Below are 57,671 nucleotides of genomic sequence, written 5' to 3'. Positions count from 1 at the left end.
CGCTCCGGAAATATATGAGGTGGGTGGGGAGGAGTTCCTGTCCTCCAACCACAACCCGGCCTTGGGCACCCAACTGTGTCGGTTGCGCTGGGAGACGGAAAGCTAAGGGTGCGAAAATCGTTTGTCAATGAATCTGCGCTGCTCATTGGTTAACTCTTTCGTTTTCTGATTCGTTCATGGCCGTTGCAGCTGGCCTTTTTCCGATTGCGATGTTAAAAAAAGATCTTGATGGAAAGGTGTCGGGGATACTACAGCCAGCGAGTTTTCCACTACTGATATGGAATGGATGGTATGACCCCTCAATCTAAAAAAGAGCTATTCTTACAATGCGTGCAATTCAGATTCAACCCCTTCCGGGGTTGGAGATACTTTTTTATTTGCTTTTTCCGTGGGCGGCACCCACGGTTAGTATTGTTCAGGCCCTTCAGGCCTGCTTTTACTGAGAAAAGCATCAACAGTCTTATTTGATACCTACTAAAATTACTGTTCATTTGGTCCAACCATATGTTAATGACGTACCAAATTACTTCCCAAGAAACAAGCCGTACTCAACTCCGAAGCCTGAAGGGCTTCAATACCAATAACCCCGGGCGAAACCCGGGAATCATGAGCCGGTCTATCCTGCCTCCAACCCCAGAGTGGGTTGAATAAGGTACCGCAAACCAACTGTCCTATCCAGAGATAAGCTCTCCTATGCCATCAGCTTCGAAATGCCGGTGTAGCAGCAAGAATATTTGATCGTAAAAAGACATCAACGTAAGGTTCAACCCCATCCGGGGTTGGAGGTACTTCTTTGTTTCCTTTTCCGTGGGCGGCACCCATGGTTAGTATTGTTCAGGCCCTTCAGGCCTGCTTTTACTGAGAAAAGCATCAACAGTCTTATTTGATACCTACTAAAATTACTGTTCATTTGGTCCAACAATATGTTAATGACGTACCAAATTACTTCTCAAGAAACAAGCCGTACTCAACTCCGAAGCCTGAAAGGCTTCAATACCAATAACCCCGGGCGAAACCCGGGGATCACGAGCCGGTCTATCCTGCCCCCAACCCCGGAGTGGGTTGAACAAGGTACCGCAAACCAACTGTCCTATCCGGAGATAAGCTCTCCTATGCCATCAGCTTCGAAATGCCGGTGTAGCAGCAAGAATATTTGATCGTAAAAAAACATCAACGTAAGGTTCAACCCCATCCTGGCTTGGAGGTACTTTTTTATTTGCTTTTTCCGTGGGCTGCACCCACGGTTAGTGTTGTTCAGGCCCTACAGGCCTGCTTTTACTGAGTGAATACTTCCCCCAATAAAAATACCACTCTCGTGCCAGATTTCATGGATCAGTCATCTTTTCCAACTCCATCCATAGCGGAAAAATACTTCTTCCTTCCGTCACATAGTGGGGAATCAGGTCTACTTCCATTTCGGGCAAAAAGACGTTCTCCAACGTAATTTCGTCGGTAGGTACTGCTTCGATTTGCTCCTGAATAATTACCGAATTGGTTTCCAGCACCATTTTTCCCTTGGTTTCCAGGGGTTTGATAAATTTGAAGCGAATGTTATACCTCCCCTCCAGGGTCTTGACCTTCCACATGCCAAATACCTCTTCCTGGGTCCAAATGCCGCGCTCCCCACCGGCATCGTTGCGGTTGAGGTAAACCGGGTTTTCCTGCTCGCTGCCGATGATTACCCGCTGGGCCTGGTTGAGGTGGGGAGATTGCGTCAAATCGGCTATCATCGCATCCATTTCGGATTTCAGTGCTCGCGCAACCGGTTTATTCGCTTCCACGATCGAGTTTAATTCGTAGGGATCTTCCTTCAGATCAAACAGGTCAAACTCCCCCACCTCCGCATCAAAATCGGTATTCCCGACCAACTTATACTTTCCCTTTTGCAGGGCCACATTGGTGTACAATTCGGGGTACCTCCGGGTCCAGTAAAAGAACAAGGACCTTTCGTCAAAGCCGACCACATCCCTTCCCTGCAGCAAGGGAACGAAGCTTTTGCCGTCAATTTTCCGGTCTGTCGGAAGGGACGCCCCGCATAGGTCAGCGAGCGTGGGCAGCACGTCGATATGGGCCAGGCTGGTGGAAATGTCCCTATTGCCTTCCAGTCGATCCGGTAACCGGAGAAAAAACGGTACGCGTACCCCTCCCCGGAATACACTTCCTTTTCTACCACGCATCCCCCCCACGTAGCGGGCCTGCTGGGGACCGTTGTCGGTCATAAAGATCACAACCGTATTCTCCGCAATATCCAGTTCTTCCAACTTATTCAGTACCCTTCCCACGTTATCGTCGATATTGGATACCATGGCATAGACTTTTCGGGCAGCTTCTTTGTCCCGTTCGCTCATTTCCGGAAAAGGACGGCCGTCTTCGTCAAATCCGGCCGAGGGATCCAGGTCCTTGTACCGTTCATAATACTTGTCCGGAACCTGCAGGGGGGTGTGGGGAGCATTGAATGAAAGGTAGAGGAAAAACGGCTCCGCTGCCTTTTTTTCGATAAAGGTCAAGGCCTCCGTGGTGAAAATATCCGAACAATAGCCCTGAAAGGCCTTTTGCTCCCCGTTGTACCAAAGAACAGGATCGAAATAACTACGGTCTCCTTGAAAATACGTGGTAAAATCTCCCGGCTGCCCCATGCCACCGGAAAGGTGAATCAGGGATTCCTCAAAACCCTGGTCGCCGGGACGGAAGGGGTAATTGTCACCCAAATGCCATTTTCCAAAAATACCCGTTCGGTAGCCAGCCGACTGCAGCGTCTCGGCAAGGGTTACTTCTTCGGTAGCCATGGTGGCTCCGCCGTTATAGGTATCCCGCACACCGGTACGCAGGGAATACCGGCCTGTCATCAGACTGGAGCGCGTAGGCGCGCAAACCGGTGACACGTAAAAGTTGGTCAAGCGCACACTTTCCCTACCTAGCTGGTCCAAAACGGGCGTTTGAACATGGGGATTGCCGTGAATACCCAGATCCCCGTAACCTTGGTCATCGGTGATAATCAGAATCACGTTTGGGCGCTCGGGCGCTTGAAATGCCAGCCCCTTATTTTCGTCAGCTAGCACCAATGCGAATGCCGCCAGCAATCGGAAGTAAATCGTTTTCCCCTTCATGTACGTATCTTTTTTTATGGATGATCGACGCATTTTCCCGTTTTCTGCAGATTGTGGGCTATTTTTCCAGTTGATTTTCTACCGGTACGACACCCGCCTTGTGTGCTTCCATGACCGCTCTGATTTCAGCGATGATCTCGGGATGTGCATCGGCTATATTGAAGCGCTCACCGGGGTCTACGTTGACATTGTACAGCAGCGGTGTATCCAATACCGTGGGCGTATTTTCCACAGTCACTTCCGGGCGGGTTACCGGATGTGCCGTAGGATTTCCGTATTCCAGTTGGGTGATAAAATGTGCCTTGTAATCCCCCTTACGAACCGCATAAACCTGCTGACCCCGGTAATAAAACACCGTCTCCCGACCGCTTTTACCCGTACCCCGAAGCAACGGACTGAGGTCGTAGCCATCGTACACCCGGTCATCCGGCAATTCGGTGCCGGACAAGGCACAGAAGGTAGGCAGCAAATCCATCGTAGTGGCCATGTCCCGTACGACACCCGGTTTGATGCCTGCCGGCCACCAGAAAACCGTGGGCTCCCGCATCCCCCCTTCAAAGGTGCCTCCTTTTGCTCCTCTCAGCAGCCCGGCCGTACCCCCATGGGTTCGGAAGGTGTGCCAGGGGCCGTTATCAGAGGTAAAGACCACCAGGGTATTCTCGGCCACGCCCGCTTCTTTCAAGGCCTCCAAAATTTGTCCCACCGACCAATCGATTTCCTCGATCACGTCTCCGTAAATGCCAGCCAGGGATTGCTCCCGGAACTCCGCCGAGCGGAACAGCGGAATATGGGGCAGGTTATGCGCCAGGTAGATAAAGAACGGATCCTCTCCGAATTCATTGATTTTATTCACCGCCTCTTCGGTATATCGGCGGGTGATGGTTCGCTGGTCCGTTGGACGTTCGATTATTTCCTTGTCTCGCAATAAGGGAACATTGTATGCCTGGTAGCGTTCCTGATCGGCCAAGGTAAAGTGATCCGTTTTCTCTACCTTGTCCATATCGTTGGAATAGGGGATGCCAAAATAGCTGTCAAAACCATGATCCGTGGGCAAATGAGGAAATGAATGCCCCAAGTGCCATTTTCCGATAGCTGCGGTACGGTAGCCGGTACCCTTTAGAGCCCGGGCAATGGTAATTTCCGATTGGGGCAAGCCTCCTTTCGAATCCGGGAACAACACCCGCCGCCGATCGCTGGCCATGCCGGAGCGAATGGGCAATCTGCCGGTAAGCAACCCGGCCCTGCTGGGCGTACAGACGGGGGCCGCCACGTAAAAGTTGGTCCACTTTTGCCCTTCAAAAGCCATGCGGTCCAGGTTAGGGGTGTGGATGGTCGGGTGTCCAAAAACCCCCAAATCCCCGTAGCCCAGGTCGTCGGCAAAGATAACGATGATATTGGGCGGATCGTTTTTTAGCCGGTCGGAAGTTGCCATTGAGGGCACGATGCCGTAAAAAAGGATTAGCGCAAGGGGTAGTACATTTACTAAAATTGACTTCATGGTATATGTGTTTTTTGGGTTTTAGCTGCTATCCTATCAATCCGGGCGCTGCCAGGGGACTTTTCCACTTTCCTGAATCTGGAGCCGTAGCAATCGGTGCAATTCCTGGTAGCCTTCCGGCTCTTCTTCGATGCGATTCGTTTGTTCCAGCGGATCTTCTTTCAGGTGGTACAATTCCATCGGCTGATACGGGCTATTCTGCAACAGTTTCCAGTCCCCCAGCCGCAGGGCATGGTAGGCTTTCCCACCGTAGCGGGTTCCTCCTTCCCTTCGGACAAAATACAACGGACGATCGCTGGCAGGCATCTGTTTGCCCAGCAGCATTGGCAAAAAACTACGCCCGTCTATCGATTCGGGTAGGCTTGCCTCCACCAGTTCGGCCAGTGTGGGCAATACATCCATGGTCAGGTTTACCTGCGCGGATACCGACCCTGCCTGGATATGCCCCGGCCAGGAAATAAGCGCCGGCACCTTTAATCCCCCTTCGTACATGCTTTGTTTTCCGTCCCGCAAAGGCCCATTGTTTGCCTGACTTGGCAAATGCCCGCCGTTATCGCTGGTGAAGATGATGAGCGTGTTTTCGTACTGTCCGGTTTCCTTAAGCGCCTGCACCACTTGCCCGATTCCCTCGTCCATGTGTTCGATAAAGGCCAGCAGTTCGGCCCGGGTATCGGATAGGCCGGGTTCCCTGCGTTTTACCTTTTCCAGCCATTCTTCGGGGGGCTGTACCGGAAAATGGGGGGCATTGTAGGCCAGGTATAGAAAAAAAGGTGATTCGGCATCCTTCCTTGACTGAATGTAATCGACGGACCATTGGGTAAACAGGTCGGTGGCGTGGCCTTCCGCCTCGATGCTGGATTTGTTGAGCCGCAGGTAATTTCTCCCGTGCCGGCGGTGCGTCCAGTAGTCGTCCATCATGTCTTCCAACCAGCCATGAAAATAATCAAATCCCCGTTCATTGGGCAGGTTGGGTGTTTCCAGGCCCAGGTTCCATTTGCCCACATGGGCGGTATGGTAGCCTTTTTCCCGTAGCAGCGCCGGGAGAAGTTTGGCTTTGGGGTCCAGGTATCCCCAGGTATTATCCGGAATCGAGCGAATCAGCCCAGGCACTCCCACCCGATCGGGATAGCGGCCCGACATCAGGGAAGCCCGGGTAGGGGCACATACCGGGGAGTTGGTGTAGAAATTATCCAGCCGCATACCGTCTGCACGGAGCGCATCGATATGGGGCGTTCGGATGTCCTTCGTTCCGTAGTAGGACACGTCGTGATACCCCTGATCATCGGTTAAAATAATAAGAATATTCGGTTTTTCGGAGGGTATGGATTGTCCTGCCAAATGAATGGAGTAAAGAAACGGCAGTACCAGGAAGAATATTTTATAACGCATAGGGGGCCGGGACAGGTCATTTGAGCACGATTCCTAAATTACTGAATAATTTTTCAAATTGCCGTTGTACAACCTGTTTTTATGCGAATAGGGCACATTTTCGATCCTGTAGGCGTCGAAAACCTCTTGCAGAGTTGCCGGGAAAAGAAAAAGCCAGGACCGGATGTCTTGGTAAAACCGGCCCTGACTGTTCTTCGATAAAAATTTAGGAAATTTTTTGACCGAATTATATCACACCTTCCAGCCTTTTCGGTACGTTCTGGAAAGGTACCGATTGGCTTCTGCGGGTTGGCTGATTTTCATTCGGCGGGCATCCCAGGTAAGCAGGGTATTGGGCATGCGAATCGCCACGGTACCCAAAATCACCGTTTCGGACATGGGGCCGGAAACGGCGAAATCGCTTTCGGTCTTCACCTTGCCCAGGCAGGCATCTGCAAAATGATGGTAATGGTCGCGTTCTTCGAGATCCGGGCTGCCTACCGCTTGAAACTTGTTCTCCGGCAATAACACGGGCATTTTGGTATGGGGAATCAAGAGGGCGCCCTCGGTACCAATCAGCATGGCCGATTCCGCCGGATAGTCTTCCAGTGAATACAACGCCCGAACGGCTTCGGGGGGATAAAACTCCCCGTCAAACCATTCTACCGTCAATGTATCGGATGCGGTCATGTCGTTGCCGGGAAACACCCAGGTAATGTGATTGCTCTGTGGCCAGGTATCCGCTCTCCGGGCGGGGGATTGCTCCCAGGATTCCTGCACCCGCGCAGTCACCGAAAGGGGAGCAGTCAATCCCATTCCTTTCCAGACAGCATCCAGAATGTGGCAGCCGATATCCCCCGACCAACCGGTTCCAAAATCCTGCCAGGCCCTCCATTTGGAAGGATGGTAAATTTTGGGTGCATAGGGACGCATGGGGGCTGTTCCTATAAATTGCTCCCAATGCACGTGGGCCGGGGGATTTTCACCGTTCGCCGGGCGGGGTCCTTCAAACCGGTAGGCCTCCGTGGCGCCGGGCCGGTTGGAGCAAAGGTACACCTGCTTTATTTTTCCAATATGCCCTTCCTTGATCCATTGCACAGCGGTGCGGTCTCCCTTACCGGAGGCGTGTTGGGTACCCAGCTGACTGACAATGCCTGCTTTTTTGGCGGCTTCGGTGAGTTTTCGGATTTCGGCCACGTCGTGGCACATGGGCTTCTGGCAATACACGTGCTTGCCTGCCTGTATGGCGCGGTAACTGATCGGAAAATGGTTGTGGTCCGGCACGCTGACGTTTATGGAATCGAAATTCACCATTTCATTCGCAAATAAGGTTCGCCAATCGGTATAGGTTTTTGCCTGCGGCAAGGCCTCCGATGCCCTGGCCAAATGGTTTTCGTCCACGTCACAAATGGCGACGATTTCCACTTCCGGATGGGATTTGAAGCGATTCAGATCGTGCCAGCCCATGCCCCCTACTCCTACACAAACATGCCGGAGTTTTTTCTTTCTCGTAAAAAAATTAGGGTAGTGCGCAAGCAATGGAGGCGTTAATGCCAATAGCGCTGAGCGGTTTAAAAATTTCCTTCGGTTGATTTTTGTTAATTTATTCATGGTAAACGGGATTTCGGGTTTATTATGGAATATAATGTAAACTTCCCGAAAAACCGTAGTTTATCGGGAAGCTTTTACTAGTTAAAAACAACGGGGCCGTTATTAGGGGAATCCCGGGTTTTGGGGTTGTAAATTGGGATTGTTCTGCATTTCAGGCAGAGGGTAGGGCATCAATAAATGCATGCTTTGCAAAGCCTGGTTGGAGCTCAGGTTGACATGGCCGACGAAATCGTCGAAACCGTCTGTCAACTCATTGTACGCTTTGCGCAAGCGCAGCATATCAAACCAGGTAATCTGCTCGTAGCAGAGCTCGTGCCACCTTTCCTTCCAAACAGCCTCTCTGAAAGAAGCAGCGGTAAATTCACCCAAGGAAGGTGTCGTAAGTTCTGCCCTGTCTCGGATCCGCTTCAAGCTTTCATGCGCCAATGCATCGGGGCCACCCACTTCATTTTGTGCCTCTGCATACATCAGCAGTACTTCTGCAAACCGGATCAACGGTACGTTGAGGTTATTCGCACGATTACCGGGCACGCCGGCTGTTCCCAATGCAGCTCGGTTGAAATGTTTGAATATATAAGGAGCTCCTAAATCAAATTCCTCGCCGCTTCCGTTTGTATAATAGGTGGTATAGAAGAAGCCTTCCTGATTTACCGCTCTCTTGTCACCCTCTTCATACGAATTATAGAATTCAATTGTAGGGACGGTGCTTCCAGTGCCAGAAGGACCTTGGAACGTTACAGGCTTAAAGTTCGGAAACATGTTGTTCATGGGATTGCCTGCTACGATCACATTGTATTGGAGCATAAACAAGTGTTCCAGCCGGTTGCCGTTGGTCTCATCGTGCAGGTCACCATACGTCGGGAATAAGTTGATTGAACCTGGATTCGCATTGGCATAATCGATCACCTCTTTGGATTTAGCTGCTGCTAGCTGGTAATGGGACGCACCCTTGCTTAACGGAAAACCCGCCATGGTCAGGTACACTTTGGCCAATTGGGCCTTAACGGCTGCCGCAGAAACACGACCACTGGGATCCATCCAGGGCAAGCCCGCACTTTCGGCGGCTAACAAATCTTCTAAAATCAATTCATAAACTTGTTCCTGGGGAGCTGGTGAGGGTCTAAAATCCTCTGCACTTGCCGTTTGGGGAACTTTAATCAAGGGAACATTTCCCCAAAGCCGTACCGCATAGAAATACGCCCAAGCTCTAATAAAACGGGCTTCACCCAAAATCTTGGCCTTCTGGGCCTCGTCCATGGGCGTGATGGCCGGAACCCGATCCAATACCAGGTTCGCCTGTGCAATCACCTTGTAAAGGCCGTTCCACCAGTTGATGATGTGCCCGGTTCTTCCGTCATAAATCAACCCGTACAGGTTATTCAAATCTGAATTTTGGGCAGTTTCTGTCGTGGAAGTCCCGGTAGTAGCTTCCAGAAGCTGCCAGGTGGAAGAGAAAATTCCCGAACCACCACCATAGAAACGCATGTCTGCATATACCGCAGCAAGTGCCGCTTCCGCATGATCCGGAATCGTGTAAAAGGACTCCGGCGTTAGGTTTGAGGGGTCCTCTTCGCTGAGAAATTCCTCACATCCTGTCGTAAAAATAAGCAGTGCCAGTCCTAGAGAAAGATAGGAATGGGACCATTTTTTTATAGTCAATTTCATTGTTTTTTTCATTTAGGTTATTCCAGATCAATTAAAGGGTTACCTGTAGGCCAAGCATGTACGTAGTAGGCTTGGGATAGGCATGCCAGTTCATGCCTTGAGAAAAGACATTGTTGTTATTACCTCCCCGTATGGGTGCCACTTCCGGATCACCGATAATTTCACTACCCGTGAGCAGGAAGAAATTTTGAACCGTGCTGTACACCCGTAACCTGCTTAACTTAATGCGGTTAGCAACTTCTGTAGGGAACGTGTATCCGATTAGCACGTTTCTACCCCTTAAGAAAGAAGCATCTTTTACCCAACGGGAATCTACGTTCGTTACGTAACCCGCACGGGTATCCCGGATCTCAGCCACCATGGTATTTTGGTTGGTAGGTGTCCAGGCATTCAACACGGTGCGGTAGCTGTTTGCCAGTGCCTGTCGATCTTCGCTGGGGTGCAGGTTCATATCCAGCAGGTCATTGCCGTACATGTATTGTAATTCAAGCGTCAGGTCCCAATTTCTGAACCGCAAGTTGTTGTTCAAGGCTCCCCACATGTTGGGGTTACCGTTTCCAATAATCATCCGGTCGGAATCGTTGATGGCTTTGTCGCCATTCACATCCAGGTACTTGACGTCACCCGGAAGGATTGTCAAACCGTTTCTATAACTTACGTATTCTGCAGCCTCACTTCGCTCTTCTTCGCTCCAAATTCCCAAGCGTACCAATCCCCAAAATGAACCCACAGGTTCTCCCACTCGGATAATATTTGTGGCATTGGTAAAGTTAGGTCCGCCCACGCCAAAAATATCTGCCGGGGTAGCCAGTGATAACACCTTGTTTCTATTCGCAGAAAGATTGAAGGAAGTATTCCAGGTAAAGTCAGCTTTCTCGACATTGACCGTATTAAGCGTAAATTCAATACCCTTATTCTCCATAGAACCCACGTTGCTTCGTATCGTCGCATATCCGCTAGTTCTTGGAACCGGAGCATCAAGAAGCATGTCGGTGGTCTTTCGGTAGTAATAATCCATCTCCACCGTAACTCTATTCTGGAACAAGCCCAGTTCCAATCCAATATCACTTTGTGCCGTTTTTTCCCACCTCAAATCGGGATTGGCAAGTCGGTTGATGCCTGTACCTCCAACCTGAGATTCGTTATAGATCGCCGAATAATTCGAACTTAGCAAGGCAAGAGAAGAGTAGGGAGGTATTTCTGAATTACCCGTTAATCCATAGCTCGCTCGCAGCTTCAAGTTGGAAATGGTGCTGTTCCCCTTCAGGAAGCCTTCTTCAGATAATCTCCACGCCACCGCGGTGGAAGGGAAAAAGGCGTACTTGTTGTTCTCACCGAATTTAGAAGCACCATCCGCTCTTCCGGTAGCCGTAAAGAGGTATTTGTCATCCAGGATGTAATTGACCCGGGCAAAATAGGAGTTCAGTGAATGGCTATTGGCGCCGGATCCTACACGAGGTAACTGGGAGCCTGCTCCCAGGTTATTAAACGTGAAAAAATCGGTAGCAAAATTCTGAATGCTGGCACTCATGGAGGTAAACGTATTTTCCTGCCAGGATATTCCCAATAAGCCGGTAAACGCGTGCCTGTCAGCGAAGACTTTGTTATAGGTCAGGTAATTTTCCAAGGACCAAAAATTATCCCGCATCATGCTTTTGGAGGCGGTTCCGTTCTGTGCAATGGCGAGCGTTCGGGTGCTGGATTGGTTGTTTTCCTGGGTCATGATATTCACACCCAAAACCGTTCGCATTTCCAGTCCCTCGGCAAACTTGATGTTTGTATAGGCGCTACCAAGGGTCGTCTGGGTATTGAGCACATACCTTCGTCCATAGAGCCGGTGCATGGAGCTCATGGTACCTTCGGCAAAGGGATAATCCCGGTTGTTGGCAAAAACCCCATCCTCGTATCGAACAGGCAAGAAGGGGAAATCTTCCACAATTTGGCGGGGAACCGCATCACTAACATCCACCAGATTTTCTTCCTGGGAGTTATAACTAAGCGTTCCGCCAATGGTCAACCAGGATTTTACCTTATCTTCAATGGTAAATCGGGTGGAATAGCGGGTAAGGTACGATGTCTTCAACAAGCCCTGATCATCCCGGTAACCCAAGGATAAGGAGTAGGTCGTTCGTTCGTTACCTCCGGTAAAACCTAACTGATGATTTTGCGAAATTTTATTCTGTGTCGTTTCCTCCAGCCAATTCGTATCGTGCAGGGGGTTTCCCTGACTGTCAAATACCCGGGGGTCTGTACGCCTGAGGGCAGGATTCAGATACGCCCATCGGCCTGCATTCCATCCGACCGGATCGTATTTTTCCATGTTTCTCCAGGCAAGGTCTTCCACAGCCAAGTATTCTTCTGCATTGAGTACCTCCGGCCTGTTGGGCCCAATGGTATTCACACTCATGTCCACGTTATAGGTAAGGGTACCGTCGCCGGATTTTCCTTTCTTGGTGGTCACCAAAATTACCCCATTTGCGCCTCTGGATCCGTAGATTGCCGTAGACGAAGCATCTTTTAATACTTCTACAGACACGATATCATTGGGGTTAATGTAATCGATTGGATTACTGGCTTGGGTCATCGTGCCCATGGGCAGCATTACCCCATCCACCACGTAAAGCGGGTTATTGGATGAATTAATGGAACTGAAGCCACGAATACGCACGTTGGTTCTTCCTCCTGGACGTCCAGAGTTGGTATTTACCTGTACGCCGGCTACCCTGCCCGCCAAGGCTTGATTGAGCGAAGGGGCAGGACGCTCGCTTAATTCGGTCTCTCCCACCGAACCGACCGAACCGGTTAGGTCGGACTTTCGCTGGGTACCGTAACCGATCACCACCACTTCTTCCAAGGCCGAGGCATCCTGGCTTAAGCGGATGGTCAACTCGGACTGGTTGCTGACTTTGATCGTCTGTGCCTGATATCCGATAAAGGAAACCACCAGGGTAGATTCCTCCGGTACGGTGATGGAAAATTTCCCATCCAGATCCGTGACGGTACCGCGGGTGGTACCTTGTACCGAAACGGTCGCGCCGGGAAGTGCCTCCCCGTTTTCGTCGAGCACCGTCCCATTGATGGTAACATCGGCCTCGCTTTCAATCAAGTCGGGGTCTTCAGCGACAATAGCTGCAGCCTGAAACGGCTGAATGAGCAATAGGCAGATCAGGAGGGGAAAAGCCAGGGCAACCCCTGCCCTTTGGAGCAGTGTAGATGCTGCCTTACGTAATTTATTTTTCATTGGATATGGGTTTATAAGAAATAAAACGATCCGGGAAAATCATCAATAGCGCGCCGTGCTTTCCCAACGGATGGGGATTGCCAGACACTGCCACAGAAAATTACCCAGATTTACTTTTGGGAATCGCCACTAACGGCGATTGGGCCGGGACTCGATCTTTGGTACCATCGTCTTGTTTGCCAGCATCCCTCTTGGATTAGGGAAGCCATGAAAAAAGAAATACCGACGTAAAACACGTATCTCGGACCCGGATTGGGTCAAGATTAGGTACTGTTTTCCAGGTTCATTGGAGGGTTTGGTTTTGGAGGTAGTTGGTTTTTCTTCCCATTGCCCGTCTATCGTTGGCGAACAAAAAGGGCCCCAAACTGGAAAAACCAGCATGGAAGGCAGATTGAAAAGCATGTGATCCCAAAAAGAATTCGTTACTATCCGAAATACCGGCCATTCCCTGAAGCGGAAATCGGACGGACATCCTCAAAATGCAGCGGATCCAGTTGACGATTCAAGCCGTATACACCCGCACACAAAAAAGGAACGGGTACCCATTGGAAATTCTAAAAATAAGGAATTTCCAAAAACAAATGCTACCCGGATCAAGCAACAATTCAAGCAAAAAAGGCCGAAAAATGGGGAAGGACACAAGCTGTACGAAAGGTAAGGCTTGCTTTTCGTTCAATTTCAGACCGTAATGGCACAAACCAAGCGGATTTCGGGTTTAAGGCTAATAGGCTCGGGTTCCACTGCCCGGTAGGCCGCGGGCACTTCTGGCAACAGTGCTTCGCTGCAAACCTTTCCTACCTAAAAGAAGTGATTGATAGGAAAATGGATTACTATAAAATTTACTTGCGAAATGTATAAATTTTTCAAATTATTCCCTAACTACGGTAGATAAAATTAAAATTAATTTTTTGTTACCCATCCGATAATTAAGTAGCCAATACCGGTCTCACACCGCAAAAAATAAGCGGAAAAACAGAGAAGAAATGGTCTTTTTTTAATTGAAGGAAACCTGGGAAAAGGGAATGCTTTCCTGCCGGCAGGTACTTCGGCAGCATCGCTTAGGTTTTGGTAAGGGTCTCTTCCAGGTTGTACAAGGCCACGATGACCTGCATCAGTGCTGCTGGCCGCTCTGGAGTCTCGTGCACCTGTGAGGGGTATTCACCAGCGGTCAACAATTCGGTAGCGGCCGCTCGGTCATCGCTGTACCGTTCCAGTTCTTCCTGGAAAAATGCCAGCAGCGCCTCTTTTTCCGCTTGATTGGGAAAGCGGCACAAGACACGTACAAAGGCTTCTTCTATGGCATCTTCCGGGGAATCCCCGTTCTGCGTCAGGTTTTCGGCCAGCACACGAGATGCCTCCAATACCATGGGGTCGTTCAGAAGGGCCAGGGCTTGCAAGGGGGTGTTGGTACGGTTGCGGCTCACCTGACAAATGTCCCGGTTGCTGCCGTCAAAGATCAGCAGTGCAGGGGGAGGCAGGGTCAGTTTTATAAATGTATAAATCCCTCTTCGGTAGAGTTTGTTTCCTTTATCCTGCCGGTAGATGTTTAGCTCGCCCCTTCCGGAACTGGACGCTTCCCAAAGCCCTTCCGGCTGGTAGGGCTTCACGCTGGGGCCGCCGATTTCGGGTACCAGTAGTCCGCTGCTGGCGAGCACAAAATCGCGAATCAACTCGGCATGCAGCCGCTTGCGGGGATACCGGGCCAGGTACACGTTTTCCGGATCCTTTTCCAAGTGGTCGGGCGCAATCACGGCGGATTGCCTGTAGGTAGCAGAGGTAACGATGCGTTTGATCAACTGCTTGATATCCCAGCCATTTTCCCGAAAATCCACGGCCAGCCAATCCAGCAGTTCGGGATGGGTTGGCAATTTGCCCTGCATGCCAAAATCACCCGCTGAGGGTACCAGGCCGGCTCCGAATAGCTCCTGCCAGATCAAATTAACAAAAACCCGCGAGGTAAGTGGGTGGTCCGGTGCCAGCGCCCATTGTACCAAACCCAAACGGTTGCGTGGCAAGTCGCCATCAAAAGGCTTGATGACCGCAGGTGTACTTGCCAGGAGCGGCTCACCGGTTGGCGCATCGTACAATCCCCGGTCCAATACACGGGTAGGCCGGATCGAATCCGGGAGGTCCTGCATGATGGAAACCGCCACCCGGGCCGTATCCGGATGATTTACAAAGGACAGGATATCCTGTGTATCCTCTTCTTCTACCCAAATCAAGGGGGTTTTCGCGCGAACCGGCGAACCAGCCCCGCCTTCAAACCCTTTCTCCGGGGTGTTGTTAAAAAAGGCGTACAGGCTGAAATAGTCCTTTTGAGAAACCGGATCGTATTTGTGATCGTGGCATTGGGCACATTCCATGGTTATACCAAGCGTGACTTTGCTAAAGGTATTGGTTTTATCCAGTACGTATTCCACCCGGTATTCCTCGTGGATAACCCCTTCCTCCTCGGTGATTTTATGGTTGCGGTTAAATGCCGTGGCCAGCAACTGTTCCTTGGTAGGATTGGGCAGCAAATCACCCGCCAACTGCCAGGTCAAAAAGGTGTCGTAGGAAAGATTCTCGTTAAAGGCATGAATCACCCAATCCCGGTAAGGCCATTGGGTACGGATATTGTCGTTTTGATAACCAAAGGAATCGGAGTACCGGGCGATATCTAGCCAAAGCAAGGCCATCTTTTCCCCATACGTCGGCTTGCTCAGGTATAAATCCACCATTTCCTCCCAGCTACGTTGCCCCTCCACAAAGCTAAGGACCTCTTCCGGACTGGGGGGCAGCCCGGTAATGTCCAGGCTCAACCGCTTCAACTGATGGGCTTTGTCAGCCTCCGGATTGGGCTGAAGCCCATTGGCGCGCATTTTATCAAAAATAAACCGGTCCACGGGATGATCCGACCAGCCCGGATGGCCGTTTTCAGGAGCTGCTTGTTTTTGCGGAGGAACGAAGGCCCAATGGGGCTGGTATTCCGCTCCCTGCTGAATCCATTTCCGTATCAATTGCTTGTCGAAATCGGATAGTTTTAGATTGGATTCCGGTGGCGGCATCATTTCCGATGCCTCTTCGGAAGAGATCCGGGCAAACAGCATCGATTCTCCAGGCTTCCCAGGTACAATGGCATGTTTGTCGGGATTTTCCTTCAGGGCCGCGTAGGCGCCTTCCTCTGTATCCAGCCGTAATCCTGCTTCCCGTTTATTGGCATCCGGCCCGTGACAGGCAAAACAATTATCGGACAAAATGGGACGAATATGGAAGTTAAAGCTCACCTGATCGGGCATTTCTTCCTGCGTTTCCACATCTCCGCATCCGTACAACGTTGCACCAACAAAAAGCGAAAACAAAATGCCTGAATAAGCGTAGAAACGGTTTTTTACCTGCATGGCCATCGTAAATTCAATACGAAGTCAAATTACACGGTATCTTGCAAAATACCAATTCCACGCACAAAAAATACGGCCGCTCGTCATGTTTAACAAATAACGTGCAAGCCGTAGTTAATCGTCCGTTACACCTACCCGACAACCTTATTTTACTCTCCCAACGCCGGATAGCGCCACCGGGAATTGGCAGCAGGTACGTGCTCGGCCGCCACAATGGCTTCAATGTCCCGGACAATATCCGGGTATTCGGCGGCCAGGTCCTTCGTTTCAAGTGGATCTGCGGCGAGATCAAATAGCGCCCATTCGGACTCTCCGGCGTGAATTTCCAGGCGTAGCGCTTTCCAATTACCCATTCGTACCGCCATCTGCCCCCCATAGGATGGGAATTCCCAGTAGAGGAAGGGATGCGCTGCTTGCTTGTTGCCTGTCATCACGGGTAAAAAGCTGATTCCGTCCGAATCGAAGGGGTCTTCTACCCCGGCAATTTCCGCCAGGGTAGGCATCAGGTCGTAAAACACCGCGGCATGGTCCGTACTGGAGCCCGCGGCAATGGTTCCAGGCCAGGAAGCAATCATGGGTACCCGTATCCCGCCTTCGTATAGAAATCCCTTGCCGTACCCTCGTTCTTCCCGAAACGGGCCACCACTATTAAACCAGGGAGAATCCGTACCTCCGTTAAACGTGGGGCCGTTATCGGAGGAAAACACAATCAACGTATTCTCGTAGATGCCCTGCTCTTTGAGTTGCGCTACCAACTGCCCTACCTGTTCGTCCAAATAGCTGACCATCGCAGCATAGGTAGCCCGGGGATAGCGGGTGGGGAAATAGGAGCGTTCGCCCAGGTACGGTTCTTCGTCGCCAAACTTCTCTACGTAATGATCGATCCATTTCCTGGGTACCTGCAAGGGTACGTGCGGAATCGGCGTGGCCCAATAGAGAAAAAATGGATCGTCCTCCTGCCAGGCAACAAAATCCCGGATCCGATCAAACATGAGTTCGGGAGCGTAATCGGTCAGGAAATAGTCGGAATAACTTCCCGAATCGTAAGGGTCTGCGCCCTCGGGCAGCCGGGTATTGGGAGGAATGGTGTCGTTGTCCAGGTAGACTCGGCGATCGTTTTCCCAAAGGTGTACCGGATACAGGGTATGTGCCTGCCGTTGGCAATTGTATCCGTAGAAGTAATCAAAGCCCTGCTGATTGGGGACACCTACTGTATGCGGGGCTCCCAATCCCCATTTGCCTACCACGGCCGTGGTATACCCGGCGCCTTGCAACAAGGTCCCCAGGGTGGTGGTACCGGCGGCTATGGGACGCTGCCCTTCCAGGGTACTGTCTGCCAGCATGGCCCGGTAATCCCAGACATCTCCCCGCTCGCCCCACTCGTCATTGCCTCTCACCTGTGACCGGCCGCTGTGCTGTCCGGTAAGCAGCACGGCCCGGGCCGGCGCGCATACCGGTGAACCGGAGTAAAACTGCGTAAACAACATCCCCGAAGCGGCCAGCGCATCCAGGTGTGGGGTTTCGATCTTTTCCTGCCCATAGGATCCCAGGTCACCGTAGCCCAGATCGTCCGCCAAAATAAAGATTATATTGGGTTTGGACTCCGTAATCGGGGCATCGGAAGAACAGGCAAGGGCTGCACCCAGAAAACAGGCAGCCAGCAGGTAAGCGGGGGTACGTTTCATTCGTTTTTTCTGACGTGACTAGTAAATTTCAATTACGCTTTCAAGGGTTGCGGGATGACCTGCAACTGGTTTTCTTCCAGACGATCCAGTGTCAATCCGGAAAAAACCTGTTCCCTGTTCGCACCATCTTCCCAAACACGCACGATGTGTTTGGCGTCGGAAAAGACCCTGGGACGGAAGTGCTTTTCCCGCACGCGCAGGGAATAGACCAACTCCCCGCTTTCCTCATCCCTAACCTGAACAATCGGTTGTCGACAGGCACTTAGGTCTAGTTCCGGTAGGGTACCGACAGCCGCCCTTGCGTAATTGTCCTGCTGGGAAATGGTCATGGGCCAGCCCGCGTACTGTCCATTCGGATTCTCTTCCGGATCAACGTATCGGGGCCAGCATTCCAGGTGCATTTCCTTCTGAACTTTATCAAAGGTGACCAGGCCGTATCCCGTGGCCCGGTCGTAGATCAAGGCAGGTTCCCGGTCCCTCTTTTGAGGATTGGCCACGGCATGAACGGTCATCTTGTTGCCAAAGCCGTCTTCAAAATCACCGGTATAGGCTGGTTTTCCTGGTAAAGGCACATGCCCTTCGGGCAATTCCGGCCACCAGCGTCTGGGAAAGAGATTGTTCAATGCCGGTCCGGCAAAGGCATAGCCGGCATCCCCGTGTTCGTCTACCCCGTAGTGCACCACCGAGGCCAGGTGTTGGTCGCCGGCCACGTGAAGGGCAAAGGCTTTTCGTATGATGCGAAGCGCTTCGTCTCTACCTTTTTGGGGCCAGCCGTTGGAGTCCATGTCCGTGGTAGGGGCATCGCCGGAGACGTATTCCCCGGGTGGCGGGATGGGCAATTTGGGCACGATGCTGTCGATGATGCTGCCTTTTGGTAAGGTGGCCACCGTACAGAAGTTGGTTTGCGACAAAACCGCTTTCATTTCGGCTCCCTGAGTCCAGTCCGTGGACCAGTGCTCCAGAAATTCCAGTTGACGTTCACCCAGTAACTGTGCGTCCACGTCGTAGTGCGCTTTGATATCGAATTCCGGATTTTGAATAAAGCCGTTGAGTACCTTGGCCTCTTCGGGTAGCACGTTTTTGGGTGCAGATTTGAACTTTCTATCTTCCAGAATAGCAAAGCTAATACCTCCGTAAAGCCAATCGGTATAATAGGTGCCGATTCCTTGCTTGACCGGACGCGGGTCGTAGGGGTCCGGCAGGTGCCCGGTTTGGGTCAACTGCACCATGTTCACCCATTCGGGAGGCATTTTGTAGCCTCCCTGATCTTGTGCCACGTAGCCCCATCCCTCGTCGGTTGGTGCTGATTTTCCGCCTTCACCCCAGACATTACCGTGGTATACGTCGTGGTCATCGGGTATAAAGGCGCTGGGAATATGGCGGAAAATTTCCCGGTAAGACCAGCCAAATAGGTACCATTTGCGCAGGTAATCCAGACTGGATTTTTCCAGGGGCGCGGTTTGGATGCCAAAACCTCCGGTACTTTCGTAAAACTGATCGCCCAGAAACACCGCCAGGTCCGGCTGCTGCTTGCCCACGTTTACAGCCACCTCCTGATCGGGAAAGCCGTAATCGGCATTACAACTAAACAAGGCCATTTTTACTTTTTCTTCGGAAGAAGGTTCCCGGGCAATGGTCCCTTCGTAGGTATAGGATTGCAGGCCTGATTTCAACGGTAGTTCCAGTTTCACCCGGTAGGGAATGGCTTCTTCGGCGCTCCAGTTTTCCTGACGGAAATGTGCAACCCGGCCGAGGGGATCGGGTTTGCTTTGTTGCACTGTGGTCCATTGACCGTTCTTTTTTACCTGCAGGCTTACCTTCAGGCCGGGTACCTGATCTACAGGGGCCAGCTGAGCGGCCAGTTTCAAGGTGCCCCGGTGCAGCGTGTACTGCGCAAAGCAGATGGGGCCGAATACCTGCTCCGGGCTGCCGACAATAGCGTTGCCGGAAATCTGCCAATCGGAAAAGGCTACCGAAGGATCGCTGTTTCCTTCCAGTGGGAAATGGGCACACAGGCCCAGGTTGCCTTCCCAGTTTGCATTGGGTTGGGTATAGGTCAACATGCCCAGCAATTTACCGTTACCGGCATGCAGGGCTTTGAGTTGCAGTTCATTGCCTGTTCCATCGAGGCGCAGGGTTACTTCCGCGTCAAGCGGGATGGGCTGGCTGCCGGTTTTTTCACCGACAAACAGGTAGCCCTGACCGTTGATACCCGCGTCCAGTCCCTGGCCAAAAACGGCCGCCGAGCGGTAATTGGGAAATTTACCCTTGGCTGCCAGACGAAATCCGGCATAGGCTTGGGGGATGCCTTTGGCTGCAGCATTGAGCCATTCCATGCTTACTTGCAGGGTAAAATTCCCGGTTTCGGTTCCCAATTGATGGGTAAGGCTGTACAGGGAACGATTTTTATCAGCGATCACACACACGGCTCTCCCCTGTCTGATTTCCCAATCCTGCAGTCGGTTTCCCCAATACTCCGGGCCCACCCAGGGCATATCCGGCCATTGTTGCCAGGTGCTGGCAAAAGGCGAAGCTGCCATCGTTCTAAGGGCCTGAGGGCCGGGTTTAGCGGCTGCGGATGCGCCCAAGAGCAAATGTGGAGTAACCGTTCCGAGTGCGATTGCTTTTACTGCGTGTCTTCGTTTCATTTGTTTCTATTTTTCTACAAGCGGCCCATTCCCGCCTGGATAACGCCAGTCGGGTGGGGCTCGGTTTTATAGGCGATTAATCGGCCAGGTTTGGATTAATGTTCGTTTCAGATTCCGGGATAGGCCATTTATCGTCAACGCCGGGCCGAAAGCTTTTCGAGGTGACATACCATCTGGATTGCGGGTCCAACTTGATTGAAGTGGTTGGGTACCTTTCCGAATCGGGAAACGGGGCTCCCCAAAAATCACCATTTAAAACGTCATCTCCAATTTCCCATCGGAAAATATCCCATAAGCGCGTCCCTTCAAACGCCAATTCTATCCGTCGCTCGCGTCGAAGGATATCCCGGAGTAGATCCGGGTTGGTTTCGGTGATGGGGGGTAAATCTACCGATTCCCTTCCGCGAACCCGGTTAATGGTTTGATCCAGCAAATCCTGAGTTATCGCGTTACCTGCTTCGAGTTCTGCCTCCAGGTAGCTAAGTAAAACTTCGGCGTAGCGGATTATGGGAATATTTCCTCCATAATCGTTGCGAAGATTGCCATTGAAGGATTCGTCAAAGTACTTTCTGAATCCGAATCCGGTACGGGTCGCTTGTTTGGAGTAGGTGAGCTGATCCACGGATTGGGTCGAATCTGGATGGCATACATACCTCCTCCCCTGAAAGGTGGATTCGTTCCAGATAAAGGTATCCCGAAACCGCTGGTCCCGATTCGCTCCCATGTCCTCCTGAACAAACTTTGGATCGTCGTAGGAAAAGGGCGTACCGTCATCGAACCCATATTCCTCTGCCAAGCTTCCCAGTGGGTTGATGATGTGCCATCCACTGGAAGCTGCGGGATACGCGTGTTGGGGCATGGCATTCGGGGCGAGCCCAGGTACAAACTGAACGCTAAAAATATTTTCGCTGCTGTTTTCGTTTTGGGTATTGAACAGCGGTCCGTATTCGGAATCGATGATGTTATCACCGTAATTGATGATTTGCTGGTACACCGCTGAAGCCTCCTGGTACCGCTTTTCCGCCAGAAATAGCCTACCTAGAAAGGCGAGTGCCGCTTGCTTGCTCGCCCTTCCTATTTCCGAGGAAGGAATATCCGAGAATCTTGGCAATCCCGCCACGGCCTCTTCCAATTCGCGAATGGTGAAATCAACGATTTCGGATTTCGGTGATTTTAGGACAGTGTTTGCTTCATCCGGTGTTAAAGTAGAGGTAACCAGGGGAACATCTCCCCAAAACTGGGACAGGTAAAAATACTGCGTCGCCCGCAAAAACCTCGCTTCGCTTTTCATCCGCTCGCGTTTTTCTTCGGGCATCGCTACATTGTCAATGTTCTCCAAAAAATCATTGGTGATCGCGATACGTCGGTAAGAGCCTTGCCAATACCCGTTGACCACGTTATTGTTGGGTAACAGGGTACCGTCCGTCAGCCGGTTGTAGGTAGAATTATCGCCTCGTCTGTCGTAGGCATTATCGGTCGCAAACTCTAAAAACACGATCCCGCAATAAGTCCACCAATCCGAGGGGACAACCTGCGTTCCGTAGTTGATATTTCCGCGGTACATGCCCGTCAGTGCGATCAGGGCATTGGATTCCGAGTTCCAAAAGGTTCCGCTTGCAAATGCATTGGTTGGAAATTGCTCTAGTTTTTCATCACAGGACACCACCGAAGTTAGCATCACCAAGGAAATGAACGTCTTCGCTATATTTTTCATGGTAATTTTCTTTTTTGATTAGAACTAAAATCGAGCGTTGATCCCTAGCGTGTAGGTTGCCAAAATGGGGTAATATGCTCCTCCTGTATTGATTTCGGGATCCCAGCCTTCTGCGTACGAAGTAAACGAAAGCACGTTTTCACCGCTCAGGTACAGTCGTAAATTCTGCAGTCCAATTCGTTCGAGGACAGAAGGAGAAAGGGTATATCCCAACTGAAGGTTCTTCACCCGCAGATAGGATGCATTGATCACCCAAAAATCAGAAATGACCGTATTCGGCGTTCCACTATTGGTGATGACCTCCAATCGGGGATACGCGGGGTACCGCTCGGGACTATCCGGATTGAACCTGCCGTCCATCTGCCATTGCTGAATATTTCCAAGATTGAAAAATGCCCAGCCGGCATAGTTGTTTAGAAAACCCTCTACCCCGGAAACTCCCTGTAGGAAGATGGAAAGGTCAAATCCTTTGTATTTTGAGCCAAAATTGAGGCCATAGGTGTACCTGGGAATCCTGCTACCCAAAAAATTCCTGTCGTAGGTAGGGTCCACTCGTCCGTCAGGTACTCCGTCTGGCCCACTGATATCCTTGTACCGGATATCTCCCGGCCGGGGATTTGGTGTAATGGCTGCTTGATTTGGCCAGGCCGTTATGTCTTCGTCATTTAGAAATACACCATCCGATTCGTAACCGTAATACATCTCCATGGGAAAGCCTAAAAACAACGTGGATCCATTACCTACCAGGCCATTTGGTTGCGCTACATTTCCCAGGCCAAGCGTAACTACTTCGTTGTTGATAATGGAAAAATTACCCGATACGGAATACTGAAATTCCCTTACCTGATCCCGGAAACCAAAGTCAAATTCCCAGCCGCTATTTCTGGCTGCGCCGGTATTGATCTCTCCAATGCCTACACCCAATATGGACGAGACACTTGCGGTGGGCTGAAATAGGATATCGGTTGTATTTCGGTTAAAATAGGTGAAATTAAAGGATAGCTTCCCCTCCAGGAAACTCGTTTCTGCGCCAAAATCCAACGTTTCGGTGGATTCCCAACGGATGTTATCGTCCCTGTAATCGGAATAGGCGGCCCCGGTGGAAATGCTTCCGCCAAAAGGATAATTGCGTCCCGAATTCAACACCGTCTGGTAGGGGTAATTGCCAATGTTTTGGTTTCCTAAAATACCCCATGAAGCCTTTAATTTAAAATCCGACAACCAATTCACATCTTCCAGGATGGCTTCATCCGAAAGCCTCCAACCGACTGCCATGGAGGGGAAAAGTGCATATTTGTTGTTTTCGGGAAACCTGGACGATCCGTCGTAACGTAGCGTGGTTTCAAACAAATATTTTTCATCGTGGTTGAATTTGACCCGGGTAATCAGCGATTGTATGGCCCATTCCTCGTCAAACCCTCCCACTCGTTGGTTATCCGCACCTCCCATGTCGATCACGGTATAGTCGTTACTAGGAAAATCCTGTCGGTAGCCGTTGAAGTAGGTATTTACCTGATTTTCGAAGGTATACCCCACCAAGAAATCCAGGTTGTTTTTATTGATGCTTTTCGAATATTCCCCGATAAATTGGGCTGTTTTAAAAATCTCTTTGTTGCTAAATTGATTCAAGTAGGATTGGCCGTGAAAAACGTCGTCGTTTAATCGTTGGGACGCCAAATAGGAACGCTGCTCCAATAAAAAGGAATTGTATCCGCCGATTGCCGACAAAACCAGGCCATTAATGGGAGTCCAATCTAATTTCATGTTTATTCCGGTCCGTGTTCGGGGATTGGTCAGGTAGGAATCGGATTGCAACCAGGAAACAGGCGTTCCACCACTTTCCGGGCCAATTCCAAAATCACCGTTTGACGCCTGTCCCAAATATACAGCGGGATAACGAATGGCGTTCTGAATCAATTGATCACTTAGTTCTCCCCCTTTGTTTGCCGTGGCTTGGGGTTCATTCCGTTCTTCTATCGACCCAAACAACCTGGTTGTTAATTTGAAGTCCTCACCTAATTTATTCTCCAGGTTCAGGCGCAAATTGTATCGGTTGTAGTTGTTTTTTGGAACAATGCCTTCCTGATTTAAAAGTCCTCCGGAAAGAAAATACTTGTTGTTTTCATCTCCTCCGTTCAATGTAATTGTATGGCCGGTCTGTATCCCATCCCCGGCAAATACGTGATCCAGAAACCGTGTATTGGGATAATTATCCGGGTCGGCCTGAGATCGGTAGTTGGCGATATCTTCTTCAGTAAAGCTATTGCTCCCTGAAGCAATGTTATACATGGCTGCGTAATCCCAGGAATCCACAAATTGCGGCAATTGGGTGGGCTGATTGAAGCCGACATAGCCGTTATAGCTTACCGTCATCTTCTTATTGGATCCGTTTTTGGTCGTTACCAGAATAACTCCGTTGGCCGCTCTGGCACCGTAAATCGCCGCAGATGAGGCATCCTTCAATACAGAAATGGTTTGCACATCGTCCGGATTGATATCATTCATATTGCCTGGTATTCCGTCGATCAGAATCAATGCATCGGGTGTGGCCCCAAAGGAGCCTACCCCTCGAATTCGGATATTTCCTCCACTCTGCCCCGGTCTACCGGATCGTTGGATGACCGTCACGCCCGGCATCTGACCCGCTATGGCCTGGGAAAGCTGTTGGACCGGTCTGTTTTCGATATTTTCGGAAGATATCTGCGAAACAGAACCGATTACATTGACCTTCTTCTGCGTTCCATACCCCACGACCACCACTTCTTCCAGCGAGGATTGGTCTTCGCGTAAGGTGATGTTTAGGTTGGTTTGGCTGCTTACCGTTATCCGCTGGGATTCGTAGCCGATAAAAGACACCAGCAAAACGGATCCCTCGGCCGCTTCGATCGAAAAATTGCCGTCGATGTCGGAAACCGTACCGGTACTGCTCCCTTCGATCAATACGGTGGCTCCGGGAACCGGCTGGCCCTGCTCGTCCACAATCCTTCCCGTAATCTCCACAAATTCAATGGTGATCGATATCTCCCGCTGCTGTGCAGACGAACTGCTTCCACCAACATAGATCGCATTGTTGACCTGCCTGAACTTCAACTTGGAAGCCTGGGCCAGTTGTATGAGCACATCGTTCACAGATTGCTTTCCGGCTTTCAACACGACCGGATCCCGGTCGACAAGCAAATCGTCCGGAAATATGAATACGTAGTCGGTTTTGGACTCCAGGTTTTTAAACACGTCGCTTAAACTCCAGGCTTTATCGGCCATCCGGAGAAAGGTCTCGTCGATGGGCTTCACCTGTGCTTTGGAGTCATTGGCCAACAAGGTGGTCATGAATAGGCACTGGATAATACAGCCGTAAAACAGGTTTTTCGATACCATCTTGATTAGGTATAGTATTTTTCTTTTCATAATTTTAGGTGTTTTATTGAATTGATTTCAGTAAAGCAGCAGGGTAAAATGTTTCATTTGGCGATGGGGATTTTATCCTGCTTTTGATTTTTATCATAGGCAATCAAAATTTTATTCGGACATTCTTATTATCAATCTCGTAGTCAAAACCAAGCGAGAAACTCAACCCGGTCAAAATAGCGTCCAGGCTTTCGTTCTTGAAAAGCCCCGTAACTTTTCTGTTCGTATCGCCGCTGCGCTCAAATCGGACACCGTACCAGTTTTCCAGGGATTGGAGGATCTCGCCAAAAGGCTCGCTTTGAAACCGGATCATCCCCTCCTTCCATAACGTCGTCTGCATGGGATCAAACGTCCCTTTGCTCAATGCAGAATGGGCATTCAATTGAACCGAAGCCATCTCGCCCGGCTCTAGCGAAAGCTGTTCGTCCTCCCTGGCAACGGCTACCTTGCCCTCCGTCAGTGAAATCCGAACGACTTCCTCTCTGGCATAGGCATTGAATGCCGTGCCCAAAGCCGTTGTTTTTACCGTACCGGTCTTCACTTCAAAGGGCCTTTCCTTATCCGGTGCAACGGTGAAGAATGCCTCGCCCTCTAACTCGATCTCCCGGGTTCGAACGCCAAAGTCCGAATAAAACGTGATGGTGGAAAGGGAATTGACAATCACCTCGGACTGATCCGGTAAGCGTAGCGTCAACTTTTCACCAGCCTGGGTGTGTTTTTGGATCTTTGTCGGGGGCAGCACCGCCAGCGGTTCTACCGTATCCTTTTGAACGAAGGCCTCGTGCAGGTAAAAGGCAGAGAACGCAACCAATAAAAAGGAAGCCGCCATTCGGCCAAAAGTAAAGAAGAACCTAGAAATCCGTGTAGCAGGCCGCTGCCTCTGGCGTTTCACAGTGGCCCGGTGGATCTGCTCCAGCAATTGCCGTTGCTTGGACTCGGTCACCTGTGGGAGCGCTTCCGCTTCCCACGTCTTCCGAAGCATGTCGATAAAGCGGTCTTCCGCTCCATTTTCTGCCAGCCACTCGGTCACCTCCCGATTCTCCTCAGGTGTGGTACGGTTATTCAAAAATCGGATCAGCTTTTCTTCTTTCAAAACGCGGGTTGTTTCAAGCAATACACTTGAAACAAACATATTACGTAAAAAAATAAAAAAATTATTCTACCCCAGCATCAACCGGGTAGTTGATGGAAATTAAATTTGGAATTTACAGTATAAATTGTTAGAAAATTCGGTTGTTTCTCAACGCAATGGGACTCGAAAACAACCGGTACTTTACAGAAAAAGAAACAGCAGCGGTCCATACAGGGAGGTTTTATGCATCAGTTCCCCCTTTAGGAATTTCGTAGCCAGGTAAATGTGGTGTTCAACCGTCCTTCGAGACAGGCACATCCGGGAAGCAATTTCATCGGGGCTCAAACCCTCAATCTTATTCAAGACAAAAACCTGCTGCTGGGTTTTGGGTAGATTTCGAATCAGCTCTGTGGCTGCATCTTCCAGTTCTTTGTAGGTCAACTTTTCAAAAACGTTTTCCGTACTTACGCAATACTTTTCCGGAATATCCTCAATGGTACAGTTTTTCTTTTGGTTTCTTAATTTATTGAGCAGCTGATTTTTAACGGATTGGAACAAATAGGCTTTGAAGTTTTTGTTCTCGTCCAGGGATTTTCGTCCCTCCCAAATTTTTATAAATATCACTTGTACGGTCTCCTCTGCCTCCATTTCATCGCTCAGGTACTTGTAGGCAAAACCGAGCAGTTTGGGCAGAAACCGGTGGTACAATTCGTCAAAAGCCTTCATATCCCCTTGCCTAAGGGAACGTACCAACTCCTTCTCACTTTGATGTATAAGCGGTCTCAATCTCCGGGTTTAAGTTAATCGATGAAATTCCTATCGGGCCCTATGGCTAAAAACCGCACAAAAGCATACCGACAAGTTTTTTCTCAGGGTTTCCCCTATAACAACTAAATGTAAAAAAAATAACTGAATAAACTAATCCTTCGCTTAAAATCCAGGCTTATCGTAGCCAAATCGGGACCTAACTTATTCCGGTAATTCGGTCCGAAACTCGTCCCGGTACAGACCCATTTGGTCGAAGGGTAGGGCCTCAAATCCCTCGATTCGTTTGAATACCTCGGCATGGGGTTTCAGGTTGAAATTCCCGTTTTCGTAATCAACAAATCCCGGATCTTCGTCTGTTCGAAAATTGTTCACCGATTCGAATTGCGCATGTTCCCCACCCATTCGGTGCACCGGGTCTTCAGGCCCACCCACGATAAGGTTTCCTGACAGGACATTTCTACGCGCCCGCATGCCTTCCCATTCCTCGCCTTCAACTATCGGATGCAGGTAATTTCGTAGCCCGGGATACCGCTCTGAATAGGGTGGCTGATCCACGGCTACGTTTTCCAATAGGCGCCTTCTCAGGAGACCGGCTTCACCAAACATGGAAGGGCCTCCGCCACTATACCAGGTGTAATAATGGGCCGATACGACCGCGGTGTGGGAAATGGGCTCGATGACGATATTGTTTTTCATGATCAAATCCCAGCCACTATTGGTAAAAAGCACGCCGTGTTTGGTATTCATCTTATAAAACACGTTGCCGTATACCAGTACATCGGTGGTGGAATCATCGCAGTAAATGCCCATGTTCATGCGCTCGGGGTTGCCGCAATGGTGAAAATAATTGTACCGAAGCACATTGCCGCGGTCACTGGGGTCCCGTCCAATGTACCAGGGAGAGGTATCGTCCGAATTGAGCGTTACGTGGTGGATGTGGTTGTACTCGAAAAGGTGATCGTTTCCATGCACGTATATTCCCTGCCACTCGGAATCGAATATCTCGGAATGACTGATCCGGTTGCCCACGCCGTCAACATTGATCCCTGCCCACAGAAATTTGTTGCGCCGATTATAGGTGTGCACCTTACAGTTTTCTACATAATTATTACCCGGTATCAGCTTGCGCTTATTTCCTCCACTTAAATAAATCCCGCCGCTACCGGTGTTGTAGACGTCGCAGCTCAGAATTCCGTGATTGGTTCCGGCTTTTCGGTCCCAGTGGGTGTATTTGTAAATATGCCCCTGCAAATTGCCAATTCTACGGGACACCGGCACGCCGTCGTAGTCGTCATGGGTAATGAATGGGAAGGTTTGCATTGCCCCCTGCCCCATAAATATCCCACTGGTACCGACGTTCCGAACGGTGCATCCGGCTATTAAATTTCCGGTTCCCCGTTCCAGGTAGATACCGATGCCTCTGCCCACTTCTACCGTCAGGTCCCGAATGACCACATGGCTTGCTCCTTCCAGGCTGATGATGGGGTCTTCCAGCAGGGAGACCATTACGGAACCCTCGGCAATCGAGCTTGGTGGCCAAAAATACAACATACCGGACTGCCTGTCCAGGTACCATTCGCCCGGACGATCGAGTTCCTCAAGAATATTGTAAGCGACGTAGTGCTGAAAATCCCGCCCGCTCCCTACACCGTACAGGGAAGGCATGGCCAGTCTCACCTGTTTCGTTTTTGGGTCGATCGATTCCACTCGTATATTATCGTCCGCAAAGCCGTACATAAAAGTTCCCTGAAACCACACATCGTGCTGACCGACCCAGGCCTCGTGGCGGGGGTCGGTGTATTCGAAAACTCCGCCGCGGTTACTATAGTCCTGATTTCGAGGCACGGAACCGGGGTCAATGACTGTTCCGATTTTCACGTATCCTTCGTTCGGGTACCTTGCCAGGGTCATGGCTTCGGCATTGAAGAACAGCTCCAGGGGCGCAGGAGTAACGGGCATGGCATGGCCGTATTGGCGGATCGCCCCGAAATCGTTCCTACCCAATTCCTTCAAATTGGCCTGAAGTACTGCGTTTCGGGCACCGGTTGAAAGCCGCTGGAGGACGGTGGGGTCCGACACCTTTTTGAATGCTTCCGCGGGAATATTTTTTCCTCCGGTGATGCGTACATCTTCTCCAGGCATTGCCCGCCAGACAATTGGTGCGCCTGGCTTTCCCGAATCGTGTTCGTTCAATACCAGGGAATGCGTCTGCTCGTAGTGCCCGCCCCCAATCCAAACGGTACCTCCTCCCTCGGCCAGTTCGCCGGTTACCGCATACTGTCGAAGGAGGTCCCGTGCTGCCTGCAGTGAGGCTACCGGTTCTTCCCGGGTGCCGGGATTGCTATCGTTTCCGGCCTTGGAAACATACAGATCCTGCGCCTGGGCGGCAACTGCGAGGGTAACTACACATAGAATGCTTACAGCAAAAGATCGTCTCATGGGGCAGGAACGGGTTTAATTGCAATAGCGGGCGACGAAAGGATTGCTCCAGGGCTCCACTTTTTTTTGCTAACGGTTAAACATATGGACCATGTCTTCCCGGCGCTTTTCGGGAGAAACGTGTAGAAAGGTGATTTCTCCATTTTCCAGCTTTCCTTCTATCGTGGTGTTTTGGGGAGCGTGCAGTTTAAACGCCACGTCCCAGTGTTTGGGCCAGGCGGGAAACAGGTACAGTTCATCCCCCTCGTATTGCAGCAACATCCGCTGCAGAGCAATCATGGCAACGGAACCGTGGCATTGGTCGGGCGTCCAATCGTAATTTGGGCCCCACATGGTGGGAAAGCGGTAGGCAGTAGTACCGGCGTTGAAATAGGCAGCCATCAGTTCGGCAGCTTCCTCGGTAAGTCCCAGGTAAGCCGCCTTGATGGAATGCTGCTGCCAGCCCCGGTTTTCCCGGGACTCTCGGGCAGTAAACGTACGTATGGCCAGGTCCAGGCTGTCTTTCCCAACGCCAAATCGACGGTAGGGAAAAATGGCATACAACTCCGGATTTTCAATATTCCGCTTCCCACTGTAGGCATGTGCCGGAGCCAATCGCTGCTCCCCGGCTACCTCCCGCAGGGGAATTTCCGGTAGCTCTCCCAACAATCTGCGGTAGCTGGCCCGTTGGGCTTCGGTCAGGAATGACTCCGGCAACGCGAGTAATTCCGAACAAACCCTGGCAATCCCTACAATTTCCGGCAGGGGATTGACTGCCTGTTGGTAGGTCTCCAGGGCCATGGCCGGGTCAAACAGAATCTTGCCGTTTTCGTCCCGCTCCCAATGCTCATCAAAAAAGCGCATAACGGCGGTGACCACCGGAAGAATCTGTGTTTTCAGGGTTTCTTCGTCGTTGGTAAAGTCGTAATAGTCCAGTCCCATGAGCGAAAACTCCAGCCCGCTTTGCCAGTAGTACCGGATAAAGGTATTAACCGGTGTACCCAGCGGAAGGCTATCGGGGCGGTCAAGGCCGTAATTGGCCTCGGCAAATGTGCCCCAGTGCCGCATGGTCTCCAAATAAAAGGCCCCCTCATGCCCGTAGTAGGTTTTCGTGGCATATTTTCGGATTTCCAACAGCTCCCGGTACAGCTGAAAAAGCGGTTGCATCAAATCGTAATCGCCGGCTTCCAGCATGGACCAATACGGGAGGCGGGTGTTTTGCCACCAGTAGGGCCCACCCCACTGACGGTAATCGGCGTCGAATCCTCCGTAGCGGTTGTCCAGGTGCTTGGTATCTACCGTGAAGATGGACCCGTTGAATTTGATCGGGTACCTGCCCCTTCCCGAACAGGCATGCATGTAGCGTTGAAGATTGTAATTCTTTGAGACATTGGCCACTTTTTCCTTTTCCTGTTCCTTTTGGCTGCTCACAAAAATATAGCTTCTGTCCCAAAAGGACTGCCACCAGTCGGCATGCGCTTCTCGGCGTTGTTCGCGGGATCGTGCAGTAACGTTTCGGGCGAGCTCACCGATCGCTTGTTCCCATTCACCCAAACTTTCGGTTTGGGCCGTCAATGCGACTACGGATACCGAAAATTGGGTCAGGGCCTCCATTGATTCCAGTTTGCCGGGGGAGGTTTTTCGCAAGGCCTCCGAATGGATGAGCGCTCCAAAGGTCGCGTGTAGCAAAGGATCCTTTCCTTTCGCGATAAACCCTTCCAATCCTTGCATTTTGAGGTTTGCCTCCCATATGGACGATTCGTTTCGGTGCGCCCAGACCAGGCTTTCCGGATCCCGGTCAAGGAGGCTGTCTTTCGCTACCTGTATGGACTGCAAGCCGTAGGCCGAGTGGATTTCCACCTTATCGGCGATCTCCCGTGGCACGAGTCTCCAGGGTTCGGTGGTCACCGATGCGCTGATCTCCTTCCGGCTTTTTACGTCCAGTTCTACCACCGGGTGGTTGGCGTCGACCCAGACCTCTATTTCTACCCGGTCTTCTGAATTTCCCGCCTCAATGTGTATGTAACCGTCCCGCAGGATCAGTTCCTGCGAAAAGGAATTTCCTTCCCGAAACGGGTTGGGAGACAGGGCCAAACGCACCTTTCCCAACTTCAGCAAACGCGCATTCCCACTCCAGGCATCGGTTTTGGACAGGTAAAACACGACATCTCCATTTTCCTCCACCCAGAAGTTGATGCCGATATCGCCATTTCCGGCCGGCATGGAGCCCAGGGAATTTTTTGAGGGACTATCCCAGCGAACGTTGCAATCGTCCAGCCCGGGAAGGAACGGCTTGCCGGAGGGTTCAGTCGTTTGCGCCTGGGCCAGCTGCCCGGTAAAAAAGAGTAAAAGAACAAAAAGGGTCTGAACATACATGGTTTCGGTACGTTAGCGCGGGGTTATTTTAACACAAAATAGCGGTATCCCCGTGCAGGAATGGTGACTTCCACATTCAGGCTGTAATCGCGGGTTACGGATAGGGTCTTCGGTATTCCCCATTGGTCTTCCAGCTGCACCTGCTCGTGTAGCCCGGTATAGTATACCGGAACCCGAAGGGTTCGGGTGATTTCCTGGTTCAGGGGATTGTACAGCATAAGCAAGCCTTTTTCTTCCCCGCTTGGGTTTACGTGCAGGATACCGTCCCAATCGCGCCCATCCGGCCGCCGCAGGTGGATGAGGTCTGCATCCAGGACCTCCCGGTGTTTTTTATAAAAGCCCACCCATTTCTCAACCAATGCTTTGGTTTCGGGCGCATCGTACAATTGCGGACCCCGGTAGCAGGCCTGCACGCCGGAGCCAAAGAGGTTGGCCAGGCGTTGTTCGTAATGCGGCAGGTGCGCTTTTAGTGGTTCGATCGTGGCGGCTTCCCCTCCCCCATGGTATTGTACCAGCGGTACAAACATCCAGCCCATGGAGGGCGTCTTGGTCCAGGTCCCGTCGTAGATATTTTGGCGCTCGATGATTTCCTGCTGGGCCCGGGGCAGGGACCAATTGGTTTCGCGGTAACCCATCCCGGTTTTATTGCTGCCGGCAAGAAAATAGTAATCCGGGACGTTCAGGTAAATCCCCCGGGACCGGGCCCATTGGTAAAATTCCGAAATCCGCCGGTATTGGTTCCATTGGGAATCGGCCAGTCCCTTGTGTCCGGGATGATCCGTTGCCGCACACACATCGCCTGGATACGAACCGTCGTGCTCCAGGATATCGAGTCCGGTTTTACGGTATAGATTATACAGGGTTTCAAAATAATCCTGGCCCCATTCGCTTTCCAGGCAGGGCGAATTCCCAAATCGGGGTGTCATCCCGGCTGGCATTACCACGTCGTTTCCTCCCCCTACCCGGCGACTAGCCAGCAGGGAATAACCGCCCAGGGCGATTCCCTTTGCATGGGCGTAATCGGCAAGTTCTTTCAACCGGTCCAGGTTTTCCGGGCTGTCGTCTTCGGCATTGAATCCACTGCCAAAAGTCATGATCACCATTTCAAATCCCACCTCGGCACTCTGGTCAATCGCTTTTTTCACCGCTTCCGTGTCCGCCGAACGGACGTGCATCAGGATGGGGTTTTCGGTCACCCAGGGCGCCAGGGAGCGCATCATGCGCCGGTGCTCCAAGCCTTTTCGTTCGCGGTCCCAGCTATCGTGTAACAGCTCCCATACCCGATACGATGAAAAGGAGGCCCCCGGGTTCAGCTCCTGCTCCGGCCCGTATTTGGGCGATACCTCCAGCAAAACGGGCATGGTGCGCTCGTAGTTGACCTGAGTTTTGTACAAGGGATCCGGTTTCCAGGCAATGCTGGAGCGCAAGACGTTTTCGGAGGTCATGCCGCCGAAGTTGTAATCGGTTTCGATCGTTACATTGGGAAGCTGCCACTGCTCCCGGCTGTCGACGGTGCTTTCGGGTTCTGTCACCGCCAGGATTTCACTGGTAAACGAATTAACGGTCACCAACCTGTCGGAGCGATTTTCAACGGTAATCCATTTGCTGAACACCGGGAGGCCGTCGTATAATTCGTAGTGCACGTTTACGGTTATACCCAGCAGGTAGCGGTAGGATGCCAGGCTGGCATCTTTTGCATTGGGAGAAATCTCCCCAAGCATAAAAAATTCGTCGATTTTGCTGCGGCCAATGGCTCCTTTTTCGGAATGGTCGGTATTACCGCCCGATGCATCCATTTTACCAATACGGACATGTTGTGGCGCCTCCTGCTGTGAAACCGTACCCACTGCCTGCCAGTCCTCTTTGTCGTGGGACCAGCTGGCCTGCAACTGACCCTTGGTCCATTCCATCCGCAACCAAACCGGTTTCCCGCTTTCCGGGCCGGGCAGACGTTGCTCCTGCTGCCCGTTGTAAAACCCGATCGCGTTGTCGCCCGGACGAAGGTTGACTTTAATCACCTTGTCGGAAAACACCAGTCCGATCCCGGGTCCCCAACTGCTGCTCCGGTCCGTACCCGGATCAATTTTCGCCAGAAAAACCCTGGCTTCCGGAAGCATCGGCTGCTCGGCATACACCGCCGTATGGGCCAAAGCCATGATTTCTCCCGCTTTCCCTTCGTTGATAAAGGAATTTCGTTCATGGGCAGGTGATTCCACGCGTTTCCAATTTTCGTGCAGGGAAGCGAAAGAGTCTCCGAACAGGATTTTGCGACTTTGGTCAGCGATTGATCGTTCCGAGAGCACCTGTATCGCCTCCTCGTCCAATTGGTAACTAAAGACAAGTTCTTTTCCCGGTGCCGGCCAAGGCATGTCTTTGGGCATCCATTCGGGTCGTTTTTTCCAGGCAAAACGCTCCTTGGTGTTTTCGACGGTATGAGATACCAGTTTGAAGGACCCTGGATCTGCTTTCATGGAAGCGATCCATTCCGGAAGCAAATAATTGTGAATGGGCTGCCCGGTTAGTCCGCCCACGTCAAAAGCGATTCCGTTCAATTGAATGGCTGCTTCGGGACGCACCGAGCGCAAGAAGGACTCCCCGGTCTGCAGGTGTTCCAGTCCGATGGTCGCCCCGTTCGGCGCGGTGGCAAAGGTCCGGCTCACCAGACCGTTGCGCAGCACCAGGTGACCGTCTTGGGTGGTTTGCACGCTGGCGGGCTGATTGGAGCGATAGAGAAGCCAGTCGCTTTCCGCGGCCAATGGTGCCTTTTGAGCAATGGGTGCTGCCTGCTGTGCCGGGGCAAAGAGAGGGCCCACGCAGCAAATTAGGAAAACAAAAAAGCTAATTTTCATCTGTTTCTACTTTGATTTTCTTAGGTCATACCTTGTTCCGTACCAAAGGTCGGGATGGAATCTCGCTTTCATTATCATCCCTTCCTGTGAAGGGTACGGCAGCCCCGATGTCATGTGCTTATCATGGCTTCTTACCGGTCACCACTGCCACCGATTCCAGATCGGGAAGACCGCCTACAGATTGCCATCTTCCATAGCCGCCGATGTATCGCATTCGGTAGTAAACCAGGGATGGTGTGCGCCCTTCTTTAGGGCTACTTTTCTCTTGAGCTGGCATTTAGGGAAGAATGGTGCCCAGCGGATCGTTTACCGCCCGCTGTTGATCGGCCAGTAAAACCAACAACTGCCGTTTCACTCCCTCATAGGCCGGGTCGTCCGAACGATCCCGTAATTCTTCTGGATCTTTTTCCAGGTCAAACACCAGGGTTTTATTCAATTTCGGGTAGAAAATCAATTTGTATCGGTCCGTCCGTACCATTCGTTGCAGGTTCAGGTAGGAACTGTAAATGCTCGGATAGGCACTTGGGGCATCCTCCTTGATGTAGGGCATCAGGCTGTTGAAAACCGTGGTTTTTGGTTTTTCGATGCCAGCAAGGTCCAGGATGGTGGCACTGACGTCTTGCAGGTACACCTGTTGCTGGTATTTTTTGCCTTTCGGCACACCCGGGCCTACCAGGAGCAGGGGAGCCCGGACGCTGTGGTCAAACATGTTTTGTTTTCCCATCAAGCCGTGATGGCCCACCGCCAGACCGTGATCGGCCGTAAATAAAATGTACGTGTTGTCGGCTTTGCCGGATGCCTCCAACGCATCCAGTATTTTCCCGATCTGCGCATCCATGTGGCTGATGATGGCGTAGTACTCCTGTATGTTTTTTCGGACCGAATAGGCGGTTCGGGGAAAGGGAGCCAGGGCTTCGTCCCGTAATTTTTCACTCAACCCGATGCTGTCCTTATACGGGTACCTATCCATATGACTGGCTGGTAAGGCAATGCTTTCCACGGGGTACAAATCGACAAATTCCTTCGGCGCCTGCCGGGGATCATGGGGGGCATTGAATGCCAGGTACATCATAAAGGGCGATGCCCGTTTGCTCGCCTGATCCAGAAAACCCAGCGCATCATCCGCCAACACCTCGGACCAGTGCTTTCCTCCCTTCCAAAATCCCTCAAAGCGCGTATCCCAGGGTTGCCAGGTGGTATCTGTCTCGCTTTTGGGGCGGCTGTAGCCTTCCGGTGTTTGGTTGGGCATGCCGGGTCTGACGTGTACCACGTTTTGAAAAACGCTTTCTGCATCCGCTTTTACGTGCCATTTTCCCGTCATGTAGGTTTCGTAACCTGATTTTTCGAGCAATTGGGGCCAAAACTGACCCGCATCGGCCATTTGCTGAAAGTTTTTTTCCTGCGCCTGCGCATCCCATACCGAAAGGCCGCTGATCATCATGGCCCGGCTGGCCACGCAAACGGCACCGTTCCAGGCGCCCATATTATAGGCATGGGTAAAGGCCGAACCTGCATTGACCAATCGATCCAAATTGGGGGTTAGCACCTCCGGATGCCCAAGGGCACCGATCAGGTCGTAGCGTTGGTCATCGGAAAAGATGAAGATAAAATTGGGTTTCTCCTTACCGGATTGCTGCGCTTGTGCTAGTTGCATTAGCGATAAGGTAATCCCTAGAAAGAGTAGTTTGATGTTCATGATTTGGGTTTCTGTTAAATACGTGTAGGAACAGGATCAATAATCTGCTCCGCGATTGCTTTTTTCACAAGAGAGGAGCCAATTTTCCAGTTCCCCGGATAATGCGGCTACTTTTTGAGGATGTGCCGCAGCGATATCGGTTGTTTCACCGGGATCATGGATCAAGTCAAATAAGGCGAAATTTTCTCCACTATCTGCCGAATACAATTTGAATTGGTTATCCATGATGACCTGTTGGTTTTGAAACCGGAAAGCGATGGTGGATGCTCTCGTTTGCTTATTTTCCTGAATTCGTGGAAAAACATCGGCACCGTCCAGGGGCTTCACTCCCTTTTGCTTATCAATGCCCAATATACCCAATAGTGTCGGAAAAATATCACTGGTAGAAATCGGAAGATTGGTTTTCTGTCCCCCGTCAATTTTTGCCGGCCATTCGATCAGGGCGGGAACGCGGATACCGCCTTCGTACAGGCTGCGTTTTCTTCCCCGAAACGGTCCGGCTGATCCCTGAGTCCGGTTGACCGGTTCCGGCCCTTCCGGTCCATTGTCGCTGCAAAATAGAATCAGGGTATTTTCGGCAATTCCCTTCTCCCGGAGAACGCTTCGTAGCCGTCCGATCTGTTCGTCCATGGCCGTTATGCTGCCGTAATAGTGTTGTTGGTCTTCGGACAAATCGGCATACAAATTTCGGTATTCGGGTCCTGCTACCACCGGTAGGTGGGGCGTATGAAACCAGATGACCGATAGAAAGGGTTGGCCCGTTTCCGCAGCCCGGTGGATAAAGGGAATGACCCGATCCATGATGACCCGGGAATCGTCTCCAGAGAGGTTATCGGTTACTTTTTGGTTTTCTCCCGACCAGTAGTAGGTACCAAAATGCTCCCCCGGCACCCGCTTGCCAATATCTCCCGCAGTAGGGCCCGGCGTGACCATGGGGTCCCAGGTGGGTACCTTGGATTCGGTAGAAAAGGAGACATCGAAGCCGTTTTCCCAGGGCGGTGCATAATGGGCTGCTCCCCGGGGGCCTCCCCTATTGGCATCTTTTTCGGTCACCGTCAAGGTACCCAAATGCCATTTTCCAAAATGGCCAGTGGTATACCCTTGTACTTTTACCAGTTCGGCCAGGGTGAGTTCTTCTTTTTTCATGTGTCCGGTATTGGCATGGGTGATGCCGTATCGTTCCGGGTGCCTGCCGGTGAGCACACTTGCCCGCGTGGGCGAGCAAACGGCGGAGGCCGCATAAAAGCGACGCAAGACCAGACCATTTTGAGCCATGGCATCGAGTGCTGGGGTTTGGATCATTTCGTTTCCATTAAACCCCACGTCTCCCCAGCCCAGATCATCGGCCATGATCAGGATGATGTTGGGGGAATCTGGGGTTTGCCCAAAACCCATGGTCCCCAAAAAACAAAAAGAAACCAGGAATACAAAACTAATTTTTCTTTTATTATTCATGTAGTTATACGTGTTACGTGACGATCACCTGCCTTGCCCAATGTGAAATCGAGAGGATCTCGCCTGTTTCCTCCGATATTTTTCTGGATTCGGCATCTTCAATTTTCCTGGCTGCATAGATTCTGGATTACCTGAGCCGTCCACAGCCAGTGCTTGCTGATGCGCCTTTTTCCGCCTTGGACAGAAACGACGATCACTTTTCCAACTCACCAACGATCTCCTCAAATAGCGCTATCCGCTCCTTATCCAGACTTGCCAGTTTTTTCCATTCATCCGACCCATACACACCTGCCTTTGAATAGTCAAAAGGCTTGAAGCCAATTTTACGGGCTATGGACGGGGATTTCAGCCGGTAATCGTGGTTCTCCGCGTCAACAAACCCCGGGTCAGCCAACAGGGAATTTTGGTCTTTTTGATTTTCCCAATCCGAAAAGGACATGTTTTGGAAAAGCGGCTCCGCTGTACGGGTATCCCAGTAGCAATTGTTGCCCATCTTGACGTTTGCCTCTTTCCAATCGCCCAGCAACATCTCACCGGTATGGGTGTAGACTATGTTGTGAGAAAATTCAAAAGACAGATGCGCTTCCACCCGGGTAAATTGCAGCTGACCCTTCAAATTAGAGGCAAAAATATTGTTTCGTATTCGGTTCTCTTTACCGTAATGCTGGTGGAAACCGGAATTTTTGCAAGCATAGACCAGGTTGTTTTCCATACGCACCTGGCTGGCACCCTCGTCGGTATACAGGCCCCAGCCACCATACGTGGCGGAATAGACGTGGTGAATGACGTTGTGATGAACTTGCGTGCCGATGGCCTCGGACAGCACATACACGCCCCCCATGTCGGACAGCTCCCCCCATCCCAGGTGATGGATGTGATTGTAGGCGATCTCGTTGCCCGTAGCGGGGCTCTTAAACGGTCCTTCCGTCCATTCCGGATTGCCGTTTTTATCGGGTATCTGGGTTACCACCCCGCTCGCTGCATAACCCCACATCCAGCCAACCGAAACACCGGAATACCTAAAATCCGCAATCTCGTTATGGGAAATCTCATTGTCTCGGGAGTGAAAAATAATGACGCCCACGGCGCTTGGAAACAAATGCCCTCCATCCCGGATGATGCTGTTGTGGACGAGATTGTTTGCCGAAACATCCGCGTCCTCGCGGTGGTAGAGAAAATCGCCGATCTTCACGCCACCGGCCCCCAAGTCGTGCAAGTAACTATGCCTGATCCGGCTGTTGGTGCATTGCCGCCTGAACCAGACGCCATACAATCCGGTATGCGCCACCTCACAGTTGTCGAACAGGATATTGTCTGCGTAATCAACCGTGATGCTGGCATCCACTGTAGCCGCCGCCTGTAGGGGATCGTGCCCCTGCCTTGGCATGTGATAGCCCGCCACTTTGAAGCGGATGTTTTTAAATGCTTTGTTGCTGACCGGATTCGATGGGTCTCCGCTGATGGTGATAAATTTGTCGGTAACGGGCACATAGGCAGCGATGGACTCCAACGCCTCTCCCTCCCTCGGGATGTAATACAGGTACCCGTCCTCTTTCCAAAGCCATTCCCCGGGAGCATCCAATGCAGCCGGTACGTTTTCGATTTTGTAGTTCGTAAGGTCGTCCAGCCGATTCCAGGGCTGCATGCCCTTTCCCCGGATGTATACCAGGGAAGAATCCGCATCAAAATGGTCGATGAATTTTCGGGTGACGTCCCACTTGTGGTACAAGGAAATCACGGCCTGCTGGATGTGCTCGGGATTTTCGATATTTAGCAAGGCAAGGTCCTCGGGGTTTAGCCGCAGCTTTTGGATGGCAAACTCCGGCAAACGCCCCTGCCCCTGTTCCAACACCGTTTGTTCGACACCCATCACCTGAAAAAACCCGGTGTTGGGCATCCTGGCCCGAATGGCTCGTTTACCGTTTACAAAGAGCTGCTCTACGGGGAAATTACCCGCATAAGGTGGGGGAACAGCCGCTCGCCACAGTCGGTTGCTTACCTTTTCCCAGCTGCTCACCGCTACGCCCCCATACAGATTGACCGGATCGCCCATTCCTTCAAAAACGATCGGTGCCGCATCGGCAGCGCTGAGCTCCAGCGGAGCCGTCAGGTAATAATCCCCCGGGGCAATTTTAACCCATACGGAATCGGCTGTACCCAGCTTCCGGATAAAATCCCTGGCTCCGGTCAGGGAAGCCAGCGGTTTCTCCAGCGTACCGGGATTGGTATCGGCCCCATGGGGCGCCACGTAAAGGATGGTTGCCCTGGGTCCCCCGGAGGCCCACAGCGTAAGGAATAATGCAAGTAACCCGATCAGGTTCATTTTTGCGACTCGTTTCGGTTTGTATGAAAATCCAAACTTTACCCCGTATTACCAAATTTTTTTATCCATTTAACCCAAATCAGGCGGCTCGAACGGGAGCACCGCCCGGGGCTAGCGTGCTGCTTGATCCAACCATTCGACCAGCACCTCCTGCTGATCTTTTTGAAACCGGCACACATCGTCCGGGGCCAGGAAGGTTAAACCTCCCTGCCCGGTCCAGGCCGTTTGGGCTTCTTTGATTCCCCGACGGATGTCCTCCGAGTCCGCAAACCGATCGCGTAGGGGCGCATAGACCAGCAGCTTGCGTGGAGCAATCAGCCGGATAAGGTCCGGGTAATCGAAGGGGATTTCGGATTCCCTTCCCTGATACAGCCCCAACTTGGGCAAGACCTGGTGCCACTGCCACAAACGGCGGATCCCACCGGTTGGCTTTTCATCCGTATCCGTTCGCATGGGGGTAAAGCCGCTAAACGAAGCCAGGCCGGCAATTCGTTGGTCGAGCGCCGTGGCATACAGGCCGACCATTCCTCCATAGGCAAATCCACAGATAAAAATCTTTGCGGGATCCGTTGACGGAATTTTCTCCGCTGCTATCCCTTTGCCCGCCAACAGATAATCGATTACATCGCTCACATCCGATACGGCCCTACCCAGCAGCGATGCGTGCGGGTTATTCGCATAAAAGCCAAAGGCGTCGGTAAGCTGGTCACCAAACCCGAACTGATCGTACCCGACCACCAGGTATCCTTCCTGAGCCAGCCGCCAGTATACGGTAGTTTCCTCCACGCCGTAGCCTTCGTTGCTTCCGTGCGAATAATTCCAGGGATGCAGCCAGATCACCGTGCCTTTGTAATCGCTACGGTTGGGATCGAAATACACATTGCCGTTCCTATTTTGACCAAAGGCAAAAGGTACCCGTTTTAGTCCACCGGGATTCCACCGGTCCCTCGACCAGGCTGGGACGCCCAATTCCTCCTCGGTTTTTAACCGATATTGCGGTTGGCTTCCACCATTGATCGCTTTTTCTCCCAGCATCCAGCGAATTTTTTCCGGCAGGGGTTGGTTGGTTTTCAAGTGTAGGTCGCTTTCCCGTTGTTTTGCTTTCCAGCCTTCAAAATCGAATTGGTGGTGTAGAACCTCCGGGAAGTCTTCGCGGGTGAAGGAATTTCTTCCAAATGTATGATCGAAATAATCAAACATGTGTTGGGTGTGGGCTTCGGTGATCGGATTGTGTTGCCCTTTTCGGTAGCTCAGGTAAATGTTGTCCTCCACGCCCAAAAATGCATACACTTTTTTTGCATTTACGTAATTCCGTTCCACCCCGAACGTTGGGTCACTGCCGTCATTGTATGCGGTATGGAGCATCAGATTCCGAGGAGCAATGGTAGCCAGGAGGGCATTGCCTTCGATGGGCAATTCGTGTTCGCGACCCAGAAAATCGGTTAAGCCGCTTTTTGCCCATACTTCCGGAAAGTCACCTACCGATTCCATAAAGGTATGCCGGGAAGCGAACCGGTACGAAGTACCGGTTGGCGAACCGGAACTACGGGCGATTACTGTTTTGATGCGCCGATCGAATGCTGCTGCGTAAATCGCTTGCTTTCCGTACCGGGAATGCCCCGCGATGCCTACGGCGCTGGTGTCAATGCGGTATCCCTGTGCCTCGTCCAGTAGGTAATCAAGTGCCCTACTGGCCAGCCAGGCCTGAATCCCCAGCGATGAGGCCCAACCTGCCTCGGGGTATTCTTCCTGAAACTGCTTCCAGACCGATTGGTAATCCGGATACGCTTCTTCGGAATGGTGGGCGTCTAAACCCGGGTAGAGGCAGACAACATACCCGCGTTTGAGCGCTTCCTCCGCCCAGGGCAGCTGGTAGTCTTTGGGTTGGGTCAAGAACAACGGCCGGGCTTTTTGGTCGGTACCGGCAGGTTCCCAGAGAGCAATTTCAAAGGATTGCTTGCCTGGTGTGTCAAAGGTCAGTAGCAGGCGTTTTCGGGTGCTTCCATCCGTTTCTTTTGCGATGCTGCGAAGCTCGGCCGACAGCAGTGCCGGCACCTCGTTGGGGTAATGCCCGATAAAATAAGTTTGCCAAAGGTCGTGGATTTCATTTCTCCGTCTTTCCCAATCAGCCCTTGTCTGCACCTGGCTTCCGTCGAGAAATGTCAGGGCGTCGGGCAGGTCGGCGTTTGCATAGGTTTGGGCTTGGAGGCTGCCTAGGGAAAGCAGCAAGACGGAAAAAAGTAGGGTGCATTTGTTCATCTGCGGATACATTTCTTTCAGTAGCTGGCGCAGGGGCTAAGGCTGCGCATGGCCAAAAATGCAGAAATTATGCGGATTTCGGAGAGTTTTTGGGAATAAAAATGGGGAGAGCTGTGTTAATGGAGAACTATAAGGAACCCAAATGCTTTCTCCCCCACTCTTTTTTCGCCCTGCTTGTCGACAGTTTGGCAAATAGACCATTGAACTGTCCTCTAACCGCTACCCTCGGTTATTAGAAGAACGCTATTTAAGTTTGCTGACACTTACTAATTCCGCAGGTCCTTCAGTCCTGATTTCAAACTTTAAATTGGAAGCACCTTCTTCACCAAACTCAGCATCTACTATTATGACATTTGTTCCGTTTTTCAATGTGGGTAAGTCAAATGCATAATTAATTTCCTGTATGATATTACGGTTTCTATCGAGAAGGTTAAGTTCGCCTTTCGTATTTAGTTCCACAATTTGATAGGGTTCCATTTCCACAAGGATTTCCAACTGCTGCGTTTTATTTATCTCCAGAGCGATTTTTGCGACATTGGCGCCGGGTGCATTTGGTTTAGGTAATAGAACTACAGAAAAAACAAGCGGTTGTTCCTGATAGGGGTTATTGCATTCAAAAATGCTATGCAAGGGCTCACCTGGTTGTCTTATTTTCCGCTCAAAAACAAATTGCTCAACGTTAAGCGGGTAAAGATTCCAAGTTTTTGCGCCCGTGCGTTCCAAATGAAATTCCTTATTGATGTCTTCCAACCGTTTTTTCTGATCAGGAGAAAAAGCATCCGCCATTCGAGCGGTTTCCCATGTTTTAATGGCATCAAAAATGGCTTCACTCTGTCCGTTTTTTTCTACTGCATCGAAACTTACATTAAAGGCAAATCCCGCATCAAATCCTGCTGCCCGTGCCAGTAACCACTCGGTGTCTTCAACACTCGTCTGACTGTTCATGCTAAACCATCCAAGCATTGATGGCAGAAGGTTTCTCCGGTAAAAATCCTGGTTCATTAAACGGTACATGGTTTGGCTTTCCCTGAATCCTGCATACCAGGGTTCACCCCAATTGTATCGTGTATTCATATGCCAGTTAAAATGGCTGGGATTGCTGGCATCGTTGATTACATTCCCTTTTAAGTCTTCAGACAAGTGATCATACCAGGTTTTTGTAAAAAGACTTCTGGCATATTGCCCCATACCGGTTGACCATACGCCTTCCAGTCCGTCGAAAGACACTTGTTTTAAACCTGTTTCATTAAAAAAGCGTGCAATTGTTTCGGCAATTTCCTCAGAAAGTTCAGCATTGCTTAAAAATACCTTGTAACCATGATCCATCAGTTTTTCAATTTTTGCACCTTTTTCATGCGGAGTTGTTTTTGTGTCGAATGCTCCCCGCACACAACCCGTTAACCGCCAAGGTTTTTCCATTGAAACTTCCCGGTAACGGATTATTTCATTTCCGATGACCACCGAATGGAGGGAATTATTTTCCATCTGGTTGAAAAAGACAGGAGATTCGATAAAAATTTCGTCATCGGTTGAACTGATCGCTTTGGTAAGTACACTCTGCCCAACGTTTGCAAGCCGTTTATCAGGAACTGGAGTAACATAGGGATCGTTGGTGGTAATAAAATTAGAAAGGGTATGCACACCGAGCTTTATTCCCGCTTTATCGGCACGCTGAACACAACGCTTCATGCTTCCCCAGTTATCAGGAAAAGTTCTTTCATTCAGTTTAAAATGCCCCCAAGTTTCAAACGGGCCACCGTGGTAAAGATACTCAAGCCCCGCTTTTTTGGTCAGTTCGATGGCCTGATCCAAATTCTCCTCACCAAAGCCGATAATTAGGTATGAAGCAGTGGATTTGCGACTTTTTTTCGCCCATTCCCCGTCAATAAGTGGATGGGGCAATCCTTCAGTACGTTCAATTAAGCCGATTACATCCAACGCTTTTTCTGCCGGGCAACCAAACAAGGCAATTTTTGAACCAACCACTCCACCATCCTCATAATCGGGCGCCACATAGTGTGTATGGCCCCAGTTCGATATTATTCTTTCCTGGCTTCTGTTCCTGCAATATGCCTGCAATACGCTTCCGAAATCTGTGTGTTTTGCAGTCTGTCCCCGATACAATATCTTAACCGATTCGTCCACGTCAATTAAATTGTCGGTTGAGAAGATATCATAAGCAGGTTCGATATCGCTTTCATTGTCAGGATATCCGCCCAACGTTTTTACGTTAAGCGCCTGAATTCCAATGGCAAATTCTTTATTCCTCACAACTCCCACACTTTCGCCAACAGTTTCCTTTATTTTAGTGTGGTAAGGGCCCCAAATAACAAGTTCCACTTTGTCAACCGAGCTAATTTCTGCTAATTCGAATGTAAGGTATTCTTCTTTTTCTGCAACCGCTAGCCGGGCCTCTACATTGTTTTGCGTATACTTTAAAACAATAATCTCACCATTCAACCGCGCACTAGAAGGAGTTTCTATTTTCCCGTTTAAATAGATACTTAAAATCGGACTGGACTGATTTCCCACGATATACTCTGTGCCGTTTAATTTGTCCCGTACACTGGTTATGTTTCCTTCATTATTAAGCGAAACAGCAAACGAATTGGTTTGAAAGTTTAAATTTTCAGATTGTCCGAAGGCACTTAGAAAGCAGCTAATCAGAAATATCGTAGCAATTATTTTCATGATTTATTTATTTATCTAATTTCATTTAACTCAATTTATAAAAAACAAAATCATGATCTTATTTCAGGTATGGAAAAACCCGTTCGTGTAAATCCTTTGTTCTTATATTAAGCCCTGGGAGTTCTGGAAGGTTATTTTCCCGCTTATCCAGGTAAAAATAGGCTGTTGCAGAAACATCATCGCTTCGATAAAAATTTGTTGATGTTACCGGAAAATCGTCATCTTCAACCTGAGGTGGATTTTCTTCATCGAGAAGCCGGCGATGAATGGTTTTATTCCCATCGTTCCCCAAAAACCAAACCGGGGTAATATCGGCTCCATTTTCCCTCATTTCAGCAATTTTGATTTTGTCGGCATTACCCATTTGTTGAATGGTGACTTTACATGCCGAATGAAAATACACCGGATCCTGAAGATGGTACCGGTAAAATGCATAAATGTCATGGTTTTTATCTGCAACCGGAGAGCCAAAATAGCGGGAAGCAAATTCCCCCTGTCCCCAACCGGTTCCAATATAATCTTCTGTTCCCGTTCCCACGAGCGTTGGCAAATCCTTGTCCCCATCGAGAAATATTTTTACTTCACCTTCACCAAACCATGTTCCGCGGTAAACAGAATCGCCGATAACGCCAATATTGGTTCCAATATACCGCCCACGTCCCTCTACGGTGGGCAGAATAACATAGTCTTCACCGGGAGTCGTTTTCATATCCCGGTTCCAGTAGGCATGAAAATATAACACATCATCCGGAAGTTTCTCCACCTGCAGGTAATTGATGTCGTACCATATCCATGCCTCTTCATCTGATTCGTTCGTTAGGGTAATGACTGCCGATTCTCGAAAAGGCATAGGGACAGTAAAATTAAACGAACGAGCTTCGGGACTGGAAAAGAGCTCACTATCAAATTTTGCCGATAATCCCAATCCTATCCCAAAAAAATCGCCGATTGGTGCCGATACAGCCGGTTTTTCGGCCCCGTCCCAAAACATATCAATCCGAACAGCTCTTCGTTGCCTGGCATTAACACCAATGGTACCGCTAAGCCACATCCGGTTGATAATGCCCGCACCGCCTACATCAAAAATCGTTTGGGATGCGCCAGGCTGAACAATGTAAAAGGCATTGCCTTTCGCTCCCTTGTTCATAAAACCACCTTTGCCTTTTTCTCCAGTTGGATTTTCAGGGCTAATCCAACGGCTATGAACTCCGGCTGGAGCAGCCCGGTATAGTTCAGTAATGCTGCCTGCATTCCAGTATGTTTGTTCATTATGAACCCCGCAACTGGCAATTAACAAAGTGGCAGCCAGAAACAATCCAAACATTCTTTTACTATTCAGTTTATTCATAGTACTCTTTCTAAGTTAATTTATACTTCACCTTAAATGTGCGTTTTCTTAAAATAAAATAACTGTATCCTTTTGCCGGGATTTCCACTTCAATTGCAATTTCAACATCGCGGGAGACAGTAGCGATTTGGTTTCCCTGCTGGTTTTCCAACACTAACCGACTGTGCAGCCCTGTATAGTATACCGGAACGGTGATAGTGCGTGTAATTTGTTTGTTCATCGAATGGTACAACATGAGTAATCCCTTTTCCTTATCCTCAGAATTTACGTGCAAAATACCGTCCCAGTCACGGCCATCGGAGCGGCGCAAATGGATGATGTCGGCATCAAGCACTCCGTGGTGTTTTTTGTATTTATTTCACCTGCTTTTCCTTCATTAATCTACGAATTACGGGTATCGGCGCCCGATTCAATGCGTTTCCAATTTACATGCAGTGTTTCAAACGAATCGCCAAACAAGCTGAAAAATAACAAATTATGGGTTTTATATACGGTTGGTTTCATACTTACCGGTTTAGGAAATTATTTTCAATCAGAAAAAAATCAACTCCAAGCGCAGCTTTTTGGTCAATATTCTGGGCTTCCTCGTTTATCCCTTCAAATACAAATTTTATTTTGAAAGCATTGTCAACCGGACTATGTTCGCCCAAATCGATATAGGGACTTGTAATTCCGGCGTGGTTTGAATAGAGATCTTGCGTGAGTATATGTTTATTATTTACGAATATTTTAAAAATTCCGCTATTTCGACCAACTGCTGTTGCGATTTTTAGTTTTGATGGTTCAAATTGTTCCGTAAGTGTAAATTCGGCAAAATCTCCGGGCTGTTCAAACCAAAGATTTTTCAAATCGCCGTTACTTGTTTCTCCCCAAACCTGAATCTCAGCAAAATCCTCACCGACTGCTTCAGACTTTCCAGAAAGGTTTATGTTTTCAGCTTCCAGCGCACCCCCCACCACAAACAATTCGTTTTTTGCATTTTCAATGAACGCTTGGAGATCCTCTAGTTTAGGCAGGGCTTGTGCTGCCATTTCCGGCGATGGCGGCCGATTATGTGTTACACCCGGTACTCCATACCAAAATGTAGTTTGGGCGTATTGCAAATAAAACCAGCTTTGCCTCGTTCCGCAGGAAGACTCAAAATCAAATTTAATTTTTTCATTGAACGGAATGGCATCGAGAACCCTCGTACGGGAGCATACATTATAGCCCTGTGAACGGGGATGTCCGACAATAATATTTCCGAGGAATGGTTTCGAAAACTGGTCAGCAGGAGTAGGAACAACACCACCGGCCCAGCCATAGTAATCTTCTGTTCCGGTACCAAAATGAGAAGGGAAATTCCTGTCAAAATCGTCATCTACATAAATTTTTTCGTCACCTTCGCCCCACCATCCCTCGGTAGGATTCAGTACCGTCCACTGGTCGCCAACAACGACCCCCTGGCCCTCAGCCGAGAGAAAATTCCAGTCGAACAACGGAAAAGTGGGAGTCGGCGAATCGTGACGCCATGAGGCATAAAAATGCATGCTATTTTCATTCCACCGGTATTCATTTTGAATAGTCTTCAACGATACGGTAACGGGTTGATCAACCAGATTTATAAGGCCTACGGAGCCGCTTTCCCGGTAAGGCATTACCCACCTGCAAATCATGGTACTGTCTTCTTTTACTGAACGCTCCCACATATCGTAGGTCTCAATTTTTCCTACATTGTTAAAAAAATCGCCAACGGGCGTCCACACGGTCGTGTTTCCATCGAACTGACCGGTCAAAATGATTGAACGAAGTGCCTGAGAATAATTTTCTGCTGCATGAATTTTGATCTCCAATTGACGAAGGGCATGTTGTCCCTCCGGGAGTTGCACCTTCAGTGTGTCTCCCTTTTTTAGGATTTGCTCCTCCTCCGATACCATACCTACTGCCGCTGGAGGATTCAAAAGAATTGCTCCAATTTCTTCCGTCAGGCCAGCCAGATCATCGAAATCTTTTCTTGTAAAGGTTTTCACGGGCGTTCCCTTCGGATACTTTCGATAGTTAATAATGTTGTAAAACGATTTTCTATCCATCGTTATCTTACAACTTTTGGCATAGGGGATCGGGAAATACAAGTTTCCTGCACGAGCAGTCTCCTCTGCAAAAGGAGGTTTTACAAAGTCTTGGCCTTTGACTAATTCGAAAAAATTAGTATTGATAACCGGATCTGGATTTCCATCAAGATAAAATTTAATGTTGGCACCCGTCGTATCATTAAGCCCGTAATAGAAACATACGGCCCATATTTTGGTAATCACACCGGGGCCTTCGTCTTCCATGATTACCCATTCTGTTTCACCGTTCACGTCTTCGGTCCGGATAAATCCAATTCCGTCAGAGTCTGCAAACCAACCGGGCTTATCCGGAGAAATTGACTCCCGGTTATAGCTGCTCGCTTGCAAGCTTTGGTAGTCCTTTTCGGGGAAGCGCGTGAGTTGTTCACGGTCGACCATTTCCTTGAGTAGGGTAGAGAGGTTTAGTTCGTTACTCCTTTGGCAGGAAACACAAACCACTACAGCTATGACAAAGCAAAATAGTTTATCCATTGTGTTATTTCGTTGTTTTAAAATTTACTAGCATCTCAGGCCCAGCAGTTAGTTCATTCCCTTTGTAGTCGAATTCAATCAGGTTGCGACCTTCGTTTACCGTAAAGGAAGCCGTCTCCAGTATGAATTCCCCTTTAAGCAAATGATTTTCTGAAAAATGTTTGAGAATTTTGTTTCCTTCGTTGAGTAGGTAATCTCCGGGTTCTAAGGTAGATGGCATTATCGCTTTTTGAGTACCCACTTTCAAATAAACACCGGTTACTGAGCTCTCGGACGTTTTTTGAAGGCGAATTACATAGTGTAACCGCCGTTTTTCTCCGACACAAAAATATTCCCATGTACTGGAGGTTGGAAGACCTGGCTCGGTGGTCCTATTCACATGTTTGTAGTCGGGTGAAACCGGTGCCTCCGGGCTACTAACCAAAATGGCAGCGGGCAGCGTATTTTCCGCATCTTCGCCAGATGCGCTTCCTCCTTCTGGAGACCAGGATTCGATAAAAATCAATTTTGCAATCCCATCGGTTACTTCCAAACCATAAAACGTATATGGGTCACGAAGTTTTTCTTTTTGCTCTTCCGTAAATAAGCCTTTCATTCGTGCATCTTCCCATTTCTTGATCTCAGCCAAAATTTCGTCGGCTTTGCTGTTAATCTCCAAGAAATTGGGACTTATATAAAAATCAACACCTGCATCGAAACCTGCTCCGAGACCCATCACCCATTCCATGTCTTTTTTGGTGGTTTTTTCATTAATGCTGAATTGTCCCATTTTACGGGGTAGCAAATCTTCTTTTAGTCCTTTCTGAACCCTTATACGATGTCCTAAGTGCGCCTCTCTAAAGTTCTCAGACGTCCATGGTTCGCCCCAGCTCTCGTTTGAAAAATAGTGCCATCCAAAATGGGTAACATCCGATGAATTAGCAACAATATTCGGGTCTGATAAATTATCGTAGAACACTTTTACAAAACGGTCGCTTCCATACCGGCCATGACCAGCTGCCAATCCTCCCTCGATCCCATCAAAACTGATGCGTTTCAGGTTGGCTGCATTAAAAAAATTTGCCAGATTTTTCGCCATTTCATCCTGCAGGACAATGTTTGGGAAAAATACTTTATACCCATGCGACATTAAGCGGGCAACTTGCGCTCCTTTTTTATGGACAGCAGCTTTTGTTCCGAATGCTCCTCGTTTACAGTCTTTTAACAGCAGCTTCCCGTCAGCAGTGGCGTAGGCATATTCAATAATTTCATCGCCAATAAGCACGGCGGTATGTTCTTGCCAACGCGGATTCACTTTGTGTAAATTGGGTTCGTAGTACGCCGAACGCATCGATTCATCCTGCAAGAATAATTCAGTATCATCAGCGGAAATATCATTTTCCAATTTGGTTGTACCAGCCTTTACCAGGTCAGGGTGCGGGACCGGAGATACCAACGGGTCGTTTGTGGTAATAAAGTTAGTCAAGGTATGGGCTCCAAGAGTGATGCCGTGTTTTTCAGCCTTATCGGAACATTCACGCACCGACTGGTAACCATTTGGAAAATCACGCTCGCGTAGGTTAAAGGTTCCCCATGTTTCAAAAATGCTACCGTGGTAAATACAGGTGATACCTCCTTTTTCCGCAATGTCTATACAGGCTTCAATATTGTCAACATTATATGGCATAATGAATTTGGAAGAGGTAGAATAGTTGGAAATTTTATTCCAGGTATCGCCATTTTTTATGTGAGGCAAATTTTCTTCCAGCACAATCTGCTCAATTACCGCAGTCAGGTTAGCAGTCGGGACACAATAAAAAGCAAATTTAGCACCCGTAATTTCGGCATCGCTATCATGTAGCGGCACTACTTGTACTAACTTTTGCTCCCAATTATCCACCGTACGAAAAACGGAACGATTACGCACAAACCCCGTCAAACTTGCGCCGCCTTCAATCTTTTGAGCAGCATTTCCAAACCTCCCCCGGCTTATCTGTTCGAATCCACCGCGACTTTTTAGGTTCAGCCCCATAAAACCAACAGCGATGGAATCATCGTAAGCTATTCCGATTGATTGGCCTATTTTCTCGGAAGGTGTTACGTGAAAGGGCCCCCAGGTAACTAAATCAATCTGTTTATCACTAGTTAATCGTGTAATTTCAAAGCTCAAGTGCGTGTCCTTGCTATTTACTTTCACATCCATTTCTGCTCCCAACTCATCAAATCTGAGTTTTAACAATTCGCCACTAGGTTTCCAGCTCGAAATGGAATACTCGTTTCCTTCACTCTCAATCGTTACCAACGAAACACTGTACCCTGGCATCAAAAGATTTTTTCCCGATTTTTTTCTTACTAGTGCTGTTACCTGTCCTTGGCTGTCAAGGCATATCTCAAAATAATCGTTTTCGAGAGGTGATTCATTGTTTGAAATATGACATGCTGTTACGCAAACCATAGCCACTGCCAATAGGAGTAATTTATTCATCTTTGCTAGTTATTAATTTGTAACATCCAAATCCTTAGCCCCATCGGGCTGGTCCCCGATCGATTGAATATTTATATAAACTTTATGAAGTTGACTTACTTTAACTTTTACGGTGCACGATAAGAAATAATTTCAACCACTAAAATGCCATTTTATTTATTACAGATGAAAAAACTAAAAATTAGTACTCCTGTAAGGAACAAAATCAAAAGAGAAAGGCTTTTTTCCAGTTTGAAAACGATTTGATACCTGAAGAAACGAAACAAAACCAGGCATACGAAATTCCTTATTCAAAAAAACCGTAGATAAAAAAATGTGAAATTATTGGCAATCGAATCATTCATTATTAGTTGTCACGTATATCAACTTATTTTCCGAATAATCACCAATAACTTCACATTTTATTTGACATCAAAGAGAAAGGCAATTCAATCATTTACTATCTCTGTAAAATCGTGCGGTACGTTAGTTTAGCGTAGGATCAAATGTACCACCATCCCATCCAATATTCTGTTCCAAATTAGGATTTTTTTCTATCTCATCACGATGAATAGGAAAGAAGTAATACGATTCTGGAGTAAACATTTCTGTTTGTCCTGTATTAAATAATTCAGTAACCTCGTAATCAAAATCTTCAGGCAAAAATTCATCACCTCCAACCGGATCTAGACCATCTTTTAGTTTTGCCTGCAAACCAAATTTCCTCATTCCATCAATCTCAGTATGTAATTTTCTGGCCCGTCTAAGGTCCCAAAATCTTTTCCCTTCAAAGGTAAACTCTATCCTTTTTTCGTGATAGATGGCTTCTCTTAGTTCATCCTGGGTCATCCCCACTCGCAATCCGTACATCGAATCGATCCCGGGTTCAATTCCAGCTCTTTCTCTTATCTGCAATAAAACCTCTAGTGCTTCTTCTGGCCGACCCGTTTCATTTGCAGACTCAGCTAAATTAAACAGCACTTCAGCGTATCGAATTTCCACCCAATCCACATCGTTTAGTTCTGCCTGCTCTATTGGAAGTTCCACTTGTATCCCCTTTTTAGTGAAAAAACCCGATCTGCCAGAATTGGAACCTGGCCCAAACCCGTCATCTATACCGCCCAATTGAATATCTGTATATTGCCTTCTACCGGTTTGCCCACCCAGCTCATATAGCGATCCATTATAAACAATGGTTTCGTAAAATCTTGGGTCTCTATTCTCCCAAAAGCTTTGAACATCGTACGCATAATTGGGTGATTCACCGGGAAAAAATCCGTCTTTCATAGGATAGGCCTCCACTAAGGACCATATGGGCTGATCTCCTCCCGTACAATTCCTGGATTGAGATAGTGGTCGCACGCAGTGCTCTTGTCTGCCATTGACTTTCACAGGATTCTGGTAAACTGTTGCCAGAATAACTTCCCGATTTCCGGGTTGCATCCAAATATCTGAATAATTATCTAAGAGTCCGTAACCCCCAGCGTCTAAAAATTCCTTGGCTTCGTTATTGGCCATATAAGCACGTTCCCAATGAGAATTTCCATAAGGATTAGACGGATTAAATTGCGGACTGGCCATATACAATAGTACCCGTCCTTTAAAAGCCAATGCAGCCCCTTTATCCACCCTACCAAAATCATTTCCAGTAAACTTCTCCGGTAAAGCTGAAATGGCCATTTCCAAATCCTCTAAGATGAAATCAAAACATTCCTGGGTGGAATTCCGGGGAACCATCAAATCATCGGTCAACAATTGGGGCTCCCGAATAATGGGCACACCTCCATGGTATATTACTGTTTTAAAGTAATGAAACGCCCTCAGAAAATAGGCCTGAGCTTTTATTTCATTCTTCTCGAGATCTGGCAACATGCCCTGGTCGATTTCATCAAGTAATACATTCACCTTTCGGATCTGGGTAAAAGGCCAGTGTTTAAAAGACCCGTTGGTAGTTTGGACAAATCCTTCACCTAATATTCCGACGGATTCATCAGCGTTATTTCCATCATTTAATGGCCAACCAGTAAAGGTAGAAGCATATAAATCGACCAGATAGGCATTCGAAAGTGTTGGATCATTCCATACATCCTCAGGATTATATACAGACAAATTTTTTACCTCCAATACGTCTTCCGCACAACCGGGAAGTAGAAGTCCAAGTACTAGTAACGATAAGGAAATTATATATATTTTCATGGTCTTCAAATTTAAAATCTAACATTTATACCACCTGTAAATGACTTCATTAAAGGGTAGGAATCTAACCTATCCTGCTCAGGATCATATTCCTTAAATGGTGACAGAACGAAAAGATTGGTCCCATTAAAGAAGACCTGCAAATTGATATTATTGGTAGCTAACCATTCCATAGGTAGATCATAGGCAACATTTAAATTTTTTAACCGAAGGTATGCGCCGCTCCTGATCCAAAAATCTGAAGGCCCCCAACCGAATTCCGGCATTCCCCATCCCCCTGCTCTTGGGTAAGGGGCATCCGTCCTATCAGGGGTCCACCGATCTGTCCAAAGGTCAAAATAGGGTCTATCCCCTGTTTGGAAAACACCACCAGAACGGGTATTCTGAGTCTTAACAATTTTATCAAATGCACCCACTCCCTGAAGCAAGAAATCAACTTTTAGATTTTTCCAGCTAAATCCTCCATTAATACCATAATTTATTCTTGGAATAGCATTATTTGAGAGCCAATCCTGGTCATTTTGATCAACGATACCATCAGCCCCTTCTGTTCTATTCACCCCTCTTATGTCTTCGTACAAAATCACACCCAACATGGGTGACCTACCAAATTGAGTAAACCCTTCCGGAATCGCATTTAAGGCAGCCTGATCTCTGATAATACCATTTGAGCGATAACCCCAGATCCGATTTATCGGATGTCCTATCGCTGTTCTCCAATCTTCCAGGCCCACTGGCTCGTCGATTACCACTACTTCATCCTTAGCATATCCAATATTTCCTCCAATGGTATAATTGAATCTTCCGATACTATTTCGGTAATTCATTGAAAATTCAACACCGCGTACATCGATCTCGGCATAATTTTCATCACTTAAGGGCGCTCCATAGGTTCCCGGTATCACCCTAATTCGCCGCCTCAAAAGATCGTACCGATGATTGTGGAAATAGTCGAAATTTCCGACCAGCCTATCATTAAACAACCCAAAGTCAAAACCAAAATTATAAGCAATCATTTTCGCCCAGGTTATATTGGGATTGGGAGGTGTTCCAGCCCGTATGCCGTTGTATAGCGTATTTCCAAAAACGTATCCGGAACTCGGAACAAAATTATTCTGAAATTGAAATGGAGCCACGTTGTCATCACCTGTGGTGCCTACTGAGCCCCTCAATTTAAACTCACTAACTGAAGGAATATTTACAAAATTTTCTTCCGAAATTCTCCAGGCAAAAGAGCCAGATGGGAAAAAACCCCACCTTGTGTCCTTAGGAAATCGGTAACTACCATCGTAACGAAACGAAAATTCAGCAATATATTTACTCGAATATTCATATCGGGTACGGCCAATCCAGGACGCTCTTCCTGTTTCAGATTCGCTGCCTGAGAAATACCTGCGCTGCGTATCCGTTGAAGCTGCAAAAATCTGATCTACACTACTTGTCAGTAATTGATTGGCCGAACCATTGAACATTTTACCGGTAAACGCAGCCTGCTCATAAATGACCGTCCCGGCCACGCTATGCTCACCAAACACCTTTTCGTAGTTTAAAAACCAGTTTAACTGGTAATTATCCCCGAAATTCGCACTTTCATCAATCCCCTCAAAGGATCTGGATAGATTGTGTACATTCAGGTCTGTCGGATCAATCGGGCCTGGCACGTAGGGGTTAGTAGCTGAGCCTTGCTGGAAGCGATACGACCTATTATGAATCACAAAGTTCTTTTGATTTCTGGAATCAAAGGAATAATTGGCCATCAGGCTAGTACTTAAGCCATCAATAAAAGGAAGATCGTAGTCAATTCGAATGATGCCATTGAATGTGTTCCTGTTGATCTTTCTGTAATTGCCGTTTTCCAGCATTAAAACCGGATTCCAAGCCCCTCTCCCTATAGGTAACCCATTTTCGGTATCCGTAGTAGGGTTACCCTGCTCGTCAACAAAAAACGGATATAATCTGCTCCAATTAAACGTGGTTCTATAAAAATCCGATAGTTCAAACCCTTCTCCTCCATCCCAATCATATGGCCAGAAAAAACGATTCGTAACCCTTTTATTTCCACTTAAATTAAGATTAACTTTAAGGTTATCCGTAATTTTCGCCGTGACATTACTTCTAAAGTTATATCGGGAGTAATCGGTATTGGTGAATGAACCTTTGTCGGAATTGGTTCCCAACATCATGTAATACGTGAGACTTTCATTCCCCCCATTCACACTCAAATTATGTTGTTGAGAGGATGGATTCCGCCATATATAATCATTCAATTCGTAATTCTTGTCTTCAAAATATTGGAAAATTTCTTCTGTAATTGGCTGTGGATTTCCAAATGTTTCTGCGTGGGAATTGATGTATTCTAATTCTTGAGTAGCTGTATATCGAGGTAAAGGTCGGGTAGGCCTTGAAGTAGAGATAAAACTCTTATACGTAAAAACAGGCTTCCCTGATTTTCCCTGTCTGGTAGTTACCAAAACAACGCCATTTGCCGCCCTCGCACCATAAATGGCAGCCGTAGCAGCATCCTTTAAAAAACTGACGCTCTCCACCTCGTTGGGATCCAATGCATCAAAATCTTCCCGGCTTTTTATAATATTATCAATTACATACAAGGGGGAAGAACCTGCGATTGCTGCACTCCCCCGAATTGAAATACTAGAAGGAGCGCCTGCAAATCCGGAAGATTGGACAACCTGTACACCGGGCGCCCTCCCAGCCAATACATTTGACAAATTGGATGTTGGTATAAAATCAATATCGTCCGATTTAACACTTGCGACCGATCCGGTTAATTTCGCCCTTTCCTGTGTCCCGTACCCCACAACAACCACTTCTTCCAACGAGGATTGATCCTCAATCAAAGTTATGGAATAACTGGTTTGATTACCGACAGTGATGCGCTGTGATTGATAACCGATAAAAGAAACCAAAATGACAACTCCTTCCTCTGCATCCAAATTGAATCTACCATCGATATCCGTGGCTGTGCCGGTAGTGGTACCTTCAATCAATACCGTGGCCCCCGGAATAGGCTCTCCATTTTCATCAACCACTTTTCCGGTAATCGGCATTAACTCCTCTTCGGCAAAAACCTCGACTATCGGTTGACTCCTGGGTACCACAGCAATCGAATGGTTCATCTGCCGAAAACCCAAACTTAGTTGTTGACCGGCATCTTTTAGCCTGTCTTCTACTGTCCCGGACTCGTTTTTGAACTGGATGATTTGCGATTTATCCACTTTTTTATTGTCGTAGGCAAACTTAAAAGGCGTTTTTCGTTCTACTTCGTTAAAAAATTGCCGAACACTGAGTGAAGGGGCGGATAGGCGAATGCTGACCTCGTCGATCCGCTTGTACTGTCCCTTTGCCTGCATGATGCTGGCGACATTGACCAACAGCATCTGCACAAGTAAGCCGTATAAAAAGCCTTTCGACAACATGAGTATTGTCTTTAGTAAATAATTTTTCATAATTTTGGATGTTTATTGGAAACTAATTTCAATAAGCCTGGTCTCTTGATGGCCCCATTCCCCAATGTACACCATCATCAGACCAGCCAGTAGCCGGTTGGTTTTTTACCAACCGGTTTTTTTTATGGCGCGTGAATGTATATCATAGGTCTAAAACTTTAAGTGAACTATTTTTTCTTCTATACTGAATTGGAAGCCCTGTATGTAAGCCATACTACGCAACACCTCCTCCAGGGTCTGCTCCTTGTACTCTCCGGAAAACTCCCAGGCGACGGGCTTCGAACCCTGTACCCGAAACGCCACCCCGTACCAGTTTTCCAGGGTTTGCAGCACCTCGTTGAGCGAGGCATGTTCAAACCGAATCCATCCTTCCTTCCAGCCCAGCACCACATTCGGATCAAAACTC

At 49.1% G+C, this 57,671-nt stretch carries 29 protein-coding genes (2 of these 29 only partly in view); 1 reads left to right on the top strand and 28 read right to left on the bottom strand.

What is annotated here, in order from left to right; translation table 11 throughout:
- Positions 1-106: the 3' portion of a glycoside hydrolase family protein gene (locus tag GCU44_RS11850; RefSeq protein ID WP_154856585.1), read on the top strand. It extends 1,040 nt beyond the left edge of the window; only the last 106 of its 1,146 coding nucleotides appear in the window; its start codon lies off the left edge, out of view; its stop codon occupies positions 104-106.
- Between the two features lie 1,219 nt (positions 107-1,325).
- Here GCU44_RS11850 and GCU44_RS11845 read toward each other — a convergent pair.
- The 28 genes from GCU44_RS11845 to GCU44_RS11710 all read right to left on the bottom strand — a co-directional run.
- The gene (locus GCU44_RS11845; RefSeq protein WP_241684925.1) at positions 1,326-3,140 is read right to left on the bottom strand and encodes an arylsulfatase; all 1,815 of its coding nucleotides are present in this window, start codon (positions 3,138-3,140) and stop codon (positions 1,326-1,328) included.
- Positions 3,141-3,165: 25 nt separating this feature from the next.
- Entirely contained in the window at positions 3,166-4,605 is a 1,440-nt protein-coding gene (locus GCU44_RS11840) for a sulfatase family protein (protein WP_154856584.1), read from the bottom strand.
- A gap of 36 nt (positions 4,606-4,641) precedes the next feature.
- Complete coding sequence (locus GCU44_RS11835) at positions 4,642-5,994, bottom strand: sulfatase family protein (RefSeq protein WP_154856583.1); 1,353 nt, start codon at positions 5,992-5,994, stop codon at positions 4,642-4,644.
- 231 nt (positions 5,995-6,225) lie between these two features.
- A complete protein-coding gene (locus GCU44_RS11830) occupies positions 6,226-7,584 on the bottom strand; it encodes a Gfo/Idh/MocA family protein (RefSeq protein WP_154856582.1) in 1,359 nt (452 codons plus the stop codon).
- 102 nt (positions 7,585-7,686) lie between these two features.
- Complete coding sequence (locus GCU44_RS11825; protein ID WP_154856581.1) at positions 7,687-9,249, bottom strand: RagB/SusD family nutrient uptake outer membrane protein; 1,563 nt, start codon at positions 9,247-9,249, stop codon at positions 7,687-7,689.
- A gap of 31 nt (positions 9,250-9,280) precedes the next feature.
- Positions 9,281-12,490: a SusC/RagA family TonB-linked outer membrane protein gene (locus GCU44_RS11820; RefSeq protein WP_154856580.1), complete on the bottom strand. Its 3,210-nt coding sequence runs from the start codon at positions 12,488-12,490 to the stop codon at positions 9,281-9,283.
- Between the two features lie 1,058 nt (positions 12,491-13,548).
- Positions 13,549-15,870 carry a PSD1 and planctomycete cytochrome C domain-containing protein gene (locus GCU44_RS11815; RefSeq protein WP_154856579.1) on the bottom strand — a complete coding sequence of 774 codons (2,322 nt, stop codon included), beginning with the start codon at positions 15,868-15,870 and terminating at the stop codon, positions 13,549-13,551.
- A 149-nt stretch (positions 15,871-16,019) separates the two neighbouring features.
- Positions 16,020-17,555 carry an arylsulfatase gene (locus GCU44_RS11810; protein WP_154856578.1) on the bottom strand — a complete coding sequence of 512 codons (1,536 nt, stop codon included), beginning with the start codon at positions 17,553-17,555 and terminating at the stop codon, positions 16,020-16,022.
- Positions 17,556-17,587: 32 nt separating this feature from the next.
- The gene (locus tag GCU44_RS11805; protein ID WP_154856577.1) at positions 17,588-20,203 is read right to left on the bottom strand and encodes an alkaline phosphatase D family protein; all 2,616 of its coding nucleotides are present in this window, start codon (positions 20,201-20,203) and stop codon (positions 17,588-17,590) included.
- Between the two features lie 76 nt (positions 20,204-20,279).
- Positions 20,280-21,917, bottom strand: a complete 1,638-nt coding sequence (locus tag GCU44_RS11800; protein WP_154856576.1) for a RagB/SusD family nutrient uptake outer membrane protein — start codon at positions 21,915-21,917, stop codon at positions 20,280-20,282.
- 24 nt (positions 21,918-21,941) lie between these two features.
- Positions 21,942-25,322 (bottom strand): SusC/RagA family TonB-linked outer membrane protein, encoded by a 3,381-nt coding sequence (locus GCU44_RS11795; protein ID WP_241684924.1) that lies wholly within the window; start codon positions 25,320-25,322, stop codon positions 21,942-21,944.
- Between the two features lie 103 nt (positions 25,323-25,425).
- The gene (locus GCU44_RS11790; RefSeq protein WP_161993934.1) at positions 25,426-26,415 is read right to left on the bottom strand and encodes a FecR domain-containing protein; all 990 of its coding nucleotides are present in this window, start codon (positions 26,413-26,415) and stop codon (positions 25,426-25,428) included.
- 180 nt (positions 26,416-26,595) lie between these two features.
- Positions 26,596-27,180 carry an RNA polymerase sigma factor gene (locus GCU44_RS11785; protein WP_241684923.1) on the bottom strand — a complete coding sequence of 195 codons (585 nt, stop codon included), beginning with the start codon at positions 27,178-27,180 and terminating at the stop codon, positions 26,596-26,598.
- 183 nt (positions 27,181-27,363) lie between these two features.
- The gene (locus GCU44_RS11780) at positions 27,364-29,601 is read right to left on the bottom strand and encodes a right-handed parallel beta-helix repeat-containing protein (protein WP_154856574.1); all 2,238 of its coding nucleotides are present in this window, start codon (positions 29,599-29,601) and stop codon (positions 27,364-27,366) included.
- Between the two features lie 69 nt (positions 29,602-29,670).
- Complete coding sequence (locus tag GCU44_RS11775) at positions 29,671-31,956, bottom strand: DUF5703 domain-containing protein (protein ID WP_154856573.1); 2,286 nt, start codon at positions 31,954-31,956, stop codon at positions 29,671-29,673.
- 23 nt (positions 31,957-31,979) lie between these two features.
- A complete protein-coding gene (locus tag GCU44_RS11770; protein ID WP_154856572.1) occupies positions 31,980-34,805 on the bottom strand; it encodes a hypothetical protein in 2,826 nt (941 codons plus the stop codon).
- A 277-nt stretch (positions 34,806-35,082) separates the two neighbouring features.
- On the bottom strand, positions 35,083-36,501 hold the full coding sequence (locus GCU44_RS11765) for a sulfatase-like hydrolase/transferase (protein ID WP_154856571.1): 1,419 nt from the start codon (positions 36,499-36,501) through the stop codon (positions 35,083-35,085).
- Between the two features lie 36 nt (positions 36,502-36,537).
- Positions 36,538-37,956 carry a sulfatase family protein gene (locus tag GCU44_RS11760; protein ID WP_241684922.1) on the bottom strand — a complete coding sequence of 473 codons (1,419 nt, stop codon included), beginning with the start codon at positions 37,954-37,956 and terminating at the stop codon, positions 36,538-36,540.
- Positions 37,957-38,149: 193 nt separating this feature from the next.
- Positions 38,150-40,279 carry a right-handed parallel beta-helix repeat-containing protein gene (locus GCU44_RS11755; RefSeq protein ID WP_154856570.1) on the bottom strand — a complete coding sequence of 710 codons (2,130 nt, stop codon included), beginning with the start codon at positions 40,277-40,279 and terminating at the stop codon, positions 38,150-38,152.
- Positions 40,280-40,390: 111 nt separating this feature from the next.
- Positions 40,391-42,538 carry a glucuronyl esterase domain-containing protein gene (locus tag GCU44_RS11750; RefSeq protein ID WP_161993933.1) on the bottom strand — a complete coding sequence of 716 codons (2,148 nt, stop codon included), beginning with the start codon at positions 42,536-42,538 and terminating at the stop codon, positions 40,391-40,393.
- A gap of 243 nt (positions 42,539-42,781) precedes the next feature.
- On the bottom strand, positions 42,782-45,229 hold the full coding sequence (locus GCU44_RS11745) for a hypothetical protein (protein ID WP_154856568.1): 2,448 nt from the start codon (positions 45,227-45,229) through the stop codon (positions 42,782-42,784).
- Between the two features lie 58 nt (positions 45,230-45,287).
- Positions 45,288-46,376 (bottom strand): glycoside hydrolase family 172 protein, encoded by a 1,089-nt coding sequence (locus tag GCU44_RS11740; RefSeq protein ID WP_161993932.1) that lies wholly within the window; start codon positions 46,374-46,376, stop codon positions 45,288-45,290.
- Positions 46,377-46,587: 211 nt separating this feature from the next.
- Complete coding sequence (locus tag GCU44_RS11735) at positions 46,588-46,911, bottom strand: hypothetical protein (RefSeq protein WP_154856566.1); 324 nt, start codon at positions 46,909-46,911, stop codon at positions 46,588-46,590.
- Positions 46,912-47,083: 172 nt separating this feature from the next.
- Positions 47,084-49,159 (bottom strand): glycoside hydrolase family 172 protein, encoded by a 2,076-nt coding sequence (locus GCU44_RS11730; RefSeq protein ID WP_154856565.1) that lies wholly within the window; start codon positions 49,157-49,159, stop codon positions 47,084-47,086.
- Between the two features lie 4 nt (positions 49,160-49,163).
- Positions 49,164-51,623 (bottom strand): hypothetical protein, encoded by a 2,460-nt coding sequence (locus GCU44_RS11725; protein WP_154856564.1) that lies wholly within the window; start codon positions 51,621-51,623, stop codon positions 49,164-49,166.
- Positions 51,624-52,088: 465 nt separating this feature from the next.
- Complete coding sequence (locus GCU44_RS11720) at positions 52,089-53,798, bottom strand: RagB/SusD family nutrient uptake outer membrane protein (protein ID WP_154856563.1); 1,710 nt, start codon at positions 53,796-53,798, stop codon at positions 52,089-52,091.
- An 11-nt stretch (positions 53,799-53,809) separates the two neighbouring features.
- Entirely contained in the window at positions 53,810-57,265 is a 3,456-nt protein-coding gene (locus GCU44_RS11715; RefSeq protein WP_154856562.1) for a SusC/RagA family TonB-linked outer membrane protein, read from the bottom strand.
- A gap of 150 nt (positions 57,266-57,415) precedes the next feature.
- Positions 57,416-57,671, bottom strand: the final stretch of a protein-coding gene (locus GCU44_RS11710; RefSeq protein WP_154856561.1) for a FecR family protein. It continues 782 nt past the right edge of the window; 256 of the gene's 1,038 nt are visible here — the last part of the coding sequence; its start codon lies beyond the right edge, outside the window — the gene reads right to left on this strand; the stop codon is at positions 57,416-57,418.

Origin of the sequence: Cyclobacterium xiamenense (assembly GCF_009467825.1) — a bacterium.
Classification (GTDB): Bacteria; Bacteroidota; Bacteroidia; order Cytophagales; family Cyclobacteriaceae; genus Cyclobacterium; species Cyclobacterium xiamenense.
The sequence above is the reverse complement of the archived record's forward strand: the minus strand, read 5'-3'. Positions and strand labels throughout refer to the sequence as shown.

Bases quoted from the DNA above. Each gene is read 5' to 3' on its own strand.
- GCU44_RS11780 (WP_154856574.1), bottom strand. From the start codon at position 29,601: ATGAGACGATCTTTTGCTGTAAGCATTCTATGTGTAGTTACCCTCGCA.
- GCU44_RS11845 (WP_241684925.1), bottom strand. From the start codon at position 3,140: ATGCGTCGATCATCCATAAAAAAAGATACGTACATGAAGGGGAAAACG.
- GCU44_RS11825 (WP_154856581.1), bottom strand. From the start codon at position 9,249: ATGAAATTGACTATAAAAAAATGGTCCCATTCCTATCTTTCTCTAGGA.
- GCU44_RS11745 (WP_154856568.1), bottom strand. From the start codon at position 45,229: ATGAAAATAATTGCTACGATATTTCTGATTAGCTGCTTTCTAAGTGCC.
- GCU44_RS11765 (WP_154856571.1), bottom strand. From the start codon at position 36,501: ATGAACATCAAACTACTCTTTCTAGGGATTACCTTATCGCTAATGCAA.
- GCU44_RS11820 (WP_154856580.1), bottom strand. From the start codon at position 12,490: ATGAAAAATAAATTACGTAAGGCAGCATCTACACTGCTCCAAAGGGCA.
- GCU44_RS11770 (WP_154856572.1), bottom strand. From the start codon at position 34,805: ATGAAAATTAGCTTTTTTGTTTTCCTAATTTGCTGCGTGGGCCCTCTC.
- GCU44_RS11730 (WP_154856565.1), bottom strand. From the start codon at position 49,159: ATGGATAAACTATTTTGCTTTGTCATAGCTGTAGTGGTTTGTGTTTCC.
- GCU44_RS11740 (WP_161993932.1), bottom strand. From the start codon at position 46,376: ATGAACAAGGGAGCGAAAGGCAATGCCTTTTACATTGTTCAGCCTGGC.
- GCU44_RS11795 (WP_241684924.1), bottom strand. From the start codon at position 25,322: ATGAAAAGAAAAATACTATACCTAATCAAGATGGTATCGAAAAACCTG.
- GCU44_RS11725 (WP_154856564.1), bottom strand. From the start codon at position 51,623: ATGAATAAATTACTCCTATTGGCAGTGGCTATGGTTTGCGTAACAGCA.
- GCU44_RS11760 (WP_241684922.1), bottom strand. From the start codon at position 37,956: ATGAATAATAAAAGAAAAATTAGTTTTGTATTCCTGGTTTCTTTTTGT.
- GCU44_RS11835 (WP_154856583.1), bottom strand. From the start codon at position 5,994: ATGCGTTATAAAATATTCTTCCTGGTACTGCCGTTTCTTTACTCCATT.
- GCU44_RS11805 (WP_154856577.1), bottom strand. From the start codon at position 20,203: ATGAAACGAAGACACGCAGTAAAAGCAATCGCACTCGGAACGGTTACT.
- GCU44_RS11715 (WP_154856562.1), bottom strand. From the start codon at position 57,265: ATGAAAAATTATTTACTAAAGACAATACTCATGTTGTCGAAAGGCTTT.
- GCU44_RS11830 (WP_154856582.1), bottom strand. From the start codon at position 7,584: ATGAATAAATTAACAAAAATCAACCGAAGGAAATTTTTAAACCGCTCA.
- GCU44_RS11755 (WP_154856570.1), bottom strand. From the start codon at position 40,279: ATGAACCTGATCGGGTTACTTGCATTATTCCTTACGCTGTGGGCCTCC.
- GCU44_RS11750 (WP_161993933.1), bottom strand. From the start codon at position 42,538: ATGAACAAATGCACCCTACTTTTTTCCGTCTTGCTGCTTTCCCTAGGC.
- GCU44_RS11815 (WP_154856579.1), bottom strand. From the start codon at position 15,870: ATGCAGGTAAAAAACCGTTTCTACGCTTATTCAGGCATTTTGTTTTCG.
- GCU44_RS11840 (WP_154856584.1), bottom strand. From the start codon at position 4,605: ATGAAGTCAATTTTAGTAAATGTACTACCCCTTGCGCTAATCCTTTTT.
- GCU44_RS11720 (WP_154856563.1), bottom strand. From the start codon at position 53,798: ATGAAAATATATATAATTTCCTTATCGTTACTAGTACTTGGACTTCTA.
- GCU44_RS11775 (WP_154856573.1), bottom strand. From the start codon at position 31,956: ATGTATGTTCAGACCCTTTTTGTTCTTTTACTCTTTTTTACCGGGCAG.
- GCU44_RS11810 (WP_154856578.1), bottom strand. From the start codon at position 17,555: ATGAAACGTACCCCCGCTTACCTGCTGGCTGCCTGTTTTCTGGGTGCA.
- GCU44_RS11800 (WP_154856576.1), bottom strand. From the start codon at position 21,917: ATGAAAAATATAGCGAAGACGTTCATTTCCTTGGTGATGCTAACTTCG.